The 55,076-nt window shown below is 69.1% G+C and carries 56 protein-coding genes (2 of these 56 running past the window's edge); 37 read left to right on the top strand and 19 right to left on the bottom strand.

From position 1 onward, the window contains the following. The 3 genes in view from EIZ44_RS06335 to EIZ44_RS06325 are tightly spaced (at most 54 nt apart) and all read left to right on the top strand, a layout consistent with a single transcriptional unit that may run on beyond the window. On the top strand, nt 1-821 hold the 3' portion of the coding sequence (locus tag EIZ44_RS06335; protein ID WP_037807043.1) for a glutathionylspermidine synthase family protein. The gene continues 346 nt to the left of window position 1, outside the view; the window shows 821 of its 1,167 coding nt (coding positions 347-1,167); the start codon falls outside the window, past its left edge; its stop codon occupies nt 819-821. 54 nt (nt 822-875) lie between these two features. Beyond that, on the top strand, nt 876-1,328 hold the full coding sequence (locus EIZ44_RS06330; protein WP_134727966.1) for a DUF350 domain-containing protein: 453 nt from the start codon (nt 876-878) through the stop codon (nt 1,326-1,328). A 37-nt stretch (nt 1,329-1,365) separates the two neighbouring features. Further along, complete coding sequence (locus tag EIZ44_RS06325; RefSeq protein ID WP_134727965.1) at nt 1,366-2,280, top strand: haloalkane dehalogenase; 915 nt, start codon at nt 1,366-1,368, stop codon at nt 2,278-2,280. 25 nt (nt 2,281-2,305) lie between these two features. On the opposite strand, the gene EIZ44_RS06320 is transcribed toward EIZ44_RS06325, so the two are convergent. Next, nucleotides 2,306-2,842, bottom strand: a complete 537-nt coding sequence (locus tag EIZ44_RS06320) for a DUF4240 domain-containing protein (RefSeq protein ID WP_134727964.1) — start codon at nt 2,840-2,842, stop codon at nt 2,306-2,308. Nucleotides 2,843-2,892: 50 nt separating this feature from the next. Then, a complete protein-coding gene (locus EIZ44_RS06315; protein WP_037807052.1) occupies nt 2,893-4,173 on the bottom strand; it encodes an aspartate aminotransferase family protein in 1,281 nt (426 codons plus the stop codon). Between the two features lie 152 nt (nt 4,174-4,325). Here EIZ44_RS06315 and serS point away from each other — a divergent pair, with 152 nt between their 5' ends. From serS to EIZ44_RS06300, 3 genes are all read left to right on the top strand, one after another. Continuing rightward, nucleotides 4,326-5,594 (top strand): serine--tRNA ligase, encoded by a 1,269-nt coding sequence (gene serS, locus EIZ44_RS06310; RefSeq protein ID WP_078870231.1) that lies wholly within the window; start codon nt 4,326-4,328, stop codon nt 5,592-5,594. A 26-nt stretch (nt 5,595-5,620) separates the two neighbouring features. Further along, entirely contained in the window at nt 5,621-6,094 is a 474-nt protein-coding gene (locus tag EIZ44_RS06305; RefSeq protein WP_134664472.1) for a hypothetical protein, read from the top strand. A gap of 76 nt (nt 6,095-6,170) precedes the next feature. Next, complete coding sequence (locus tag EIZ44_RS06300) at nt 6,171-7,172, top strand: DUF3558 family protein (protein WP_134664470.1); 1,002 nt, start codon at nt 6,171-6,173, stop codon at nt 7,170-7,172. Between the two features lie 19 nt (nt 7,173-7,191). On the opposite strand, the gene lhgD is transcribed toward EIZ44_RS06300, so the two are convergent. Together lhgD and EIZ44_RS06290 are read right to left on the bottom strand one after the other, a co-directional pair. Continuing rightward, nucleotides 7,192-8,376 (bottom strand): L-2-hydroxyglutarate dehydrogenase, encoded by a 1,185-nt coding sequence (gene lhgD / locus EIZ44_RS06295; protein WP_037807063.1) that lies wholly within the window; start codon nt 8,374-8,376, stop codon nt 7,192-7,194. Nucleotides 8,377-8,437: 61 nt separating this feature from the next. Then, nucleotides 8,438-11,515 carry an AfsR/SARP family transcriptional regulator gene (locus tag EIZ44_RS06290; protein ID WP_134727963.1) on the bottom strand — a complete coding sequence of 1,026 codons (3,078 nt, stop codon included), beginning with the start codon at nt 11,513-11,515 and terminating at the stop codon, nt 8,438-8,440. A 114-nt stretch (nt 11,516-11,629) separates the two neighbouring features. On the opposite strand from EIZ44_RS06290, the gene EIZ44_RS06285 reads away from it, so the two are divergent. The 7 genes from EIZ44_RS06285 (at nt 11,630) to EIZ44_RS06255 (ending at nt 17,606) form a co-directional block, all read left to right on the top strand. Beyond that, nucleotides 11,630-12,778: a DegT/DnrJ/EryC1/StrS family aminotransferase gene (locus EIZ44_RS06285; protein ID WP_134727962.1), complete on the top strand. Its 1,149-nt coding sequence runs from the start codon at nt 11,630-11,632 to the stop codon at nt 12,776-12,778. 26 nt (nt 12,779-12,804) lie between these two features. After that, a complete protein-coding gene (locus tag EIZ44_RS06280) occupies nt 12,805-13,734 on the top strand; it encodes an NAD-dependent epimerase/dehydratase family protein (protein WP_043837832.1) in 930 nt (309 codons plus the stop codon). A 37-nt stretch (nt 13,735-13,771) separates the two neighbouring features. Further along, complete coding sequence (locus EIZ44_RS06275) at nt 13,772-14,989, top strand: glycosyltransferase family 4 protein (RefSeq protein WP_235147060.1); 1,218 nt, start codon at nt 13,772-13,774, stop codon at nt 14,987-14,989. Further along, nucleotides 14,989-15,606 (top strand): acyltransferase, encoded by a 618-nt coding sequence (locus EIZ44_RS06270; protein ID WP_134727961.1) that lies wholly within the window; start codon nt 14,989-14,991, stop codon nt 15,604-15,606. Before EIZ44_RS06275 ends, EIZ44_RS06270 begins: the two co-directional genes overlap by 1 nt. 83 nt (nt 15,607-15,689) lie before the next feature. After that, nucleotides 15,690-16,262, top strand: coding sequence for a Uma2 family endonuclease (locus EIZ44_RS06265; RefSeq protein ID WP_134727960.1), 573 nt, complete (start codon nt 15,690-15,692; stop codon nt 16,260-16,262). Between the two features lie 109 nt (nt 16,263-16,371). After that, complete coding sequence (locus EIZ44_RS06260; RefSeq protein WP_037807080.1) at nt 16,372-16,872, top strand: SigE family RNA polymerase sigma factor; 501 nt, start codon at nt 16,372-16,374, stop codon at nt 16,870-16,872. Continuing rightward, the gene (locus EIZ44_RS06255; protein WP_134727959.1) at nt 16,869-17,606 is read left to right on the top strand and encodes a hypothetical protein; all 738 of its coding nucleotides are present in this window, start codon (nt 16,869-16,871) and stop codon (nt 17,604-17,606) included. Before EIZ44_RS06260 ends, EIZ44_RS06255 begins: the two co-directional genes overlap by 4 nt. Here the strand turns inward: EIZ44_RS06255 and EIZ44_RS06250 are convergent, their stop codons facing one another. After that, complete coding sequence (locus tag EIZ44_RS06250) at nt 17,607-18,560, bottom strand: Gfo/Idh/MocA family protein (RefSeq protein ID WP_043837826.1); 954 nt, start codon at nt 18,558-18,560, stop codon at nt 17,607-17,609. Continuing rightward, on the bottom strand, nt 18,557-19,663 hold the full coding sequence (locus EIZ44_RS06245; protein ID WP_043837824.1) for a DegT/DnrJ/EryC1/StrS family aminotransferase: 1,107 nt from the start codon (nt 19,661-19,663) through the stop codon (nt 18,557-18,559). Before EIZ44_RS06245 ends, EIZ44_RS06250 begins: the two co-directional genes overlap by 4 nt. A gap of 191 nt (nt 19,664-19,854) precedes the next feature. On the opposite strand from EIZ44_RS06245, the gene EIZ44_RS06240 reads away from it, so the two are divergent. Genes EIZ44_RS06240 through EIZ44_RS06210 form a run of 7 tightly spaced genes read left to right on the top strand, consistent with a single transcriptional unit; the run spans nt 19,855 to nt 26,371 of the window. Continuing rightward, complete coding sequence (locus tag EIZ44_RS06240) at nt 19,855-20,586, top strand: acyl-ACP--UDP-N-acetylglucosamine O-acyltransferase family protein (protein WP_037807091.1); 732 nt, start codon at nt 19,855-19,857, stop codon at nt 20,584-20,586. Nucleotides 20,587-20,597: 11 nt separating this feature from the next. Beyond that, a complete protein-coding gene (locus EIZ44_RS06235) occupies nt 20,598-20,843 on the top strand; it encodes an acyl carrier protein (RefSeq protein ID WP_037807632.1) in 246 nt (81 codons plus the stop codon). After that, nucleotides 20,836-21,567, top strand: coding sequence for an SDR family NAD(P)-dependent oxidoreductase (locus EIZ44_RS06230; RefSeq protein WP_037807093.1), 732 nt, complete (start codon nt 20,836-20,838; stop codon nt 21,565-21,567). Before EIZ44_RS06235 ends, EIZ44_RS06230 begins: the two co-directional genes overlap by 8 nt. Nucleotides 21,568-21,625: 58 nt before the next feature. Continuing rightward, nucleotides 21,626-23,035, top strand: coding sequence for an AMP-binding protein (locus tag EIZ44_RS06225; RefSeq protein WP_134664447.1), 1,410 nt, complete (start codon nt 21,626-21,628; stop codon nt 23,033-23,035). Beyond that, complete coding sequence (locus EIZ44_RS06220; RefSeq protein ID WP_037807099.1) at nt 23,032-24,084, top strand: LuxE/PaaK family acyltransferase; 1,053 nt, start codon at nt 23,032-23,034, stop codon at nt 24,082-24,084. The genes EIZ44_RS06225 and EIZ44_RS06220 overlap by 4 nt, the downstream gene beginning before the upstream one ends. Further along, nucleotides 24,081-25,325, top strand: coding sequence for an acyl-CoA reductase (locus EIZ44_RS06215; protein WP_043837817.1), 1,245 nt, complete (start codon nt 24,081-24,083; stop codon nt 25,323-25,325). Before EIZ44_RS06220 ends, EIZ44_RS06215 begins: the two co-directional genes overlap by 4 nt. A gap of 14 nt (nt 25,326-25,339) precedes the next feature. Further along, nucleotides 25,340-26,371, top strand: coding sequence for a lysylphosphatidylglycerol synthase transmembrane domain-containing protein (locus EIZ44_RS06210; protein WP_205673059.1), 1,032 nt, complete (start codon nt 25,340-25,342; stop codon nt 26,369-26,371). Nucleotides 26,372-26,438: 67 nt separating this feature from the next. On the opposite strand, the gene EIZ44_RS06205 is transcribed toward EIZ44_RS06210, so the two are convergent. Beyond that, nucleotides 26,439-27,956, bottom strand: coding sequence for a tachylectin-related carbohydrate-binding protein (locus EIZ44_RS06205; protein WP_134727958.1), 1,518 nt, complete (start codon nt 27,954-27,956; stop codon nt 26,439-26,441). A gap of 307 nt (nt 27,957-28,263) precedes the next feature. Here EIZ44_RS06205 and EIZ44_RS06200 point away from each other — a divergent pair, with 307 nt between their 5' ends. Next, entirely contained in the window at nt 28,264-28,740 is a 477-nt protein-coding gene (locus tag EIZ44_RS06200) for a hypothetical protein (protein ID WP_037807108.1), read from the top strand. Beyond that, a complete protein-coding gene (locus tag EIZ44_RS06195) occupies nt 28,733-29,119 on the top strand; it encodes a hypothetical protein (protein ID WP_134727957.1) in 387 nt (128 codons plus the stop codon). Before EIZ44_RS06200 ends, EIZ44_RS06195 begins: the two co-directional genes overlap by 8 nt. A 7-nt stretch (nt 29,120-29,126) precedes the next feature. Here EIZ44_RS06195 and EIZ44_RS06190 read toward each other — a convergent pair whose 3' ends face one another. Beyond that, nucleotides 29,127-31,022 (bottom strand): DUF6541 family protein, encoded by a 1,896-nt coding sequence (locus EIZ44_RS06190; RefSeq protein ID WP_240691231.1) that lies wholly within the window; start codon nt 31,020-31,022, stop codon nt 29,127-29,129. 221 nt (nt 31,023-31,243) lie between these two features. Here EIZ44_RS06190 and EIZ44_RS06185 point away from each other — a divergent pair, with 221 nt between their 5' ends. After that, nucleotides 31,244-32,761: a hypothetical protein gene (locus EIZ44_RS06185; protein ID WP_134727955.1), complete on the top strand. Its 1,518-nt coding sequence runs from the start codon at nt 31,244-31,246 to the stop codon at nt 32,759-32,761. Between the two features lie 65 nt (nt 32,762-32,826). Then, a complete protein-coding gene (locus EIZ44_RS06180) occupies nt 32,827-33,558 on the top strand; it encodes a lysophospholipid acyltransferase family protein (protein ID WP_037807118.1) in 732 nt (243 codons plus the stop codon). A gap of 262 nt (nt 33,559-33,820) precedes the next feature. Here the strand turns inward: EIZ44_RS06180 and EIZ44_RS06175 are convergent, their stop codons facing one another. Beyond that, nucleotides 33,821-34,645, bottom strand: a complete 825-nt coding sequence (locus EIZ44_RS06175; protein ID WP_106961491.1) for an HAD family hydrolase — start codon at nt 34,643-34,645, stop codon at nt 33,821-33,823. Between the two features lie 57 nt (nt 34,646-34,702). On the opposite strand from EIZ44_RS06175, the gene EIZ44_RS06170 reads away from it, so the two are divergent. Continuing rightward, on the top strand, nt 34,703-35,590 hold the full coding sequence (locus tag EIZ44_RS06170) for an LLM class flavin-dependent oxidoreductase (RefSeq protein ID WP_134727954.1): 888 nt from the start codon (nt 34,703-34,705) through the stop codon (nt 35,588-35,590). A 41-nt stretch (nt 35,591-35,631) separates the two neighbouring features. On the opposite strand, the gene EIZ44_RS06165 is transcribed toward EIZ44_RS06170, so the two are convergent. After that, a complete protein-coding gene (locus EIZ44_RS06165; RefSeq protein WP_134727953.1) occupies nt 35,632-37,644 on the bottom strand; it encodes a DUF6541 family protein in 2,013 nt (670 codons plus the stop codon). Between the two features lie 89 nt (nt 37,645-37,733). Between EIZ44_RS06165 and glf the strand changes: the two genes are divergently transcribed. From glf to EIZ44_RS06145, 4 genes are all read left to right on the top strand, one after another. Further along, nucleotides 37,734-38,957 carry a UDP-galactopyranose mutase gene (glf, locus tag EIZ44_RS06160; protein WP_037807122.1) on the top strand — a complete coding sequence of 408 codons (1,224 nt, stop codon included), beginning with the start codon at nt 37,734-37,736 and terminating at the stop codon, nt 38,955-38,957. Then, the gene (locus EIZ44_RS06155) at nt 38,950-39,468 is read left to right on the top strand and encodes a phosphatase PAP2 family protein (protein WP_134664121.1); all 519 of its coding nucleotides are present in this window, start codon (nt 38,950-38,952) and stop codon (nt 39,466-39,468) included. The genes glf and EIZ44_RS06155 overlap by 8 nt, the downstream gene beginning before the upstream one ends. Further along, nucleotides 39,465-40,523 (top strand): decaprenyl-phosphate phosphoribosyltransferase, encoded by a 1,059-nt coding sequence (locus EIZ44_RS06150; protein ID WP_240690696.1) that lies wholly within the window; start codon nt 39,465-39,467, stop codon nt 40,521-40,523. The genes EIZ44_RS06155 and EIZ44_RS06150 overlap by 4 nt, the downstream gene beginning before the upstream one ends. A gap of 216 nt (nt 40,524-40,739) precedes the next feature. After that, a complete protein-coding gene (locus EIZ44_RS06145; protein ID WP_134727952.1) occupies nt 40,740-41,450 on the top strand; it encodes a hypothetical protein in 711 nt (236 codons plus the stop codon). 40 nt (nt 41,451-41,490) lie between these two features. Here EIZ44_RS06145 and EIZ44_RS06140 read toward each other — a convergent pair whose 3' ends face one another. Beyond that, nucleotides 41,491-42,183, bottom strand: coding sequence for an SDR family oxidoreductase (locus tag EIZ44_RS06140; RefSeq protein WP_134727951.1), 693 nt, complete (start codon nt 42,181-42,183; stop codon nt 41,491-41,493). 103 nt (nt 42,184-42,286) lie between these two features. On the opposite strand from EIZ44_RS06140, the gene EIZ44_RS06135 reads away from it, so the two are divergent. After that, nucleotides 42,287-42,655 carry a MerR family transcriptional regulator gene (locus EIZ44_RS06135; RefSeq protein ID WP_037807132.1) on the top strand — a complete coding sequence of 123 codons (369 nt, stop codon included), beginning with the start codon at nt 42,287-42,289 and terminating at the stop codon, nt 42,653-42,655. Here EIZ44_RS06135 and EIZ44_RS06130 read toward each other — a convergent pair. From EIZ44_RS06130 to EIZ44_RS06115, 4 genes are read right to left on the bottom strand one after another with little or no spacing between them, the layout of a single operon-like run. Further along, nucleotides 42,652-43,362 carry an ESX secretion-associated protein EspG gene (locus EIZ44_RS06130; RefSeq protein WP_134727950.1) on the bottom strand — a complete coding sequence of 237 codons (711 nt, stop codon included), beginning with the start codon at nt 43,360-43,362 and terminating at the stop codon, nt 42,652-42,654. The genes EIZ44_RS06135 and EIZ44_RS06130 overlap by 4 nt on opposite strands. Next, nucleotides 43,359-44,609, bottom strand: a complete 1,251-nt coding sequence (locus EIZ44_RS06125; RefSeq protein WP_134727949.1) for a hypothetical protein — start codon at nt 44,607-44,609, stop codon at nt 43,359-43,361. Before EIZ44_RS06125 ends, EIZ44_RS06130 begins: the two co-directional genes overlap by 4 nt. A 1-nt stretch (nt 44,610) precedes the next feature. After that, entirely contained in the window at nt 44,611-45,189 is a 579-nt protein-coding gene (locus tag EIZ44_RS06120) for a DUF3558 domain-containing protein (protein ID WP_240691230.1), read from the bottom strand. Nucleotides 45,190-45,221: 32 nt separating this feature from the next. Then, nucleotides 45,222-45,620 (bottom strand): hypothetical protein, encoded by a 399-nt coding sequence (locus EIZ44_RS06115; RefSeq protein ID WP_134727948.1) that lies wholly within the window; start codon nt 45,618-45,620, stop codon nt 45,222-45,224. A gap of 182 nt (nt 45,621-45,802) precedes the next feature. Between EIZ44_RS06115 and EIZ44_RS06110 the strand changes: the two genes are divergently transcribed. Then, entirely contained in the window at nt 45,803-46,051 is a 249-nt protein-coding gene (locus EIZ44_RS06110) for a helix-turn-helix domain-containing protein (RefSeq protein ID WP_134727947.1), read from the top strand. Here EIZ44_RS06110 and EIZ44_RS06105 read toward each other — a convergent pair. The 3 genes from EIZ44_RS06105 to dprE1 form a co-directional block, all read right to left on the bottom strand. Further along, on the bottom strand, nt 46,048-46,692 hold the full coding sequence (locus tag EIZ44_RS06105) for a VC0807 family protein (RefSeq protein ID WP_134727946.1): 645 nt from the start codon (nt 46,690-46,692) through the stop codon (nt 46,048-46,050). The genes EIZ44_RS06110 and EIZ44_RS06105 overlap by 4 nt on opposite strands. Nucleotides 46,693-46,784: 92 nt before the next feature. Beyond that, nucleotides 46,785-47,540 (bottom strand): decaprenylphospho-beta-D-erythro-pentofuranosid-2-ulose 2-reductase, encoded by a 756-nt coding sequence (dprE2, locus tag EIZ44_RS06100; protein ID WP_134727945.1) that lies wholly within the window; start codon nt 47,538-47,540, stop codon nt 46,785-46,787. Continuing rightward, nucleotides 47,537-48,910 carry a decaprenylphosphoryl-beta-D-ribose oxidase gene (gene dprE1 / locus EIZ44_RS06095; RefSeq protein ID WP_134727944.1) on the bottom strand — a complete coding sequence of 458 codons (1,374 nt, stop codon included), beginning with the start codon at nt 48,908-48,910 and terminating at the stop codon, nt 47,537-47,539. The genes dprE2 and dprE1 overlap by 4 nt, the downstream gene beginning before the upstream one ends. 145 nt (nt 48,911-49,055) lie before the next feature. On the opposite strand from dprE1, the gene EIZ44_RS06090 reads away from it, so the two are divergent. From EIZ44_RS06090 to EIZ44_RS06080, 3 genes are all read left to right on the top strand, one after another. Further along, nucleotides 49,056-49,523 carry a GtrA family protein gene (locus EIZ44_RS06090; RefSeq protein ID WP_037807142.1) on the top strand — a complete coding sequence of 156 codons (468 nt, stop codon included), beginning with the start codon at nt 49,056-49,058 and terminating at the stop codon, nt 49,521-49,523. A gap of 5 nt (nt 49,524-49,528) precedes the next feature. Further along, nucleotides 49,529-51,439: a glycosyltransferase gene (locus EIZ44_RS06085; protein ID WP_134727943.1), complete on the top strand. Its 1,911-nt coding sequence runs from the start codon at nt 49,529-49,531 to the stop codon at nt 51,437-51,439. A 76-nt stretch (nt 51,440-51,515) separates the two neighbouring features. Next, nucleotides 51,516-52,514, top strand: coding sequence for an acyl-CoA dehydrogenase family protein (locus tag EIZ44_RS06080; protein ID WP_037807147.1), 999 nt, complete (start codon nt 51,516-51,518; stop codon nt 52,512-52,514). Here the strand turns inward: EIZ44_RS06080 and EIZ44_RS06075 are convergent. Beyond that, nucleotides 52,511-52,753, bottom strand: a complete 243-nt coding sequence (locus EIZ44_RS06075; protein WP_134728055.1) for a hypothetical protein — start codon at nt 52,751-52,753, stop codon at nt 52,511-52,513. The two genes, EIZ44_RS06080 and EIZ44_RS06075, sit on opposite strands and share 4 nt — an antisense overlap. Before the next feature lie 165 nt (nt 52,754-52,918). On the opposite strand from EIZ44_RS06075, the gene EIZ44_RS06070 reads away from it, so the two are divergent. The 3 genes in view from EIZ44_RS06070 to EIZ44_RS06060 are tightly spaced (at most 32 nt apart) and all read left to right on the top strand, a layout consistent with a single transcriptional unit that may run on beyond the window. After that, the gene (locus EIZ44_RS06070; protein WP_037807150.1) at nt 52,919-53,686 is read left to right on the top strand and encodes an ESX secretion-associated protein EspG; all 768 of its coding nucleotides are present in this window, start codon (nt 52,919-52,921) and stop codon (nt 53,684-53,686) included. 32 nt (nt 53,687-53,718) lie between these two features. Continuing rightward, entirely contained in the window at nt 53,719-54,138 is a 420-nt protein-coding gene (locus tag EIZ44_RS06065; protein ID WP_043837773.1) for a hypothetical protein, read from the top strand. Next, nucleotides 54,135-55,076, top strand: the 5' portion of a protein-coding gene (locus tag EIZ44_RS06060; RefSeq protein WP_037807155.1) for a hypothetical protein. It continues 243 nt past the right edge of the window; the window shows 942 of its 1,185 coding nt (coding positions 1-942); its start codon is at nt 54,135-54,137; its stop codon lies beyond the right edge, outside the window. Before EIZ44_RS06065 ends, EIZ44_RS06060 begins: the two co-directional genes overlap by 4 nt.

The raw sequence follows: 55,076 nt of genomic DNA, 5'->3' as shown, positions 1-55,076 counted from the left end.
CCAAGCTGCTGGAGTACAACGCGGACACGCCGACCACGCTGCTGGAGGCGTCGCTGCTGCAGTGGCACTGGAAGACCGACGTCTTCCCGGAAGACGACCAGTGGAACTCCATCCACGAGAAGCTGGTCGAGCGCTGGGAGGAGATCGGCGGGAAGCTGCCGTCGAACGAACTGCACTTCACCTGGTCCTCCGCCGACCCGAGCGGCGAGGACCACGTGACCACGGCGTACCTGCAGGAGACCGCGGCCGAGGCCGGGCTCGACACGGTCGGGCTCGCGATCGAGGAGATCGGCTGGGACCCGGTGCTCAAGCGGTTCGTCGACCTCGCCGAGGGACAGATGTCCACGGTGGTGAAGCTGTACCCGTGGGAATGGGTCGTCGACGAGGAGTTCGGCAAGTTCGCGGTGGAGACCATGCCGCGCACGCTGTGGGTCGAACCGCTGTGGAAGATGCTGCTGTCGAACAAGACGCTGCTCGCCGTGCTGTGGGAGAACTATCCCGGGCACCCGAACCTGCTGCCCGCGTTCGCTGACGATCCCGGCCTGCTCACCGAGTACGTGCGCAAGCCGAAGCTCGGCCGCGAGGGCGCGAACGTGCAGATCGTGGCCACCGGGTACGAGACGCAGACCGACGGCGTCTACGGCGCGGAAGGCTACGTCTACCAGGCGTTCGACCCGCTGCCCGAGTTCGACGGGTACCGGCCCGCGCTCGGCGCGTGGATCGTCGGCGACCAGTCGGCAGGCCTCGGCATTCGCGAGACCAGCGGACTCGTCACCGACGACGGCGCGGCGTTTGTGCCGCACCGGATCCCGGAGTCGTGATACAACCCTGGATGTCCGATTCAACTGGCTGAATTGGCCATCCAGGGAGACCCCGTGACCACGACCCTCGCGCTGCCCGCGACCTTCGGTTCCGATCTCGTGCGCGGGATCGGCGCGATCCTGCTGTACGGCATCGTCGGCCTGCTGCTGATGTTCGCCGGCTTCTACGCGATCGACTTCACCACGCCGGGCAAGCTGTCGAAGCTGGTCACCCGCGGGCTGCCGAACGCGGTGATCGTGACCGCGTCCGGGCTGCTGTCGATGGCGTTCATCGTGGTCGTGGCGATCTACAGCTCCGCGAGCGACCTGACCGCCGGGCTGATCACGTCGCTGGTCTACGGCCTGATCGGGGTCATCGTGCAGGTGCTGGCGGTGCGGCTGCTGGAGTGGGCGACCCGGATCGACGTCGGGTCCACCATCCAGAGCGAGAAGTTCGCGCCGGCGAGCATCGTCGTCGCGGCGGCGCACCTCGGGCTCGGGCTGGTCGTCGCGGTAGCGATTTCGTAGCGTTCGCGCACTGCCGCGCGGTCCCGTTCCCACTAACGTGGGAACCGTGCGACTCCTCAGGACGCCGGAAGACCGGTTCGCGGACCTGCCCGATTTCGCCTTCGAACCTCAGTACACCGACCTGTCCGACCCGGACGGCGGGCTGATCAGAGTCGGCTACGTCGAGGCCGGGCCCGCGGACGGGCCGCCCGTTCTGCTGCTCCACGGCGAGCCGAGCTGGTCGTTCCTCTACCGGAAGATGCTTCCGGTGCTGGCCGATGCCGGGCTGCGGGCGATCGCCCCGGACCTGGTCGGGTTCGGCCGGTCGGACAAGCCTGCGGAGATCGTCGACCACACGTACGCGCGGCACGTCGAATGGATGCGGCGGTTCGCGTTCGACGTGCTCGGGCTCGAAGGGGTCACGGTCGTCGGGCAGGACTGGGGCGGGTTGATCGGGCTGCGGCTGGTGGCTGAGCATCCGGGGCGGTTCGCCGGGGTGGTCGCGGCCAACACCGGGCTGCCGACCGGGGACGTGGACATGCCGCCGGTGTGGCACAAGTTCCGGGAAGCCGTGGAGGGCGCGCAGATTCTGGACGTCGGGCGGTGTGTGCAGTCCGGGTGCAAGACGCCGCTGTCGGAGGACATCCGGGCGGCTTACGACGCGCCGTTCCCGAACGAGATGTACAAGGCCGGGCCGCGGGCGATGCCGGGGCTGGTGCCGACGCGACCGGACGATCCGGCGTCGGACGCCAATCGGGCGGCGTGGGCGACGTTGACGGATTTGGACGTGCCGTTCTTGTGCGCGTTCTCGGACGGCGACCCGATCACCGGCGCGATGGGGCCGATTCTGCAGCGTTCGATGCGCGGGGCAGCTGGTCTGGACCACCCGACGGTGGCCGGGGCTGGGCACTTTCTGCAGGAGGACGCGGGGGAGACGCTCGCGGAGCACGTGGCGCGGTTCGTGCGACGCTGACTGGACAGCACCTGCACAGCAGGGATCAGTTCAGGTACGCCGCGGCGAGCCGGGGCAGCCTGCGTCGCATCTCTTCGGCGTCCTCGTAGTCGAACTCCCACTCGGGATCCAGCGGCGGGTACCGGATGGTGAACGAGTCAGCCGGAAGCTCCTCTCCGGTCGCGTCGATGTGCGCGCTCGAGGCGATGCCCAGGGTGGCTTCGCACTCCAGTTCTTCGCCGTCCGCGGCGGCCGCGCGCACCGCGGGCAACTCGGCCAGTTCGTCCGGGGCGGCCACGATCCGCTCGAAGACCTCCCGGCCCTGCAGGACCAGCCAGCCGCGGAAGTACTCGAAGCCGTCGTCGGAGCAGCCGCCGTTGGCGAGGTAGGCGGCTGCCCACAGCGGGCCGCGGTAGGAGTCGGCCAGCAGGTCCCAGACGATCTGCTGGGCGGCCACGATCTCCTCCCGCGGACGCGCGGCGAGCAAGGTACAGGCTTGTTCGGCTACGTCGTAGCTGTCTTCCGGTGCGGAGGCCTGGCCGCGTGCCTCGTCGATCAGGGCCCAGAACTGTTCGGTGTTCACGAGCACGGATCTTCGCACCGGGGTACGACAAAACCGGGCGGAGCGAGCGGTCAGGACAGGGCGGCCAGCGAATCGAGCAGGATCTGCAGTCCTTCGGCCGCCTCGGCTTCGGTCAGCGTCATCGGCGGCCCGATCCGCAGGACGTTTTTGTGCAGCCCGCCCTTTCCGATGAGCAGCCCGCGCTTTTTCGTTTCTTCCAGCATTTGCTTGGCGGCAGCGGTATTCGGCGTCGTGGTGCCCGGTTCGATCAGTTCGACGCCGATCATCAGCCCCTTGCCGCGCACCTCGCCGACGTAGGGGCTGTTCGCCGCGCGCAGGCCGCGCATCAACTGGTCGCCGCGGGCTTTGCAGTTGGCTTGCAGGTCGTGCTCGTCGATGTAGTCGAGGACGGCCAGCGCGCCCTGCATGGACACCGGGTTGCCGCCGAAAGTGGAGAACGACTCTGCCTGGAAGCAGTCCATGACGTCGCCCCGGGCGACCACGCCGCCCACCGCCAGGCCGTTCCCGAGCCCCTTGGCGAAGGTCATCATGTCCGGCACCACGTCGTGGGCCTCGATGCCCCAGTAATGGTCGCCGGTGCGGCCCCAGCCGGTCTGGACCTCGTCGGAAATGAAGAGGATGCCGTGCTCGTCCAGGACTTCCTTCATCGCCTTGAACAGGCCGTCCGGCGGGGAGCTGAAGCCGCCCACGCCCTGGATCGGCTCGGCGATCAGACAGGCCACGTCGCCCGCGGTGGCGGTTTCCAGGAGTTCGACCAGGTCGGCGACGCAGGCGTCGATGTAGGCGGTGTCGGGCAGGTCGCGGAAGGGGCTGCGGTAGCGGTAGCCGCCGTGGACGTAGTTGACCTTGATCGGGCTCAGCGACGACGCCGACCAGCCGCGGTTGCCGGTGATCGCGACCGTGCCGAACGACCGGCCGTGATACGAGTTCCGCATCGCCAGCACCTGGTTGCTGCGGCGGTACTGGGTGGCGAGCATCAGCGCGGTGTCGTTGGCCTCGCTGCCGGAGTTGGTGAAGAACACCTTGGCGTCCGGGATGCCGGAGCGCCGCGCGATCCGTTCGGCGAGTTCGACCTGCGAGCGGATCAGGTACAGCGTCGAGGTGTGCAGGACGCCGGTGTCCAGCTGCTTGCGGACCGCGTCGCTGATCGCGGGGACGTCGTAGCCCATGGCGTTGGTGAGCACGCCGGCGAAGAAGTCGAGGTAGGTGCGGCCGGTGGAATCGGTCAGACGGCGATCCTGCGCGTGCACGATTTCGATCGGCTCGTCGTACAGCAGGGACATCCAGGACGGGAGCACCGCGCGGTGGCGCGCGAGCAGGTCGTCGGTCATGTGAGTTCCCTCCGCTCCGGGTTCTAGCGAGTATGGGGAGCGCGGGAAACGGGCGACAACGATCAGACTGTCGGGTTGTCTTCGGGGCGGCGCACAGTGTGTACGGGAAACCGCGTCGAAGCCACGGCTGGCCTGCGACTACCCTTCTGTCCGTGATTGACCCCAGGACTCTGCGCGAAGACCCGGAAGCCGTGCGCGCGTCGCAGCGTGCCCGTGGCGAGGACGAGGGAGTGGTCGACAAGCTGCTCGACCTCGATCAGCGCCGCCGCTCTGCGATCGCGACCGCCGACAAGCTGCGGGCCGAGCAGAAGTCCGTGTCCAAGCAGGTGCCGAAGGCCTCCGCCGAGGACAAGCCCGCCCTGCTCGCCCGCGCCAAGGACCTGTCGGCGCAGGTCAAGGCCGCCGAGGTCGAGCAGAACGAGGCGTCGGAGGAGTTCGACAAGCTGTTCCGGATCCTGCCGAACCTGGTGCACCCGGACGCGCCGATCGGCGGCGAGGACGACTTCGCGGTGCTGAAGACCGTCGGCGAGGTGCCGTCGTTCGACTTCGCCCCGCGCGACCACCTCGACCTGATGGAAGGCCTCGGCGCGCTCGACATGGAGCGCGGCGCGAAGGTGTCGGGCTCGCGGTTCTACTTCCTGTCCGGCGTCGGCGCTCAGCTGCAGCTCGCGCTGCTGAACATGGCCGTGGCACGCGCGACGGCGAACGGCTTCACGCCGATGATCACGCCGTCGCTGGTCCGCCCGGAAATCATGGCGGGCACCGGCTTCCTCGGCGCGCACTCGTCGGAGGTGTACCGGCTGCGCGACGACGACCTGTACCTCGTGGGCACGTCGGAGGTCCCGCTCGCGGGCTACCACTCGGACGAGATCCTCGACCTCGCCGCCGGTCCGCGCCGCTACGCGGGCTGGTCGTCGTGCTACCGCCGCGAGGCAGGGTCGTACGGCAAGGACACCCGCGGCATCATCCGGGTGCACCAGTTCGACAAGGTCGAGATGTTCGTGTTCGCCAAGCCGGAGGACGCGGAGGCCGAACACGAGCGGCTGCTGGGCTGGGAAGAGGACATGCTCGCCGCGATCGAGGTCCCGTACCGGGTCATCGACACCGCGACCGGCGACCTCGGCACGTCCGCCTACCGCAAGTACGACTGCGAGGCGTGGGTCCCGACGCAGGAGACCTACCGCGAGCTGACCTCGACGTCCAACTGCACCACGTTCCAGGCCCGCCGGCTGTCCGTCCGCTACCGCGACGACAACGGCAAACCGCAGACGGCCGCCACCCTGAACGGCACGCTGGCGACCACGCGCTGGATCGTCGCGATCGTGGAGAACCACCAGCAGCCCGACGGTTCGGTCCGGGTGCCGGTGGCGCTGCGTCCGTTCCTCGGCGGGCTTGAGGTGCTGGAGCCGGTCAAGCGCTGAACTTCGCGAAGGCGAGACAACCTCAGATGGAATCCGACAGAGCCCTGATCCCCGCTCTGCGCAAGGCCGGTGCGCTGGCCACAGTGGACTATGCGCTGGCGTTCGCCGTGCTCGCGGTCGCGGGCTGGCTGCTCTTCGCCGCGGAAAAGGGGACGCACGCGTCGTTCCGGTTCGGGCTGATCGCGATCGGCGGCGCGGCGTTCTGCCTCGTCGTCAACGGGGTCATGCTGGCCCGGGGGCGGGATCGGCGGCCGATGTTCCGGTCCGCGGACGCGCAGTTCCTCGCGACGCTCCGGCAAGGCGCCCTGCGGATCTGGCTGTTCGGTCTGCTGCTCGCGGCGATCGGCTCCGGCGTCATCCTGCTGGTGCCGAACTCGCATCCGTTCCGGCCGCAGGTGAACGGAACCACGATGGCCATCGCGATCGCCGCCGCCGCGGTGGTCGTGGCGGCCGCCGGGGTTTCCGCGCTCGTCCTGCGGCGCGCGGTGCCGAAACCGTGATCTCCGGTCCTTCCTTCGCGTTCCGCAGGTGCGGAACGCCGCTGCTCAGTAGGGTGCGGAGCGGAGGAGGCAGCTGATGAGGTGCAAACAAGCGGCGGTCGCCCTGGCGGCGGTCGCGATGCTGCTCGCCGGGTGCACGCAGCAGGTGAGCGGCGTGGCTTCGCCGGTGCCGGGGCAGGGGCCGGTCACGCCGGTCGTCGAGCCGTGCCAGCTTCTCGACGCGAAGCAGCTCGCCGGGCTCGGCTACAAGCCGCCGGGCCGGTCGGTGAAGGCGCGCAAGGAACAGCGCGCGCCCGCGATGTGCTTGTGGACCGGGACGGACACCGACCACACGGTGGTCATGTCCGTCGGCTGGTCGGTGGACCTGAGCCTCGACGACTACCTCCAGGGTGCCCTCAAAAAGGCCGACCCGGTACAGCTCGGCGGCTTCCCGTGGACGCGCTACGCCGGGTTCATCAACGGCAGCTGCGACCTGTACACGACGCTCGGCCCGAAGTCGTTCGCCTTCGTGAGCGTGTCCTATCCGGACGACGCGCAGGCGTGCGAACGCGCGAAGAAGGTCATCCCGCAGGTCGCCGCGCATCTGCCGGGCGGGCAGCCCGCGCCGTCGATCGCGCCGAGCACGCCGCCGGAGGGCACCGCGCCGACCGGGCCGCTCGCGTCGGTCAACCCGTGCCAGCTGTTGAAGCCCGAGCAGGCGCAGCAGCTGAAAATGGTGCCGAACGGCGAACTCGACAGCTCCAAGGTCATCTCGCCGAACGTGACCTACTGCCTGTGGAAGGACACCGACGGCGACGGCGGGCAGAAGCCGTTCGAGGTCTGGGTCGGGCCGGACGTTCCGCTGAAACGCTGGCCCGGCATGGAGGTCGCGCCGACCGAGCAGATCGACGTGAACGGCCGGAAGTGGTCGCTGTTCCCGAACTTCAACGATTCCGGCGGCGTGATCTGCGCGGCCGGGCTCCCGGTTTCGGACACCGCCTCGATCCAGATCGTCAGCGGGCAGCTGGCCGACAAGACCAAGGCGTGCGACGCGATCAAGGCCGGAATCCCGATGGTGTCGGGAAATCTGCCTTCCTGAACCGTCTACATCGGACGGTTCAGTCGGTCACCCGGTCGGCGATGTACTTGGCGATCTCCAGCGCGCTCGTCGCCGCCGGGCTCGGCGCGTTGAGCACGTGCACCTGGTCCTTTGTGGACTCGATGAGGAAGTCGTCCACCAGCGAACCGTCCGGGCGCAGCGCCTGTGCCCGGACGCCGGAACCGTGGCGGACGATGTCGTCCTCGGTCACCGCGGGCACGAGCTGCGCGAGGCTGGCGGCGAAGCGCTTCTTCGAGAACGACCGCAGCACCTCTTCGAGGCCGGTCGGGTACGCGTACTTGCGGGCGAGCTTCCAGGCGCCGGGGAAGCGGGCGACGTCGGCGAGATCCTTCACCGACACGTCCGCCCAGCGGTAGCCCTCGCGGCGCAGCGCGAGCACGGCGTTCGGGCCCGCGTGGACGCTGCCGTCCAGCATGCGGGTCAGGTGCACGCCGAGGAACGGCAGCGTCGGGTCCGGCACCGGGTAGATCAGGCCGCGCACGAGGTGGCGGCGCTCCGGCTTCAGTTCGTAGTACTCGCCGCGGAACGGCACGATGCGCGCGCTCGGCGTGATGCCGGCCATCTCGGCGACGCGGTCCGCGTGCAGACCGGCGCAGTTGACCAGCGCGTCGGCGTGCAGCACCTCGGAGCCGGTGGCCACCTCGACCCCGCCGCCGCGAGCCGGGCGGATGCCCAGCGCGGGGGTGTTCAGCCGCAGGTCCGCGTCCGCCTCGTCGAGCAGCCGCACGAGCGCCGCGCACACCGCGGGGAAGTCGATGATGCCGGTCGACTCGACGCGCAGCGCGGCGACGCAGGACACCTCCGGCTCGTACTCGCGGGCCTCCGCGGGCGTGATCCGCTTGGCGGGCACGCCGTTGGCCTCGGCCCGTTCGGCGAGCGTGTCCAGCGCGGGGATCTCCTCCTCGCGGGTCGCCACGACGAGCTTGCCGCACACCTGCACCGGCACCCCGTACTGCCTGGCGAAATCCACAATGGACCGGTTGCCGCCGACCGACATCCGCGCCTTGAACGAACCGGGCTTGTAATAGAGCCCGGCGTGCACGACGTTGGAGTTGTGCCCGGTCTGGTGCGCCGCCCAGCGAGCTTCCTTTTCGAGCACCGTCACGTCCTGGCCGCGCTGGGACAGCTCCCACGCGACCGACAGCCCGACGATTCCCCCACCGATCACAACTACGTTCCGCACGGCAGGGAAGGCTACGCGCTCCGGTGCGGCGCTGCGTACCCCCCGACGGCGTGGTACCCGTTCACTGAACCGGGGACAATCCGGCCAACGCGAGGCGTTGATGCGGTTCTAGCTGCTTACCGGCGGTGTACGCGGCGGTGAACCCATCCGGTCCGAGCGCCTTCTCCGCGGCCGCGGTGACCTGCGCGACATCGTGCTGGCCGGGCACGGCGGCCCCGCGCACCGCGGCCGCCGCGCCGAGCAAAGCGGCGGCGTCGGCGAACCGGCCCTCCTCGGCGAAGACCCCGGCGACGCCCTCGAACGCGGTGGCCAATGACCCGTGGTCATGCCAGCGGTGCGCGGTTTCGACGCCGAGCTGCATCCGTCGGCGGGCATCCTCCGGGCGGTGCTCGGCCACGTCGATCCAGCCGAGCGCGATCGACGCGGCCGCCCGCACGATGGCGGCCGAGAACGAGTCCGCCGCGCATTCGGCGAGCGCCTGCTCGGCCAGCGCCCGCGCAGCGGCCAGATCTCCGGAGCGGCGGGCGATGCCGGACAGGCCGACGTGACCGCTGCCTCGCGTCTCGGGCATTCCGGTGCGATGAGCGAGTTCGACGGTTCGCTCGTAGTCGGCCTTCGCGCCGGCGAGGTCGCCGCGCAACGCTCGGCTGTCGCCGCGACGGCACAGCAGGTCCGCGTAGTCGTCGGTCGCGCCGAGCGTCTGCATGAGCGACAGGGACTCGGTCATCGCGGCGAGCGCTTCCTCGTGGCGGCCGCGCAAAACCAGCAGTTGCGACAGGTGGTCGAGCGCCATCGACAGCCCCCAGCGTTCGCCGAGCGCCCGGTAGCACGCTTCGCCTTCTCGCAGACCGCGTTCGGCTTCGTCGAGTTCCCCGGCGAGCATCGCGCGCAGACCGTCGCCCATCGGCACGAGCGCGGTGAGCCACGGGTCGGGATGCTTTTCGAGCCCGGACAGCCGGAGCCGCGCGTCCTCGTCGTCGGGCGGCCCGAGCACGACGCCGGACAGCATGAGCATCATCGGATGCTCCGGGGTCCAGGAGCTTTCTGCTAAGTACCGCTCCACATAGGACCGATAGTTCGCCGTCTCGGCGGCTTCCGGGGCGCCGGCCATCGCGGTCAGCAGGCACATGAGGAATTGCTCGCGGTGTCCTTCCGGCGGCTCCGCTTGGCAGTGGCGCACGATTTCCATCGACAGCGCCGCGCCTTCGTAACGTCGTCCGCGCAGCCACCAATACATCGACAGCGCGGCGGCGATCCGCAACGCGGTCGACGGATCTGCCGCGGCCGACCACCGGAGCGCGGCCACGATGTTGTCGTACTCAGCGTCGATTTTCCGCAGCCGGTCCAGCTGGTCCGCGGTACGCAGCTTCGGGTCGGCTTCCTCGACGAGCCGCAGGAAAACCTGCGCGTGGGCGTGCCGGAAGCGTTCGGTCTCGCCTGCGGCGTCGAGCTTTTCCGCGCAGAAGGCGCGGATCGTCTCCAGCATCCGGTAGCGCCCGCTCGACGGTTCGACGAGCGACTTGTCGGCGAGTTCGGGGAGCAGGTCGACGGGGACGTCGCACACCTGCTCGGTGTACGCGAGCGTCGCGCCGCCGGTGAAAACGGTCAGCCGACGGGCGAGGCGGCGTTCGTCGTCATCGAGGAGATCCCAGCTCCATTCCACGACACCCCGGAGCGACCGGTGCCGTTCGTCGGCGGTGCGGCTGCCGCGGGCCAGCAGCTGGAAGCGGTCGTCGAGCCGGGCGGCGATGTCGGCGACCGGCAGCGTGCGCACGCGGGCGGCGGCCAGTTCCAGCGCGAGCGGGAGGCCGTCGAGCGCGGTGCAGATCCGCACGACGTCGGCCGCGGTTTCGTCGGTCAGCCGGAACGCGGGGTCGCTCGCCCGGGCGCGGTCGAGGAACAGCCGGACCGCGGGATAGGTCTCCACGTGGGGTGCGTCGGGCGGTGGGACGGCGAGGCGGGGGATCGGGGCGAGCTGTTCGCCGGTGATCCCGAGCGGTTCCCGGCTCGTCGCCAGCACCCGCAGCCCGGGGCACGCGGGCAGCAGCTGCGCGACCAACCTCGCGGCCGCGGCGATGACGTGTTCGCAGTTGTCCAGCACCAGCAACGTCGCCTGGTCGCGCAAGGCCGAGACGAGGCGGTCGACCGGGTCCTGGCGACCGCGGGCGCCCTCGCGCAGGCCGAGCGCGGTGAGGACGGCTTGCGGAACGTCGTCGGCGACGTGCGGGGCCAGTTCCACGAAGACGCACGGTCCCGCGTCCGCCGCGGCTTCGACGGCCAGCCGGGTCTTCCCGGTCCCGCCGGGACCGAGCAGCGTGACGAGCCGGGCCTGGCGCAGGAGATCGGCGACCTGCCGCAGTTCGCCGTCCCGGCCGACGAAGCTGGTGAGCTGCGCGGGCAACGGCGTCGCGGCGTTCGCCGACTCGCCGCGCAAGGCCGCCAGGTGCGCCTCGGTGAGGTCTGGACCAGGGTCCGCGCCCAGTTCGTCGGCGAGCGTGCGACGGGCGTCCTCGAACGCAGCCAGTGCTTCGGCGGTCCGTCCGGCGGCGTGCAGTGCCCGCACCAGCTGAGCCCGCGACCGCTCGCGCAGCGGGTTCTCGGCGATGGCGGTGCGCAGTTCGTCGAGGACGTCGGCGGCGCGGCCGAGCGAGATCTCCGCGTCGACCCGGTCGGCAGCCGCCTCGGCGCGCAGTTCAGTTAGCCGGGTGGCCTGGACCTCCGCGGCGGGGACGTCGGCGAACGCCGGTCCGCGCCACAGCGCGAGCGCCTCGCCGAGCAGGTCGCTGGCCCGCGTCGGGTCGCCCTCGGCCAGTTCGCGACGGCCCTCGCCGGCCAGCCGCTCGAACCGGTGCGCGTCCACTTCGTCCGGTTCGATCCGGAGGCAGTACCCCGCCGAGGTGAGTTCGATCGGCAGTTTCAGCGCGCCGCGCAGCCGCGAAACCTGCGATTGGAGCGCGTTGGCCGCGCCGTCCGGCGGTTCCTCGCCGTAGAGCCCGTCGATGAGCCGCTCGGCGGACACGAACCGCCCGGCGTCCGCCGCGAGCAACGCGAGCAGCGCCCGGCCTCGCGGGCCGCCCACGGCGACCGTCCCGCCCGCGCCGTCCCAAGCGACGACGGCCCCCAGCACCCCGATCCGCATCCCGTGAGCCTATGCCCGGAACGGGTGCTTACCCGTGGGTTCTGTCCCCGAAACAGGAGGCAAACGCGACTTCTATACACTTTGGCGCGACCCCGCGCAATGCGGGACACCCCGATGCACAGGAGATCTACAGTGGGCGAACCCGTCCTGCTCGGGAAGCCGACCGTCGGCGACGAAGAGCTCGCAGCCGTCGCCGAAGTGTTCCGTTCCGGCTGGCTGGCCGGCGCGGGCCCGGCGTGCCGTCGCTTCGAGGAGCGGTTCGCGCAGCTGACCGGCACCGCGCACGCTCTGACCACCAGCAACTGCGGCTCCGCCCTGTTCCTGGGCCTGAAGGTGCTCGGCGTCCAGCCCGGCGACGAGGTGATCGTCGGCGACTACACCTTCCCGGCGACCGGCCACGCCGTGCTGCAGGCCGGCGCGAAGCCGGTCTTCGCCGACATCCGCCCGGACATCTTCAGCGCCGACCCGGCCGCGATCGAAGCGCTCATCACGCCGCGCACGGTCGGCATCCTCGCCGTCGACGTCGCGGGCCAGCCCGGCGACTTCGACGAGTACCGCGCCATCGCCGACAAGCACGGCCTGTGGCTGTTCGAGGACGCCGCCTGCTCCGCGGGCGCGACCTACCGCAACCGCCCGGCCGGCAGCCTCGCCGACCTCGCCGCGTTCTCCTTCCACGGCCGCAAGGGCATCACCGCGGGCGAGGGCGGCGCGCTGGTCTCGGACCGCGAGGACCTGATCGCGCACGCGCGCAAGATCCACACCTACGGCATCGAGCCCGCGATCAGCCGCGAAGGCTCGGACACGCTGCCGATCCCGTCCTTCCACGAGCTGGGCTGGAACTTCCGGCTGTCGGACATCCAGGCCGCGATCATGGGCGTCCAGCTCGACCGGCTGCCCGACCTGCTCGCCGCCCGCCGTTCGGTGGCCAAGCGCTACCACGAGGCGTTCGAGGACGTCGACGCGCTGACCGTGCCGGTCGAGGCTCCCGACCGCGAACACCCGTGGCAGGCCTACCTGATGACGGTGGCCCCGGAGATCAGCCGCGACGCGCTGGCCCTGCGGATCCGCGAACAGGGCGTGCAGTGCAACTTCGGCACCTACGCCTCCCACCTGCAGCCGGTGTACGGCGAGCAGCAGCCGCTGCCCGTCTCCGCCGACGCTTTCCGCCGCCAGCTGGCGATCCCGATGCACGCGGAACTCACCGACAGCGAAGTCGAGCGCGTGGTCACCACCGTGCGCGAAGCCGTGTCCGCTCTTTCCTGACCCGCCGACCTCCCTGAGGAGAACCCATGTCCGACAAGAAAGTTTTCTTCACCGGCGCCGGCGGTTTCATCGCCTCGCACGTGATCCCGATCCTGCTGGAGAAGGACTACACGGTCCGGATCTTCGACAACATGACCCGCGGCGACCGCGACCGCGTCAACGAGTTCGTCGCCACCGGCAAGGTCGAACTGGTCGAGAAGGACGTGCGCTACGGCGTCGGCGTCCGCGAGGCCATGCGCGGCTGCACGCACGCGATCCACTTCGCCACCGTGTCGATCAACAAGTCGATCGCGGACCCGGGCGAGTCGATCGACATCAACATGGTCGGCAACAACAACGTCTTCGCGGCCGCGGCCGACGAGGGCGTCGAGCGCCTGGTGTTCGCTTCCAGCGCCTCGGTGTACGGCGAGCCGGAGAAGCTGCCGATGCACGAGGACGACAAGCTGAACCCGCTCACCCCGTACTGCATCTCGAAGCGCGCGGGCGAGGACCTGCTCGGCTTCTACGAGCGCACCAAGGGCCTGTCCTGGAACGCGCTGCGGTTCTTCAACGTGTACGGCCCCGGCCAGAAGATCGAGGCGTACTACACCTCGGTCATCAACCACTTCATCCAGCGCCTGCGCGCCGGCCAGCCGCCGATCATCGACGGCGCGGGCGACCAGTCGATGGACTTCGTGCACGTGACCGACCTCGCCAAGGGCGTCGTCGCCGCGCTGGAGTCGGAGCAGTCGAACCTGCCGATCAACATCGGCACCGGCATCGACACCTCGATCGCCACCCTGGCGAAGATCCTGATCGAGGCGGTCGGCGTCGACGTCGAGCCGGTGTTCAACAAGCGCGACGTCCTCGTGTCCCGCCGCGCCGCGGACATCACCCGGGCCCGCGAGGTGCTCGGCTGGGAGCCGCAGATCACCGTCGAAGAGGGCATGCGCGCGTTGGTGCGGGACTCCGAGTGAGCCTCGCCGTCGGCGCGTCTTCCGAGGGGAATGCGTAATGAGCACTGCGGGCCCGGCCGAGGGAAAGCCCATGCGGATCGTGGTGGTGAACAACTTCTTCCCGCCGCGCGTGGGCGGGAGCGCGCACATGTCGGCCTCCTTGGCCGCCGAGTACGCGGCTGCCGGACACGAAGTGCTGGCGATCACCGCTGCCTACGGTGACGCGCCGGCGGAAGAGGAGCGCGACGGCTACCGCGTCGTGCGCCTCCCCGCGGTGAAAATGCCGCAGCTCGGCCTGTCGATCGACTTCGACATGACGTTCGCGTCGATGCGGCCGGGCAACTGGCGGCGGCTGTGGAAGCTGCTGAACGAGTTCAAGCCGGACGCGGTGCACCTGCACGGACAGTTCTTCGACCTGTCCTGGATGGTCGGCATCTACGCGCGCCGGCACAAGCTGCCCGTTCTCCTGACCATCCACACGCTGCTGATCAGCGAGAACAAGATGTACGGCCGCGTGTTCCGGGCGCTCGACGCGATGCTGGTGAACCCGGTGCTGAAGTACCTGCGCCCGCGCTTCGTCATCCTCGACAAGCTCGGCGTGGACTACTGCGTCGAGCGCTACGGCACGAGCGACGACAACTCCGAGTACTTCCCGATCGCGGTGGACACCGGGCACTTCGCCAAGCCGGTGACCAAGGACGTGCGCGCGGAACTGGAGATCGGGGACGCGCCGCTGATCGTGTCGCTCGGACACGTGATCCCGCTGCGCAACCGCCTGCCGCTGATCGAGGCGCTGCCCGCCATTCTGGAGCGGCACCCCGGCCTGCGCGTGGTGATCGTCGGCCGGGTGTACCACGACGCGTTCCAGCAGCGAGCCAAGGAACTGGGCGTAGCCGACGCACTGATCGTCACCGGCGCGGTGCCGAAGGCGGACGTACCCGCGTACTTCGCGGCGGCGGACATCGTGACGCACGACCTGAACGGCGGCTGCGGCACCGCGTCCCTGGAGGCAATGCTGTCCGGCACGGCGACCATCGCGTCGGTCACCGAGGACAACTACCCGGGCATCGAACTGCACAACGGCGAGAACATCCTGCTGGTGCGGCCGAACGATTCCGAGGCGGTCAAGTCCACCGTGCTGTCCCTTTTGGACGATCCGAAGGAACGCGCGCGGATCGCCGAGCGGGAAGCCTCGATGGTCCGGGACAACTTCGGACTGGACGTAGTGGCCGAGGAACACCTGCGGGTGCTCACGAAACTGGTGGCGGACAACTGATGTTCTTCGACGACGAGCGCAGCAACCGGCTGCGCCCGATGATCCTGAACGACCTCGTCGCGCAGTACATGAACGACGCCGAGCGGGCCGCGTTCTACGGCCTGCCGGAGTCGTGCCGCGTGCGCGAGCGAGTCAAGATCGTCAGCCCGGACAACCTCACGATGGGCGAGCACTGCTGGGTCGGCGAGGGCGCGACCCTCGACGCCAGCGGCGGGCTGGAAATCGGAGAGCACACCAGCATCGGGCTGAACACGCTGGTGTTCACGCATTCGAGCTGGCTCGCGAACATGGCGCTGGAAAACCATTCCGGCAGCGACCTGATCGAACGCAAGCCGGTGAAAATCGGCAAGGGCTGCTTCATCGGCGGCCTCGTGGTGATCATGCCGGGCGTCACGATCGGCGACTTCGCGACGGTGCAGCCGAACTCGGTGGTCGCGAAGGACGTCCCGGCACGCTCCTTGGTGGCGGGCAACCCGGCGCGCGTGTTCCAGCGCTACGACGAGGAGTACATCGAGGCCGAGGTGAAGCGGGTACGCGAGGAAAACGCCCGCCGCCGAGCGCTGTCGGACGACTCGTCCGGGTGGGGCTCTCCGTCAGGCGACTTCACGGGGAAGTGATTCGGACACGGTGCGTCACGCACTGGCGGATGCTCCGGGTAACATGGGACACTGCTCTCAGTCACTGTCGGTGAAGGAGATCCATGAGTGTCCTTGAATGGCCTCACCGGCTCCTGACTCTTGACGACTGGGCGGACCTTCCGGCGCACCCGGAGGTCCGAGTCGAGGTCGTCGAAGGGGTCCTGTCAGCGTCGCCGCGTCCGATGTCGCTCCACCAGCTGATCATCAGCAGATTGCCGTATCTGCTGACGATGCAGCTGCCGCCGGAACTGGTGGCGGTAGGCGAATTCGAGACGGTGCTGGCCGAGCTCCCACCCACCGTGCGGGTGCCGGATGTGCTGGTCGCCCCGTCGGACCTGATCGAAGCCAACGTCCCGCGAGTCGGGGCGAGCGACGTTTCCCTGGTGGTCGAGGTGCTTTCGCCTGCCACCAAGGACGTCGACCTGGGTGCGAAGCTTTTCGAGTACGCCGATGCGGGGATCGAGCACTACTGGATCGTGGATGTGGACGCGCCGGTGAGCATGATTGCTTACCGGCTCATCGACGGCGATTACGAGAATTTCGGCGAGTATTCCGGCACCGTCGAACTCGAGGTCGCGGGCGCGCCGGTGAAGCTCGACCTGAGCGCACTTGTCGACCCTCGCGCGCAGCGCTGACCCGAACACCATGCGTCGCCGTTGAGGCAAGACTGACCAGCCATTACGTCGACGCACGTCCCCCGCCCCCGTAACCTGGACACCAAGGCCACCGGGAAACAGAGGGGGGATCGTGCGCGGGGACGACGAGTTCGCCGACTTCGTGCGGTCCTGTTCTGCCCGCCTCACCCACGCCGCCTACCTGCTCACCGGCGACCGCCACCAGGCTGAGGACGCCGCGCAGACCGCCTTCACCCGTACCTACGCCGCCTGGCCCAAGGTGCGGCGCAAGAACCCCTACGCCTACGCCCGGCGCGTGCTCGCCAATCACGTCATCGACATGTGGCGTCGCCCGATCCGCGAATACGCCACCGAGGAGATGCCGGAACCGTCGAAGGTGCCGGACATTTCGCATGCCGTCACGGATCGGGAATGGCTTTCCGACGCATTGGCCCGGCTCACCGCCCGGGAACGCGCCGTGGTCGTGCTCCGGCATTTCTTCGATTTGCCGGAACACCAAGTCGCCGAGGAATTGGGTGTGTCCGTCGGCACGGTCAAGAGCACCAATTCCCGCGCGCTGGCGAAATTGCGCGTGGACGGTGACGCGCTGGTCGGGGAGGTGAGCGCGTGACGGACGAACTCGACCGGTTGCGCGCCGCGCTTCAGGAAGCGCCCGCGGAACCCTTCGCGGAGCCCGATCTGGAGCGAATCTTCAAAGACGGCGGGCGGATCCGGCGTCGGCGGCGTTTTCTGACGTCCTCGGGAGCGGCAGTGGCCGTGGTCGCCGTCGTGTTCGGTGCGGCTTGGTTGCGCTCGCCGGGCGGTGCGCCGGAGCAGGTGCACGCGGCGGCAGCGCCTCCGCCGTCGGTAATGACAACGAGCACCGCCGCGCCAGCACCGGCTTCGACGTCGGCTGAGCCGCGGCCGCTCGGTGACCTGATCTCCACCGGCACCTACTCCGACGGCGCGGAACTTGTCTTCTACGCAACGGAAATCGACGACCCGGACAACCTGCCGGCTGTCCAATTCGGAGTGATGGCCAGTCTGTCCGAACCGGACGGCAACCTGCGCCCGCTCTACCTCGCCAACGAATCCGAAGGCGCGGACCGCTCTTTCGGCTTCCACGCCACCTCGGGCGGCACCACCGTGTCCGACACCTGGGTGCCGGTATACGGCTACTTCAGCGGACCGGCCGCGCGCATCGAGACCACAGTGGACGGTCGCACGGTCCCGGCGCACACGGCGCGCTGGAGCGAGGATCCGGACGTGGTCGTGTTCTGGTTCGACCAGGACGACGTACCGTCCGCGGAGAGCGCGACCCCGCTGGTCGCCTACTCCGCGGACGGCAAACGCCTCACCAAATAATCAGGCGGCTTCAGTCAGAACCTGCGCCACGACCTCGTGCGACGGCAGGATCAGCGCCCGCTCGACGTCCGCGTCGACCTTGCCCTCCAGCAGGTCGACGAACCGGTCCAGCTGGGTCGCCAGCGGCTCGCGCGCGGTGACCAGCTCCGGGATCTCGATGACGGTCTGCTGCCGATAGCCGAGACCGTCCGGGGTGACCGAATCGTGCGAGACGTGCCGGTAGATCGTCACGTCGCGGCGCAGCAGGTCGATCTCGATCATCCGGTCCAATTCGGACACCGTCAGCGAGCGGACCTTGCGCTGCGCCAGCCGCGAGGCCGACACCGTGGCCAGTCCGGCGGGGAACGACAGCACCGTTTCGATGGTGTCCTCGGCCCCGGTGACCGACTGCGGGTGGAAGTACCCGGCGCTGGAGGTGACCCGGCTCGGGGTCGACCCGCCGAAGAACTGGATCGCCAGGTCGACGTCGTGCACCAGCAGGTCCCACGCGACGCCGGTCTTGATCCGCGGCGCGTACGGGCCGTGCCGGCGCGCCATCAGGTGCACTGGTTCGTTCACCAGCGCCCGCGCGGTCATCACGGCCGGGTTGTAGCGCTCGAGGAGCCCGCACATCAGCGGGACGTCCTTCTTCGCCGACAGGGCAACGATTTCCTGCGAGAACTCGAGGCTGTTGCACACCGGCTTCTCGACCAGCATCGGCTTGCCCTGGCCGAGAATCTCCTGCGCCAGCTCGTAATGCACCTCGGTGGCCGAGGCGAGCACCACCGCGTCCACATCGGACAGCGAGCCGATTTCCGGCGTCCACTGGGTTTCGTAGCGTTCGGCGACCGCGCGGCCCGCTTCCTCGCGCGGGTCGATCACGCGGGCCAGGTCCACCCGGTCGTTCTGCGACAGGACACGCGCGTGCAGCGAGCCCATGTTGCCGGTGCCGACGAGTGCGATGCGGTGTGTCATGCGCCCAGTACCTCGCGAACGGCCTCGATGATCCGGTCCAGCTGGGATTCGGTCAGGTGCGGGTGCACCGGCAGCGAAAGCGCTTGCGCGGCAACGGCGGACGCCACCGGGAAGTCCTCGACGCGCGCGTCCGGGATCAGCGGGTGCCCGCGGTAACAGTCGTAGTCGAAGACGATCTTCGGGTAGTAGATCCCGTTGCCGATGCCCTTTTCGGTCAGCGCGGAAGCGAATTCCTCGCGCGAGAGCATCGCGTGCGGGCCGACCAGCACGGTGTACTGGTGCCACACGTGCTCGCGGCCCGGCAGCACCTGCGGCACCTCGAGGCCCGGCGTGCCGGCGAGGCCCTCGGACAGCCGCTTCGCGTTGGCCTGGCGGGCAGCGGTGAGCTGGTCGAGCTTCTCCAGTTGCGGGATGCCGACCGCGGCGTGCAGGTCGGTCATCCGGTAGTTGTGCCCGGCCATCTCGTACTGGTAGCGGGCCTTCATGCCCTGGTTGCGCATCACGCGCAGCTTGTCGGCCAGCGCGTCGTCGTCCGTGGTGATCACGCCGCCCTCGGCGGTGGTCACGTTCTTCGTCGCGTACAGCGAGAAGCAGCCGATGCCGTACGACCCGGCCTGCTTGCCCTCGAACGACGCGCCGACGGCCTGCGCGGAGTCCTCGATGATCCGCAGCCCGTGCTCGGCGGCGAGCGGCGCGAGCTTGCCCATGTCCGCGGTCTGGCCGTACAGGTGGACCGGCATCAGCACCTTGGTGCGCGGGCCGACCGCGGCGGCGACCGCGTCCGGGTCGATCGCGAAGTCGTCGCGCCGGATGTCGGCGAACCGGACGGTCGCGCCCGCCTCCAGGATCGCGTTCAGCGTCGCGACGAAGGTGAACGGCGAGGTCACCACCTCGTCCCCGGGCTGAAGGTCCAGCGCCTGCAGCGACGCGACGAGCGCGGTCGTCCCGTTGTTCACGGCGATGGCGTGCTTCGTGCCCGCGACTTGCGCGAACGCATCCTCGAAGCGCTTGACCATCGGCCCCTGAGCGATGGCGCCGGATCGCAGCACCTCGACGACCAGGTCCTCCGCGTCTCGGACGTCGACCACGGTAATGGGGATCATCGGCAGTCTCTCTCGGCTGGGGATTTCTGTGCGTCCGGTACAGTGCTAGGCGCTCCGGCCGCGAGGCCGGAAAGCCGCCGGTTCTGCGCCCGGCCACCCTGCATGCACGCGGGCCACACGTTACCGGGCGCCGCAGGCAGCCCTTGACCCCAGGCCGTCCAGGCCGGAAGCGACGAAACGGATCACCGACTGTGTCACCTGCGGCACCCAACCGGATTCACCCCACGGCAGTCGTCGGCGAGGGCGTGGAGCTGGGCGAAGGCAACGTCATCGGCCCGTACGCGGTCATCGTCGGCCCGGCTCGCATCGGCGACGGGAACTGGATCGGACCGCACGTGACCATCGGCACGCCGGGCGAGGACCGGGGCGGTCCGCACCCGGCCGCCTGGGAAGGCGCGCCGACCGGCGACCCGGCTCAGGACGGGCACGGTGTCGTCGTCGGCAGCCGCAACCGGATCCGCGAGTACACCAGCATCCAGCAGGGCACCTGGCGCGCCACGACGCTCGGCGACGACTGCTACGTGCTGCGCGGCAGCCACATCGGGCACGACGTGCTGGTCGACGACCAGGTCACGCTCGCCTGCAACGTCATGCTCGGCGGGCATACCCATGTCTGGCCGTTCGCGAACCTCGGCATGGGCACGGTCGTGCACCAGGGCGGCAGCATCGGCCCGGGCGCGATGGTCGGGATGGGTTCGGCGGTCCGCCGCGAGGTGGGTGCGTTCACCATCACGGTCGGCAACCCGGCCCGGGTCACGGGCGTCAATACAGTGGGCTTGTCGCGTCGTGGCCTCGACGAGGCCGCCGTCGAGGCGCTCGGCCCGTGGGTCAAGGGCAAAGGCGACCTCCCGGACGACGGGCTCCCCGAAGACCTCTCTACCTTGGTGAGGGCGTGGGACGCACGCCCGCGCGAAGAACACTAGGAGCTGTGAAGATGTCGGAAGTCGCCCCCAAGCTGCGCGAGGTCTTCGTCGAGGCGCTGGACCTCGACGGGGACGTGGACGTCGAGAACCTCAAGTACCGCGACATCGAGGCGTGGGACTCGGTCGGGCACATGGCGCTGGTCGCCGCGATCGAGGACGAGTTCGACATCGAGTTCGACACCGACCAGGTGATCGACATGTCGAGCTTCAAGGTCGCGGTCGACATGGTCACCGACCTCGTGTCCAAGAATGACTGATCTGACCGGACGCGTCGCGCTCGTCACGGGCGGGACGCGCGGAATCGGGCTGGCCACCGTGCGCGCGCTCGTCGAAGCGGGCGCCACCGTCGTGCTGACCGGGCGGGACGAAGACCGGGCGAAGGCAGTCGCCGCCGAGGCGGGCGCCACGGCCGGTCTCGCGCTGGACGTCACCGACGCAAAAGCGGTCTCGTCGCTGGTGCGCGGCGTCGCGAAGGAACACGGGGCGCTCGACATCGTCGTCGCCAACGCCGGCGTTCTCGAGGACGCGCTGCTCGGCATGATCAGCGAAGACCTGGTCGACCGCATGTTCAAGACGAACGTCGGCGGCACGATCAACACCGTGCAGGCCGCTTCGCGCGTGATGAGCAGGCGCAAGTCCGGTGCGATCGTCCTGCTGGCCTCGATCGTCGGCGAGAACGGCAGCGCGGGGCAGACCGCGTACGCCGCTTCCAAGGCCGCGGTCGGCAACATCGCCCGGTCCGCGGCGAAGGAGCTGGGCAGGCACAACATCCGGGTCAACGCGGTCGCGCCCGGGGTGATCGAGACCGACATGACGTCCCACCTCGGCGAGAAGGTCATCGCCGAGCGCATCGAGGACACGGCGCTGGGCAGGCTCGGCAAGCCCGAGGAGGTCGCGAAGGCGATCCGCTTCCTGGCGAGCGACGAGGCGGCCTTCGTGACGGGCCAGATCCTGGGCATCGACGGCGGCTTGGTGTTGTGAGTCCGGATATGCCGGTTCTCGCCGGCATGCACGCTCACGGGCACGACGAGGAGGTTCGGTGAATCTGGTTGGCGAAGGGTCCCGGCTGGTCGACGTGGCCGGCGGCCGCACGCTGGCGGGCGACGAGCTGACGGCGGAGGTCGAACGGTCCGCGGCCGCGCTGGCGGAGCTCCCGCCCGGCGTGCTGTTCGCGCGGATGTCGCTGGACCTGGACAGCGTGCTGCGGTACCTCGGCGCGTTCGAGGCGGGACGGGCGATCGCGCTGATCGACCCCGCGCTCGACGCGGAGGTGCTCGAAGGCCTGATCACCCGGTTCCGGCCGGCTGCCGTGCTGGCCGCCCCCGAAGCGGACGCGCCCGACGGTTACCGGGCCGAGAACGGGCACTGGGTGCGCGAGTCGGCCGAGGGCGCGGTCCCGCACCCTGACCTCGCCGTTCTGCTCCCGACCAGCGGTTCCACCGGCAATCCGAAGCTTGTCCGGCTCTCCCGGCAGGGTCTGCTGGCCAACGCCGACGCCATCGCGCAGGTGCTGGCGATCGACGCGGAGGAGGTCGCTCCGACCTGTCTGCCGCTGCACTACAGCTACGGTCTTTCGGTGCTGAATTCGCACCTTTTGCGCGGTGCGACTGTGGTTATCGAATCTTCAGGCGTACTCGGCCGCGGATTCTGGGATTCGGTGAAAGAACACGGCGTGACTTCGCTGTCCGGCGTGCCCTATCACTACGAAATGCTGCGCCGGCTGAAATTCGACCCGGCGAAGTACCCGACCCTGCGGACCCTCACCCAGGCGGGGGGCAAGCTGCGGGACGACCTGGTCGCCGAGTTCAACGACAAGATGCTCGCGGTCGGCGGCCGGATGTACGTCATGTACGGCCAGACCGAGGCGTCCCCGCGGATGACCACGGTGCCCGCCGAGCGGCTCGCGGACAAGATCGGCTCGGCCGGTCCGGCGCTGCCGGGCGGTTCGTTCTCCATCCGCCGCGACGACGGCGAGGAAACCACGCATCCCAAAATTGTCGGTGAGGTCCTTTACCGTGGACCTAACGTGATGATGGGTTACGCGGAGGACGAAGCAGGGCTGAGCGCGGGCGACGAATACGGCGGAATGCTGGCCACCGGGGATCTCGGGTACCTCGACGACGAGGGGTATCTGTACATCACCGGCAGGCTCAAGCGGATCGGCAAGGTGTTCGGCAACCGGGTCAGCCTGGACGACCTGGAGCAGGCCGTGCGCACGGCCGCGGTGGGCATCGACGTCGTGGCCGCGGTGCCCGCGGGCGACAAGGTCGTGCTGTTCGCCGAACTGCCCGAGGGCGACGGCGCGAAGGCGATCTGCAAGGACGCGGCGCGGGCGCTGGCGGAGCGGCTGCACCTGCACGCCAGCGGGTTCGACGTGCGTCCGATCGACACAGTGCCGCTGCTGGCCAGCGGGAAGATCGACTACCGGTCGCTGGAAGGACGGGTATGAGTGTGTTCACGCGCTCGCAGGCGGAGCGAGAGGCGGCGCTGCTCCCTGAGCTCGCGGAGCTGACCGCGCACCACCGGGCGAACTCCGCCGGGTACGAGCGCATCCTCTCCTCGCTCGGTTTCGCGCCGGACGCGTCGTTCGCCACGATCGCGGACCTGCCGTGGCTGCCGGTGCGGATGTTCAAAACGCACGACCTGAAGTCCATTCCGGACTCCGAGGTCTTCAAGACCCTCACGTCCTCGGGCACCACCGGGGCCGGCGCGTCGCGGATCTACCTGGACAAGGAAGCGGCGGGCGCGCAGACGAAGCAGCTCGGCGCCACCTTGCAGGAGGTGCTGGGCGGCGAGCGGCTGCCGATGCTGATGGTCGACACCATCGGCATCATCAAGAACCGCCGTTCGTTCTCCGCGCGCGGCGCGGGCGTGCTCGGCATGGCGAACTTCGGCCGCAAGCACACCTACGTGCTGGACGAGAACGACAAGCCGGACGTCGAGGCCGTGCGGAAGTTCCTCGCCGAGTACGGCGACAAGCCCTTCCTGATCTTCGGCTTCACCTTCATGGTGTGGCAGTACCTCTACGAGGTCGCCCGCGAGCACAAGCTCGACCTGTCGAACGGCATCCTCATCCACTCCGGCGGCTGGAAGAAGCTGATCGACCGCGCGGTCGACAACAGCGAGTTCCGCAGGCGGTTCAAAGAGGACACCGGACTCACCCGGATCCACAACTACTACGGGATGATCGAGCAGATCGGCACCGTGTTCCTCGAGGGTCCGTCCGGGAACTCCTTGTACTGCCCCGATTTCGCCGACGTCGTGATCCGCGACCCGGAGACCTGGGAAGAGCAGCCGGTCGGCAAACCGGGCGTCATCGAGGTGGTGAGCACGCTGCCGCGCTCGTACCCGGGGCACGTGCTGCTCACCGAGGACCTGGGCGTGTACAACGGAATCGACGACGGCGACTGGCCGGGCAAGCACTTCTCCGTGCTGGGCAGGCTGCCGAAGGCCGAGGCCCGCGGGTGCTCGGACACGTTCCAGGGAGCGGCCGCATGAGTGCTTTGGACCAGCGTTTTCCGCTGGGCGACTCGGTTTCGGTCGGCGCCCTGCTGGACGAACTGCGCGAGGAACCGCCCGGCGGCAGGCTGACGGTCGGCGACCCGCGGGTGGTCGAATTCGTCACCAAGTTCGCGCGCAAGCTGCTCGCGCCCGCGCTGGCGCGGCGCTTCCCGGAGCTGGCTTCGCTGGGTTTCTTCCTGCGCAAGGGAGAACTCGCGAAGTCACTGTCCACTTTGGAAACCAACGGCGATTCGCTGCGGTTCCCGCGCGGGCTCGTTTTCCACGTGCCGCCCGCCAACGTGGACACCATTTTCGTGTACTCGTGGGCGTTGTCGGCGCTGGCGGGCAACAGTAACGTCGTGCGCGTGTCCTCGCGTTCGGCCGGTGCGGCGGAAGCCGTGCTGGAAGCGCTGAACGCGGCGATGGAAGACGTCTCGCCGGAAACCGCGGCCACCATCCGCGCCACCCAGCGCATGGTCACCTACGACCGCAGCGACGAGGTCAGCGGCGCGTTGTCGCTGGCCGCGGACCTGCGGGTGATCTGGGGCGGCGACGCTTCCGTGGCCGCGCTGCGGAAATACCCGCTGGCCCCGCACGCGCGGGACCTCACCTTCCCGGACCGCTCGTCGTTCGCGATCGCGTCGGTGCGCGGCTGGCAGGAAGCAGCGCCGGAGCAGCGCAAGGCGGCTGCCGAGGGCTTCTACAACGACTCGTACTGGTTCGACCAGGCCGCCTGCTCGTCGCCGCGCGCGGTGTTCTGGGTCGGCGACGCGTCGGGCGCGCAGGCCGCCGGACAGGAGTTCCGCGGGCTGCTCGCCGAGGTGCTGGCAGCGAAACAGCACGTCACCGAGCCGGCGATGGCCGTGCAGAAGCGAGTGTCGGCGTACGGCGCGGCGGTCGACGGCCTGGTGTCGTCGATCCGCTTCGACGGCAACGCACTGGCGACGCTCGAGCTGGCCGACGCCACGGTGATGCCGCGCGAATGGCTGGGCGCGGGCACGTTCGCGAACGCCTCGGTGGCGTCGCTGGACGAGCTGGTGCCGATCGTGCAGCGCAAGGACCAGACAGTGAGCCAGTTCGGGTTCACCCGCGAGGAACTGACCGGATTCGTGACGGCGCTCGCCGGACGCGGGGTGGACCGGGTCGTGCCCTTCGGCTCGGCCCTCACGTTCGCCGGGGTCTGGGACGGCTACGATCTGCTGTCCGAGTTCAGCCGGCTGGTCACGGTACAGGCCTGAGGAGCTGAGAGGCAGTGACGACCGTTCGTACGCAGAGCCCGGGGGACGACACCCCGTCCACTGAGGACACTCCGTCCACTGAGGACGCCCCGACCACCGGAAAAGCCCGCAAGTCCACCAAGGCGCGGGTGCTCGACGTCGTGCGCTGGGTCGCCATCCTCTTGGTGATCGGCTTCGCGGCGAAGAGCCTGGCGTCCAACTGGGACGAGTTCTGGCACACGCTGTCGGATGTCGCTTGGCAGTCCTCGGCGCTGAGCTTGGTGGCGCTGATCCTGTCGATCATGGTGTCCACCTGGGGCTGGCAGATCCTGGTCGACCACCTCGGCAAGCCGATCGGCTACGCCCGCGGCGCGCAGATCTGCCTGGTCGGCTCGCTCGGCAAGTACGTGCCGGGTTCGGTGTGGGCGTACCTGCTGCAGATGGAGCTCGGCCGCAAGGCGGGGCTGGCGCGGGCCCGGATCTTCACCGGCTCGCTGATCCAGCTCGGTGTCGGCGTCGTTTCCGCGCTGGTCGTGTCGCTGCTGGCCGCGCCCGCGGTCTTCAGCAACAGCCCGCGGGCGATGTGGCTGTTCGTGCTGATCCCGGTCGGTCTCGCGCTGCTGCACCCGCGGATCCTGACCTGGGGCACCTCGCTCGTCCTGAAGATCCTGCGCCGTCCGCCGCTGTCCGAGCCGCTCGGCTGGGGCGTGGTGCTCAAGACCTTCGGCGCGTCGATGGGCGCGTGGGTGCTGCAGGGGGTGCACCTGTGGCTGCTGGCGAACTCCGTCGGCGCTCCTGGTGTCAACGGCCTGGTCTTGTGCGTGGGCGCGATGGCCGTCGCGATGACGGTCGGCACTTTCGCGTTCATCCTGCCCAGCGGCGTAGGCGTCCGCGAGGTCGCCCAGGTCGCGGTCCTCACGGCGAGCGGCCTGACGGTCGGCCAGGCGACGGCGTTCGCGGTCGCCTCGCGGGTGATGTTCACGGTGGCGGACCTGCTCACGGCCGGTTTCGCCGCGCTCGCCGCGAAGATGGCCGCTCGGCGGGCCGTCCCGGTCGACGCTGCCTGAGTTTTTGCGTACGAGAAAGGCCCGCCCGGGTTCGGGCGGGCCTTTCTTGGTCAGCGGAGCAGATTCGCTAGGCGAACCGGCACGAGTCCGGTGCCGCGGTCACGTGGATGTCGGTGTTCCATCCGTATCCGACGGGAGTGCCCGCGCCGTTCGCGGACCAGGTGTCGGTGTTGGGCGAGTAGCGGTACCAGAGCAGCGTCGGGTTGCCCGACAGGCTCGCGCCGCGGCCGTACAGGATGTCGGCTCCGGGCGAGAAGATCTCGGTGAACATGTTCCAGCCCACGCCGGCGGACTTGTCGCGCTGGGTCCACTTTCCGGAGCCGAAGTCGTAGACGAAGCGGTACAGGTTGCCTGCCGGGGTCCGGGCGTAGAGGACTCCGTCGCCCGCCGCGGTGATGGAGTCGAACTTTCCCCAGCCGGTGTCGATCAGCTGGCCGTTTCCGTCGACCCACGTGTTGGTGGCGTCGTTCCAGACGTACGCCTTCAGCTGGCCCAGCTGGTCGACGGCGAGGATGCGGCCGGCCTGGTCGACGGTGACGCGGTTCTGGTACTCCGGGGTGAGGAACTTTTCCCAGCCGCCGCCGACCCCGTTGCCGCCGCCCCAGCCGTTGGCCGCGCTCCACGTCCAGCGCCGGAGCACGCCGCTCGGGACACTGTCGCCCGCGCCGAGGTTGCGGTGGACGTCCCAGAGGACCCCGCCCTTGCCGGCGATCTGCCGTCCGGTCCATCCGGTTCCGATCGCCTTGGTCGGCACGTCCCAGGAAATGGCGCCGTTCGCCGGATCGCGGTGCACGTAGCGCCACATCGAGCCGTCGGAACGGGCGTCCCACACGGTCGCGCCGTTCGGACAGGTCACCGGGGCGGGAACGGTGTTCTGCCGGACCCAGTCGGCGAGGTCGTCGACCCGGGCTTCGGTGCCGCCTTCGCGGGTTTCGGTCACCGCGAGGCAGCCGTGCTGCCAGGAGCGGCTGTTGACGGCCACGACCTCTACCTTGTCGCCCACCGTGCGCAGGGCGGGGCCGCCAGCGTCGCCGAGGCAGGTGTCCGACCCGTTCGCCGAAGTCACTGACGCCTCGGTGGCGTTCACCGACGAGACCGAGAACGTGGCAATGGACGGCCGAGCGGGCACCCATTCGGTCGCGGTACGGCCAAAGCCAGCCAGTTGGAGTGATTCCCCGCTCACCGGGGCAGTCGTGGCCAACGCGACCGGCGCGATCCCGGTAGCGGGCTTGTCGAGCTTCGCCAGCGCGACATCGCGATCGGTCCGGCCGATTACTTTGACGACCTTGGCGTTCGTTCCTGCTCCGGTACTGACGTCGACTGCGCCGACGCTGACCGTTGCGTTTTCAGTAGGCGCACCGGTTGCGCTCGCGGTCAGGCAGGTTGCCGAGGTGATGACCCAGGACGGGTCGATCAGCGCGGCCGAGCATGCCTTCGTCGGGGTCGCGATGCGCGCGAGGTAGCCCGACGTTCCGGAGGGCACGACAGTTCCCCCGGAAATCGCGTGCGCCGGGACGGCGGTCAGTACGCCGCCGGTGACCAGGGTGGCGGAGAGAGCCAGGATGCTGCGGGTTCTTCGAGGCACAGGCGTTCTTCCTTCTCGGTCCGATGGAGTGCTGGCGTAATCGGCGGCTAGGACCGGGCGCGGCAGGCCGAATACCAGTGACGGCTTTCGCGGTCCATAGACCGAATGACGTAATTGCTGCCTATCCCCAGTTCTTTCATATGTATGTCAATCCATTCGATTGATCGCTGCAGATCGTCCGCTTTGCTATCGCCGGTGACGGGTGGGCATTACGTGCTGTGATGAGTGTCACAGCGAGGCCAGTTCCGGTATTTTGTCGAGAATAAGACCCTCCGTCCGGACGGGTTGACAATGCTGAGGAACCGCTGTGACAGACCCGTTCCAATTCTCCAAGAAATCCCTGCTTGACCAGCAGCAGGCGGTCGAGGATCGCGCTCCGGACGAGGCGGTCGCGACCTGGGTCGAATTGGCGAACCTGGCTCGTGCTGAACTGCAACGGCTAGGGCTGCCCGCGTCGATCAGCACTTCCCGCGACCCCGTTTCTCTGGACACTCCTCCTGGGGTGTGCATTCATATTGCCGACCGGTATCCGTACGGAGTGCTGTTCAGCTGGCATGCGCCCATCATCGATACGGAGAGTTTTCGGGAGAAGCTGATCGCGCAGAAAATGGACGACCCGCTGGTGGTCCGGGTGTTCGAAGTGACCGGGATGATAGAGCGCGCGGTGCACCGCTTGCTCGACAAGGCTGGTTTCCGAGTGTTCATCGACAATTCCGCGCACAGGTACTACGAGTTCCGGGTTTTGGCCGCGCCGGCCCGGTTGAGGGGGGCCAAGAGTGTCTGATCCGCTTCGGTTGATGGAAACGTGGTCCACCGAGGGCGGCGAGGCTGTCCAGGCTTCGGCGGACGCGGTCGAGTCGTGGACTGAACTGGCGAATCTCGCCCGCGACGAGCTGGTGCGGATGGGGATCCCGGCTGTCGTGCACGCGTGGACCGAGGCGAGCCCGGGGGCGGTGGTCGAGGTCCACGCGGGCCCGCCGTACGGCGTCACCGTCAAGTGGAAAACTGCGGTCGCCGATTCGGACGATGCCGCGAAGGACATCCTCGAGGAGACGTTGTACTCGGTGCTCAGTGCGGCGAACTTTCGCACTCTGGTCGAGAAAGTCGGGCCCGATCAGTATATTTTCCGGGTGCTGAAGAGGCCGTACTTGATCCTGGAATGACCAGCCCTCAGCGATTCAGCTGGTAAATCACCGCGTCCTCGTTGCGGTACACCTCTTTCAGGAACGGCAGCCCCGCCAACCCGTTCACCCCCGGATCCGCGTACGCGCGCTTCGGCGGAGCCGCCGGGCGGCCCAGGATCACCCAGTGGATGTTCAGGCGCTGTACGGCGGCGCGGACGGCCGGGTCCGTGTCGTAGTCGCGGAATTTCGCGGCCAGCAGCACGGCATCCGACGGCGGGCTCGTGCCGTCGTCGTGGGCGGCGACGGTGCGGACGCCGCTGAGCGCGTAGGTCCACGGCGTGCCGTCCCAGCGGTCGTTCATCGCCCATTGACCCGGCTTCGCGAGCTTGCCCAGTTCCGCCATCGCGCGTTCCTCGCCGGGCGTGATTTCCAGGGTGTGCGGATCTGGGCGGTGATACCCGCGCGCGACCACCTCGCTGTTGGTCTCGGTGTACAGGCCTTTCGAGGCTCCCGCGAAGGCGACCAGGACCACCCCGGCGAGCGCTGCCGGCGGCACCCGCGCGGGCAGCCGTTCCTTCAGCCACTCGTGCAGTCCCGCGATTCCGTGGCCCGCGATGAACGACAGCGGCACGATCGCCATCGTGATGAACCGGTACGGGTCGTCCCACCACGGCCGGGCCAGTGCCATGACCAGCGGTGCGTCCGAGGACGAGACCGCCATGTAGAACAGGCCGGTGACCAGCGCGGTCAAGCCGATCCAGCGCAGCGAGCCAAGCCTGCGGAAGAAAATGAAACCGGCCAGCAGCGCCACCGACAGCACAATCTGCGGCTGTGGTTCGAAATGCTGGAACCCGAGCAACGCGCCGAGTGCGGTCGTCGCGCGCCATTCGCTGGGCCAGCCGAGATATTGCACCGTCGAGCTGTTCGCCAGCCCCAGCGCGCCGAACAGTTGCAGCCACGCCACGAGCATCGCCAGCACCGCGATCGGCAGCAATGCCAGCAGGTCCTTGCCGATCGCGCGCCACCGCTCGATCCAGCGCTGCACCAGCAGCGGACCGGCGAACAGGATCGCGCCGAACAACGTGGACGAGTGGATGCACAGCAGTCCGACCGCAGCGATCATCAGCACGAAACCGGTGTCCGGTGCGACCCGGTCGAGGTACCGGCGCAGCACCACGGCGGCCAACGGGGTGAGCGCCATGCCCAGCAGGAACGGGTACAGCGGCCCGCGGTCCATCGACTCGTACAGGCCCATCACCGGCGCGACCGAGGCGAGCGCGACGGCTCCGGCCAGCACCGCGCGGCCGCGGAACGCCCGCACCAGCACCGCGAGCGAAAGCGCCAGCAAGCCCGGGAGCAAGGCCGTGTTCACGTCCAGGGTGAGCGGGATCGAACCGCCGCTGAGCGTGTACTGCACGGAGGCGAGCAGGTGGTAGGCGTTCGGGTAGAAAGGCGGTTTCCCGTCCCCGTACCAGTTCACCGTGCCCATGCCGAAAAGGCTGCCGTCGCCGGTTTCGGCGATGTAGCGCACGCCGTTGGCCGCGTACGGCGCGTCGCCGCCTTGCGCGATCGCGCCGAGGTGGCCCATGCCGTGCGCGGCCGTGTAGAACCCGATGACGGTGGCGAGGACGACGCAGGCAGCGACCGCCCAGTTCGCCCGCGGTTCCCAAGCCCGCACCTCTCGCTCGGGCCGCCACCGGCGCACCGTGAGCCACCGGAGTCCAAACGCGACAGCCGCGAAGATGACGGTGGCCAGCGCATAGGTCCAGGCGTTGAAGGGCAGCCCCATCGCCGCTGTCCACGGGCCCGCGAGGCCGCCGACGGCGTAGCTCAGCAGCGGGGTCAGGCCGGCCAGCAGCCAGCCGCGCAATCCGGCGGCGGCGCCGGTGATCAGCCCGGGAATCCCGAGCACGAGCAGGCAGCAGGCGATGCTGGCTACCACGGACAACGTTGTGGGGTCGCTCGGCACAGTCTTCCTCGAGTTATCGGCGTCCGCCTGCTCCCCGTGGCGGATGGGAATCGGGCCTTAGGCTAGCCGCACCCCATATACACCCGAACGGCTGATGTCCGGGAAGCGCGGCCGCGCGCTTGACTGGAGCCGGTGAGGAACGGTCCGCCCGGGGGTCGGCTGGACGGGTGAGGGGCGCGGGAGGCTGGGGGCGCGTGGTTTACGCGGTCGTGGGGGGATGGCTGGCGCTGGCCGCGCTGGTCGTCGCCGCCTGGCGGCGGATGGGGCAGGACCGGCGGTGGCGGGTCGGGGTTCTTCTGCTCGTTCTCGGGTTTTCGCTGCTGCATCAGCTGTTGTTCGCCACCGCGACCGAGGACGCGTACGTCAGCTTCCGGTACGCGCAGAACATCGCCGACGGCAACGGCCCGGTCTTCAACCCGGGCGACCGCAGCGAGACGTACTCGAATTTCCTCTGGCTCGTAACGATCGCCTTGCCGCGCGGGGCATTCGGTGCGGAAGTGCCGTCGGCAGCTGTCGTATTGAGTGGCGTCGCTGCGCTGGGATGCGTGTTGGTGGCCTATTTCCTCGCCAACCGCATCGCCGCGCTCGGGTTGCCGGAGGGGGCCGAGCCGCGGCGCGCGATCGGGGTCGCGGCGGCGTTGCTGACCGCGGGGGCGAACGGGCTTGCGGTGTACGGGCTTTCGGGCACTGAGCTGCCGATGTTCGCGTTGCTCATGCTCTGTGTCGCGTACGCGTTGGTGGCGGGCCGGCCGTTGGTCGCCGGCGTGCTCGTCGCCAGCGCGGTGATGACGCGGCCGGAAGGGATTGCGCTCGCCGTTGTCGGCGCGGGGTGGCTCGTTTTCGCTGCCGTGCGCGGGCGGCACACCTGGTGGGCGCCGGTCGGTTTTGTGCTGGGCGCGCTGGTGTTCTTGGCTCCGTGGACGGCTTGGCGCGTTACGTACTACGACCGGTTCGCGTCGGACGTGAGCCTGCCGCCCGCACCGGATTGGCCGTATCTGGGCGGCTTCGCCTTGGCGCACTTGGGTTTTCTCGTCCCGGCCGCGGTGGTGGCGGGGTTGGTGGCATCGCGGGGACGCGCGGTGGAAGCCCGGTCGGCGTTGTGGTTGGTGCTGGCGCTCGCCGTCGGCCACACCGGGATCGTGGTGCTTTTCGAGGATGATCCGGGACTGTCGTGGCGGCTGCTCGTGCCGGTGCCGCCCTTGCTGGCGGTCGCCGCGGTGGCCGGGTGCGGCGTCCTCGCTCCGGTACCGAGGCCGCGGGCGATTTCCCGGGCGGTTCCGGCGGTCACCGCGGCGCTCACCGGGGTCGCGGTGGCGGTCTCCGTGTTCAGTCCGGAAGTGCTGGAGCGCGTGCGGGCCTGGAGCACGCAGGGCGCGCAACTGGCCGAGGTCGGGGACTGGCTCGCCCGCTACCTGCCGCCCGGATCAACTGTGAGCGCCGGGTCGCCGGGGCTGCTCGCGAGCCGCGCCGGTTCGCACGTGCTGGTGGTCGGGATGGACGCGGAACGGTCGACGCTCGCCGTGCCCGGCCGGTCGGGATACGCCGATCGCCAGGATTGTGCCGACGACCTGCCCGCCTGGTACCGCGTCGCGACCTTCCGGCGCACCGGGACGCCGTTCTGGATCGCGGTCTACCCGCGCGCCGACGACGCCAGCCGGCTCGTCGGCGAACTCGACCGAGCGCCGGACTTCCACTACGTGTCCTGCCCCTGAAGTGTGGCGGAGCCGACCCGCGCGACCTACCGGCGGGAAACCTACGGTCCCGTAGCCTTGGGCGCATGGCTGAATTCGTGTACCCGCCCGTCCTGGTCGCCGCGCGGCTGATGTTCCGGCTGCTCGACAACCGCCTCCGGGTGACCGGCGCCGAACACGTGCCCGCCCGCGGCGGCGCGGTGCTCGCCTGCACGCACGTCAGCTACCTGGACTTCATCTACTGCGGCCTCGGCGCCCGCCCGGCGAAGCGGCTCGTGCGGTTCATGGCCAAGCAGGAGATCTTCAGCAACCCGGTCGCCGGCCCGCTGATGCGCGGCATGCACCACATCCCGGTGGACCGCGCCGCCGGGCAGGCGTCCTACGACGAAGCCGTGGCGCGGCTGCGCGCGGGCGAGGTCGTCGGTGTGTTTCCGGAGGCCACGATCAGCCAGTCGTTCACCGTGAAGGACATCAAGACCGGCGCGGTCCGGATGGCCGCCGAGGCGGGCGTCCCGGTGATCCCGATGGCCCTGTGGGGCACGCAGCGGCTGTGGACGAAGGGCCGTCCGCGCGACCTCACCCGCAGGCACGTGCCGATTTCGGTGGTGATCGGCGAGCCGATGCGCCCCGGCCCGGAGGACTCGTGCGAGGCGCTGACGACGGACCTGCGCGCCCGGATGTCGGAGCTGTTGGAGAAGGCACAGGCGGAGTACCCGGAGGCCCCGGAGAGCGACGCCGAGCGCTGGTGGCTGCCCGCCCACCTCGGCGGCAGCGCGCCGACGCCCGAGGAGGCGGCTGCGCTCGACCGCCGCTCTTGAGCGCCCCAATGCCACATTGGGGTTTCTCAGTAGTGCGGCGTGCGGCGTCGTGACGGCGATGCGCGGCGTCGACCGGGCGGCGTTGCTTCTCCGCTCCAGTTGACGTCTGTGAAGGGCTCCTTGAGGGAATCAGATTCCCTGAAGGAGCCCTTCACGGGCCTCGGGGGAGGAGCCGCCGGCGCGCCTAGTCGGCCGGGGCCCGCAGCGTCCTGGCAACCACCGCTGCCGCGAACCGCGCTACTGAAACAACCCCATTGAGCGCCTAGAACCAGCGCTCCAGAACCTCCGCCACCCCGTCCTCCGCGGCCGGTCCGGTTACCTCGTCCGCCACCGCCAGCACGGTCGGGTGGCCGTTGGCCATCGCGACGCCATGGCCCGCCCACTGCAGCATCTCGACGTCGTTGGGCATGTCCCCGAAGGCGATCACCGACGACTGGGGCACGTCGAAGCGCTCGGCGATGTCCGCGAGCCCAGTCGCCTTCGTCACGCCGTGGGCGGACAGTTCGATCAGCCCGCCGGAGGATGAATACGTGACGTCCACCGCCCCGTCGAGCACCGCGCTCGTTGCTTCGGCCATCTCCTCCGACGTCATCCCGCGGCGGCTGACCAGCAGCTTGATCGCCGTTTTCCCCAGCACCTCGGCGCGCGGCGCGATGCGGCTCTCCTCGTCGCCCCACGGGTTGTGGTACTCCGGCTCGATCACGAAATTGCGGAGTTCGTGGTCCACCGATCCGGTGCTGATCCGTTCCGCCGCCAGCCGGCAGCCGGGCAGGGCCTTGTCGAGTGCCGAGGCCAGGTCGTGCAGCAGTTTCGGCTCGAGTTCGCCGTGCACCGCGACCACCGAGTCGGTGCCGATGTCGAGCAGCACGGCTCCGTTGGCGCACACCGCGTAGCCGGTCAGCCCGAGCGGTCCGGCGATCGGCGCGATCCAGCGCGGCGGGCGGCCGGTGCACAGCACGAACGGCACGTCGTCGGCCAGCACCCGCTGCACGACCGACACCGTGCGCGGCGTCACTTGTTCGCTGGGGCCGAGCAGGGTGCCGTCGACGTCGGACGCGATCAACCGGGGTTTCTCCACGTCTCCCATTCTCCCGGTCGCCGCCCGTTCGAGCGAATGTCAGTGCCGGACGTTACGGTCGGCCTCGTGCGAGCAGGCATCGTAATTCTTCCTGAAGACCGCTGGTGGGCGGCCGAGCCGAAGTGGCGGGCGGCCGAGGAGTACGGCTTCGACCACGCGTGGACCTACGACCATCTCGGCTGGCGGTCGCTGGTCGACGGGCCGTGGTTCTCCGCTGTGCCCACCCTCACCGCGGCCGCCATGGTCACCTCCACGATCCGGCTGGGCACCTTCGTCGCCTCTCCGGTCGCGCGGCACCCCGTGCCGTTCGCGCGCGAGCTGATCACCCTCGACGACGTGTCCGACGGCCGGTTCGTGCTGGGCGTCGGAGCGGGCGTGGACAGTTCGCGCTACGACGCGCAGGTGCTGGCCGCTCCGGAGCTGACCGCGCGGCAGCGGGTCGACCGCTTCACCGAGTTCGTCGAGGCGCTCGACGGGCTGCTGATGACCGACAACTTCGACTTCTCCGGCGAGTACTACTCCGCGCGCGGCGCCCGGAACCTGCCGGGCACGGTGCAGCGCCCCCGGCTGCCGTTCCTGGTCGCGGCCAACGGCCCGCGCACCATGACGCTGGCCGCGCGGTTCGGGGCGGGCTGGGTCACCACCGGCCGCGGCGGGGACACCCTCGACGAATGGTGGACCGGCATCGCCGAGCTGGTCGCCACGTTCGAACAGCGGGCCGAAGCGGCCGGCCGGGAACTGGCGGGCATCCAGCGGTACCTGAGCCTCGACGCGGCGCCGGTGTTCTCGCTCAGCAGCGTCGCGGCGTTCCGCGAGGCCACCGAACGGGCCCGTGAGCTGGGCTTCACCGACGTCATCGCGCACTGGCCGCGCTCGAGCGGGCCGTACGAGGGGCACGAATCGGTGCTGGAAAAGGTCGTCGAAGAAGTGCTGCCGGGCCTCAAGGCCGAGTAGCCCCTCGTGACCGCGGCCGGGGGAGGCCGCGGTCACGAGAGTCACCTGATGATCGTGTAGATCTGCGCGCCCGGATTGCGGTAGACGAGCTGCAGGAAATCGCTGCCCATGAGGTCGCGCAGGCCAGGGGAGATCGGCGCGCCCTTGGCGATCGGACCGCTGCCCACCAGCACGTGGCGCACCTTCAGCCGCTGGACCGCCTCGCGCACGCGCACGTCGAGGTCGTAATCGCGGAAGTGCAGCGCCAGGTAGGTCGCGTCCGGCGAGACCGGGCCGCCGCCGTCGTAGTGGCCCGCCACCGGGTGCACGCCGGTCAGCGCGTACATCCACGCGGTGCCGTCGAGCCGGTCGTTCAGCACCTTCTCGTCCGGCGGGATGTGCATCCGGCCGAGGAACTCCATGGCCGCGATCTCGTCCGGGCTGACCGGCGGCGTGACCTCGCCCTCCGGCCCGTTGTAGTACAGGAACGACACCGCGGTGGCGTTCGCGGTGCGGTAGAACCCGCCGGTCAGCACCGCGGTCACGGCCACGACGACCGCCGCCGCCGCGATCCCGAGCCGGGAGACCACCCGCGGCCGCGCCTTCGCCCAGCTGATCGAGCGGATCCGCTGCGCCGTCCAGCGCTGCAGCTCCGCCATGCCGTGCCCGGCGAGCAGGCACAGCGGGATCGCGGCCAGCGCCATCAGCCGGAACCGGTCGTTCCACCACGGCCGCGACAGCGAGATGACCAGCGGCGAGGCGCCGTAGGACGTGACCAGCACGAACAGCCCGGAGAGCCCGATCGCGGACAGGACCAGCCAGCGCATCCGGTCGAGGGTGCGGAAGGCCAGCACGCCGACCACGAGCAGCACGGTGAGCCAGAGCTGCGGCGTGTGCAGCACCTGCTGGAACGTGCCGAGCATGTTCAGCGCCGACAGGACCGGCAGGTCCGAATTCCACGGCTGGTACGGGTACGAGCCGGAGGTGAACTTGATCGCGCCCAGGATCTGCGGCGCGGCGAAGACGACTGCGGCCGCCATGACCGGCACTGTGCGCACGATGTCGCCGCCGATCACGCGCAGCCCGTTGCGCCCTTCAGGCACACCGTCCACCCGAAGCCCGCGAAGCGAGCGGTACCAACGCTGCAGCACCAGCGGCGCCGCGAACAGGACACCGCCGAACAGCGCGCTCGAGTGCGCGGTGAGCAGACCGTCCGCGGACAGCGCGAAGACCAGGCCGGTGTCGACGCCCGGGTGTACGAGGAAGCGTTGCAGCGCGACCACCGTGAGCGGCGTGAGGACTATCCCCAGCGCGTACGGCAGCAGGCCGCTCGACACCGACTCGTACGCGCCCGTCGTCGCGGCAGCGGCGATCAGGGCCGTGCAGCCCGCGAAGACCGCACGGCCGCCCATCTGGCGGACCAGGGCGACCATCGACAGCGCGAAGATGCCCGCGACCGGCATGGTGATGGCGTTCAGCGTGACCGGGATGCTCGTCCCGGAGATCTGGTAAACCAGCGCGCCGACCAGGTGATAGCCGTTCGGATAGAACGATCCGTCCGGGTACCAGTTGATCTTGCCCATGCCGATGAGCGAGCCGTCGCCGGTGTCGGCGATGTAGCGGATGCCGTTCGCGTGGAAGACGGTGTCCCAGCGCTGGAAGACCGCCGTCGTCCCGCCGCGCGCGGACAGCACCACGGCGATCGACAGCGCCGTCGCCACCGCGACGCACGCGGCGACCGACCACTGCGCGCGCGTGCTCCAGACGACCGGAGGCTCCTCCGCGCCCGGGGTGATCCAGCCGCGGACGAGGCAGAGCCGCCGGATTCCCCACGCGACCCCCGCCAGCAGCAGCGTGCAGGCCGCGGCGGTGAAGACGTTGTACGGGAGACCGACAGTCGACAACCAGGGCCCAGCCAGGCCGGTGACGGCATAGCTGAGCAGCGGCGCGAGCCCGGCGAGGGCCCACCCGCGCACTCCCGCGGCCCGGCCGATGAGGCCGCCCGGGACTGCCAGCACGGCCACGTAGCTGGCGACCGCGCCTAGATAGGTCCAGAAGGTGTCTGGTGCAGGCATGCTTCTCACGTGTGTAGTGCCGGTAAAACCTGGCGGGATGCCGAGGTCGGTTCGGGACGCGGTCGCGCGACTGCGTACCCTGAGCGCCCGTGAGCGAGCACACGAACTCCGCCAAGATTACTGAAGACGACTTTCGCGGTTACGACCTCGTCGTCGTCGGGTCCGGTTTCTTCGGCCTGACCATCGCCGAACGGGCCGCGGCCGAGCTGGGCAAGAAGGTCCTGGTCCTCGAGCGCCGCCACCACCTCGGGGGCAACGCCTACTCCGAGGTCGAGCCCGAAACGGGCATCGAGGTGCACCGCTACGGCGCGCACCTCTTCCACACGTCCAACAAGCGGGTGTGGGAGTACGTCAACCGCTTCACCGAGTTCACCGGCTATCAGCACCGGGTCTTCGCGCGGGTGAAGGACCAGGTCTACTCGTTCCCGATGAACCTCGGCCTGATCAACCAGTTCTTCGGCAAGTCGCACACGCCGGACGAGGCGCGCGAGCTCATCGCGAAGCAGGCCGCCGAGTTCCGCACCGAGGACGCGCAGAACCTCGAGGAGAAGGCGATCTCCCTGATCGGCCGTCCCCTCTACGAGGCGTTCATCCGCGGGTACACCGCGAAGCAGTGGGAGAACGACCCGAAGAACCTCGGCACGAACATCATCAACCGGCTGCCGGTCCGCTACACCTTCGACAACCGGTACTTCAACGACACCTACGAGGGTCTGCCGGTCAACGGCTACACCGCGTGGCTCGAGAAGATGGCCGAGCACGAGAACATCGAGATCCGGCTGAACGTCGACTACTTCGACGTCCGCGAGCACATCCCGGCGGGCACCCCGACCGTCTACACCGGGCCGCTGGACCGCTACTTCGACTATTCGGCGGGCCGGTTCACCTGGCGCACCGTCGACTTCGAGTCCGAGGTCGCCCAGACGGGCGACTTCCAGGGCACCTCCGTCGTCAACTACAACGACGAAGAGGTCCCCTACACCCGCATCATCGAGTTCCGCCACTTCCACCCGGAGCGGGACTACCCGAAGGACAAGACGGTCATCTTCCGCGAGTACTCCCGGTTCGCGAAGGAAGACGACGAGCCGTACTACCCGATCAACACCGCCGAGAACCGCGAGAAGCTGGAAAGCTACCGCGAGCTGGCGAAGACCGAGGCGCGCGAGAAGAACGTGCTGTTCGGCGGGCGGCTCGGCACGTACAAGTACCTCGACATGCACATGGCCATCGGGTCGGCGCTGTCGATGTTCGACAACAAGATCGCCCCGCATCTGACCGACGGTGCGCCGTTGGACGGGTCGATCGATGCTTGAGAAGGACACCCCGCGCGGTGAGGTGGCCGTGCTCTCCAGCACCCAGAAGGTGCTGAAGAAGCCGGGCACCGTGCAGGTCGCGCGGGGAATGTCGCTGTTCGGGGAGCACAGCGCGGGATGGTTCGCGCTGGGCTTGCTCGGAGCGGCGGTGGACCGCGACCGGCGCAAAGACTGGCTGGTCGCGTCGGCCGGAGTGGTGGGCGCGCACGCCGCGTCGATCGCCGTGAAACGCGTCGTGCGGCGGCGCCGTCCGGACCATCCCAGCGTGGAGGTTCTGGTCGGCACGCCGAGCAAGCTGAGCTTCCCGTCGTCGCACGCGACGTCGACGACAGCGGCGGCGGTGCTCTACTCCGGATTGACCGGGCGTAACCTGGTCCCCGCCCTGGTACCGCCGATGCTCGCCTCGAGGCTGCTGCTCGGCGTTCACTATCCGACAGACGTTCTGGCCGGAGCCGCCCTGGGAGGCGTCGTCGGCGGTCTGATCCGACGGAAGCTGACCAAGAAGCGATGAGCGAAACGACCGACGAGCGAACCGAAAACGCGTCCGGTACGGCCGAATCCGCGCAAGTGTCGGAGGCGGCCGCCGAGAAGACCGACGCGGCCGAGGCGACCGAGAAGGTCGAGAAGACCGAGAAGGTCGAGAAGCCTGAATCCCCGGCCGCCCCGACCCCGACCTCCGGCACGAGCCCCGTGGGCCTCGTGCTCGGGGTGATCAAGACCGCGCGGCCGAAGCAGTGGGTGAAGAACGTCCTCGTCTTCGCGGCGCCGTTCTTCGCGTTCTCCAAGGCGACGAACCGGACCGAGCTGGTCATCGACGCGCTGATCGCGTTCGTGGCGTTCTCGCTCACCGCCTCGTCGGTCTACCTGATCAACGACGCCGTCGACGTCGAGGCCGACCGGGCCCACCCGACGAAGCGCAACCGCCCGATCGCGGCGGGCATCGTCCCGGTCCCGGTGGCCTACGCGGCGGCCGTGGTGTTCTTCCTCGCCGGCCTCGCCGTGTCGTTCGCGGCGGACTGGCGGCTGGCGATCGTGCTGGCGGTCTACGAAGCCGTGCAGCTCGGCTACTGCTTCGGCCTGAAGCACCAGCCGGTGGTGGACCTGGCGATCGTCGGCTCGGGCTTCCTGATGCGCTCGGTGGCAGGCGGCGTCGCGGGCGGCATCGCGATGTCGCAGTGGTTCCTGCTGGTCACGGCGTTCGGCTCGCTGTTCATGGTGGCCGGCAAGCGGTACGCGGAGATCATGCTGTTCGAGCGCACCGGCGCGAAGATCCGGTCCTCGCTGAAGAAGTACTCGGCGAGCTACCTGCGCTTCGTGTGGGCGACGTCCGCGGCGATCCTGATCATGTCCTACTGCCTGTGGGCGTTCGAGATCCGCCAGGCCGAGCACAACTCGGTGTGGGCGGTCGTGTCCATGGTCCCGTTCGTGATCGCGGTGCTCCGCTACGCGGTCGACGTGGACGGCGGCAACGCCGGCGCGCCGGACGAGATCGCCTTGAAGGACCGCGTGCTGCAGGTGCTCGGCGCGACCTGGGTCGTGACCTTGTTCCTGTCGTTCTACCTGTGAACGGCGCGCGGATTACTGTGCCGATCGGTACTAATCCGACCACAGCCACGGCCTAATGACTTCGTAGCAACGGTTACGTGCCGGGCGGGGGGCGGCCTACTTTTGGCCGGATTAGTACACAGCTGGGATTCAGCTTCTCCACAGCATCGACGGTCACCCTCGGGGGTGGGAGCCGGGACACCCCGCCTCCCGCCCGCGCAGCCCGGAGGACCGACGATGAACGACGAAAAGAACCCCTCGCCTGGCGAGCCTGCCGGGCAGGAACCGACTGAGCAGTTCGGCCGGACCGGGGACCTGGGCGGGCCTTCGGCTGATGCGGGCCCGGCTGCCGCGGGTGGCCAGGCAGGATCGGCCGGGGAAGCCACTCAACCGAGCCAGCCGGTGCCGTCCGCCGAGCAGACCAGCCAGCTGGGCCAGCCGGTGCCGTCTGCCGAGCAGACCAGCCAGCTGGGTCAGCCCGGATCGTCTGCCGAGCAGGCGGGCCAAGGGGGTCAACCCGGGCCGTCTGCTGAGCAGGCGCGCCAAGCCGCGTCTTCCTCGGAAGCGGGCCAGCATGCCGGTCCGGCCGCTCAGCAGCCGAATCAGCCCGGTCAGTTCGCTCAGCCCGGTCCGTGGGGCATGCCCCTGCCGCCGCCGAAGCAGAGCGGTTTCCGCCGGTTCGTCGCCCACCGGGCCACGCAGCTGGTCGCGGTGGGCGTGCTGGGACTGGTGGTCGGCGGCGGGATCGTCGGCGGCGTCATGGCCGCGACACACCATCCCGGCCGACCCGGAATGAGCCAGCACCAGGGCGGCCACCGCTTCAACGACGGCGGTTCCGGCCAGCGCCACCGCGTCCCGGACGGCCAGAACGGCGGCAGCGGCAACAACGGCAACAACGGCCCCGGGTTCGGCAACGGCGGCGGCACCGGCTCCGGAACAGGCAACTGAGCGAACGGCGTATTCGCGCAGAATCCCTGCCCGCTCGACCTCAGTCGCCCAGCAGCGCCGGGTACAGCACCGTCGGATGCGCGGACAGCCCGGCTTTCGCCGTCGCGCTGTCCGCGTCCGCGATGATTTCGATTTCTCCCGCTTCCAGCCCGTCCAACGCGGCGCGGACGACGTCGGCGGGGTCGTTTTTCGGGATGTCGAAGCTCGCCATCATGTCGGTGTCGGTACTGGCCATGACCAGGCCGCTCACCAGCGTGTGCTGCGCCAGCAGTTCCAGCCGCACCGAGTTGGTCATGCTCCACGCCGCCGACTTGGACGCGGCGTATCCCGCGGAGCCTGGATAGGTCGCCCAGGACAGGGCGGACAGGACATTCAAAATCGCGCCATTCTTCAATCCTGGCGCGAATGCTCGGATTACCCGCAGCGGGCCGAAGAAATTGGTCTCCATTTCCCGTCGGATCGAGTCCAGCTCGCCGGTCACCAGGTCGGTGAAGGAGGCGATTCCGGCGTTGTTGATCAGCAAGGTGACGTCCGGGGCGGCGGCAGCGGCGGCCGCGATCGAATCGGGATCGGTGACGTCCAGCGGCAGCGGCACGGCGCCGTCGAGGTCGACGGGACGGCGAGCGGTGGCGTAGACCTTGGCCGCGCCGCGGTCCAGCAGGGCGCGGACGAAGTGGGTGCCGAGTCCGCGTCCGGCACCGGTGACCAGCGCGGTCGAGCCTGCGATCTGCATGAGGTTCTCCTGGGAAAAGCCGTCGGAAGGGGACAACGGCTATCCTGGATCCTGACGTCAATGTCAGGTTCTCGCGTTTGTGGTGCGGATCACGGAGGCTCGGATGCGGATCGGCGAGGTGGCGGAGCGCGCCGGGGTCAGCGTGCGTTCGCTGCGCTACTACGAGCAGCAGGGGCTGATCGAGTCGACGCGCACGTCGGGCGGGCAGCGCCGTTACGGCGAGGACGCGGTGTCGTGGGTCGGGCTGATCCAGCAGCTCTACGCGGCGGGGCTGTCCAGCGCGACTATCCGCGAGCTGATGCCGTGCCTGCACGCGGGCGTCAGCACGCCGGAATCGCGCGTTCGGCTGCGCGAGGAAAAGGCCCGGCTCGACGAGTACATCTCCGGTCTCGAACGCACTCGCGAGCGGCTGGAAAAGATGATCGCGTTGGCGGAGACGCCGAATCCGCATTGCCCGGTCGTGCTGGACTAAAGGGCGGCGGAGGTGTCGTTCAGGATCTTGACGATCGCACGCGGGTCGCCGGGGATCAGCTCGGTCCGGTCGTCGGTGGTCCGGTACGTCAGGACTCGGCCGGCTTCCAGGTCCAGGGCGAAAATCGGACCGCCGGTGAGGTGCCTGCCACCGGCCCGGCGGCCGACGTACAGCTGATGCACCGCTTGGCGGGGCTGGTCCAGGACTGAATTGAGGTACTCGGCGCTGGTGCTTTCGTCGAACGGGTCCGGTGCCTCGTCGGACGCGATCGACACCGAGCGGACCGGCGCGCCGGGGATCTGCGGAAGTGCGTCGAAAAGCGCGGTGGCCAGCCGGTTCGGGGCGATCTGCCGGATCTCGACCACGTCGTCCTGCACGGACACCCGTACCGCGTCCGGCCCGCGCTGGGCGACCAATGCGCTGCGATCGGTCCCGGTGCTGAATTGCGAGTGCGTGAAGTATTCGCTCTCGGCGTAGCCGATCACCTGCAAGGTCGCCCGCAGGTGCGGTGTTGGCGCGTCGTCGCGTGCGAGCCCGAGTTGCGTGAGGTACTCGATGGTCTCGGCGTGCAGCCGACGGTCCGCGCCGTCCTTCACCCAAAGCCGTTTGCCGCTGAGCAGCGGGTGCATTTCGCCGAGGTCGAGCATGTCCCACACCAGGGACAACACCGCGGTCGGCAGCCGCACCGTGGAATCCAGCCCGGTCATGCGCCGAGAGTGGGCGGCGTCGACCGGAGGCCGGTGACGGGATCGATGGTGGCTTCCTCGTCGGAGAAAATGTCGTCGGTGTCGAGGACGTACTTGCGGTTGTGCTCGGCGTCGTCTTCTTTCTTGCCGCCGCGGCCACCGCTCATCCCAGCCCCGGGCATACCGCGCTCGCCGGCCGCACCTCCGCGCAGCGCACCCGTCCCCGCGCCGCCACTGCCTCGCGGGCCGAACTCTCCGGCTCCGACGCGGGAACCGCCGCCCGGACCGCGGGGCGTGGTCGCGGCGCCGCCGCTCTCCCCGCCGGTCGAGCCGAACCCGATGCCCGGGGTGTAGCCGAGACCAGACCCGCCGGAACTCGGGCCGGACCCGCCGGGCTGGTACCCGCCGATCCCCGGAGGGGTGAACCGGGACTGACCGGAACCGGTCGGCTCGACGTAGCCGGAGGTGCTGGTCGCGTCGGCCGGATTCGGCGAATGCGGGTAGCTGCCCGGGCTGCCGCTGTACGGCCCGCTGTCGCGGTTGTGGCCTCCGCTGACACCGGGGCCGACCTGGCTGCCCGCCCCGCTCGCTCCGGGAGGTTGGTCGCCTGGTCCAGTCTCACGTGGGTCGGGACCTCCCGGCCGCCAACCGCCGGGGCCTGGCGGGCCTGCTGGCGGATGACCCGGACCAGGGACGTTCGGCTGCTGGTTGACCGTGACGCCGCCGTCGTACGCGCCGAGCTTGCCGTAGTCGTACTTCAACTGCCCCGAATTGGACTGGGTCTGGTGGGTGAATTCCTGGTAGAGCTGCAGATTCCTGGCCGAAGCCTCGTTGTGGCTGCGCATCTCGGACAGCACGTCGGAGTCGAACAGGTTCTTCCCGCTCTTGAGCGCGTTCGTGAGCGGTTCCGCCGACATGGGAGCCATCTGGTTGCGCAGATTGTCGAGCATCGCCGCCGCGGAAGCGTGCGTGCCGCTGTTGTCGTGGAACGTTTGCTGCGCACCGGTCATCGAGGAACGCACCGTTCGCAGCCGCTGCGAGACCTTGTCCGCCGAAGCGCCGCTCCAGACGGATTCGAGACCGCCGAGAATCTCTGAGACGTCCTGGCTGACCGCTTCCTGATCCCGCGCGAGTCCCTTGGCGATGTCGCTTCCTTCATGCCAAACCCCGGGCTGCGCCGCTTGGATCTGCGGGACGATCTCCTCGATCGGCACCGTCATTTCCTGGTATTTGTCGAGCAGCGCCTTGGTGGACTCCACCCAGCCCATGTCACCGCCCCGCTTTCTTCTTGAGCGTGGTCACCGCGTGGTCCGTGACCTCGACCGCGAGGCGGCAGGCGTCAGCTTTGCCGCTGTTGGAAAGGCCGAGGTCAAGTCCGACCTCGAATTCGAGCGTGTCGGAGAGTCCGACCGCTACATGGCACCCATCTGTTCGCGGGCCTGGTTTCGGGTCGTAGGCGACGGCGGGGAAGCCCTGGATGGGCGGAACCACCTCGAACCGCTTCATCTGCGGCTTCACCTGTTTGTAGATGATGCTCAAGCCTTCTCGTTGCTTGGTCGTGTAGAAGATCGTCAGCATTGAGCCGCCCTGCTGGTCAGACCAGGTGCATTTGGGGCCGAGAGGTCCGTCCTCAGGTTTGCCGGTGACGCCTTCGCCGATGTCCTCACGGATCTGCTGGGGGCTGAGCGCATCGCACGCGCTTCCGGAGAGCACGGAGTCGGGAAGCGGGTTCTCGACCTTGGGGGCACCGCCATAGGGCGGCACCTCGTTGCCCGGCAGCGAACTGCTGCTCGCCACCGGCGTTGGGTGTCCGCCGGTGGTGCCCGAACAAGCGGTGAGCAGGGCCAAGGAGCTGAGCAGGACGATTGGCGTGCGGAGTTTCATTCGGTCGTTTCCTGGTGGTCGACTCGGTTAATGAGGCTCGTCTGCTGGTGATCGCTTGATCTTGTCATGCCGAGCGCCTCCGCGATGCGCTGGATGAATTCATCGACGTAGGCGAGTTGAAGATCGATGTGACCCCCGCCGTATGAGTAGGCTCCCATTTTTGCGGCGCCGTCCCCGACCATTGCCACATGCGCCGCGACCGTCGACGGATCCTGCGCCGGCGGCTTCATTCCGCATAGGTTGATGGCGCTCTCGCGCATCGTCGTCAGCTTCTGTTTGATCCCAGTCAGCTTGCTGAGCAGCTGTTTCGCCTCATCGGGTTCCAGGACGAAGCCGTCCGGCGCGGTCGTCTTGGCCTGCCCGCTCGCGACGATGAACGCCGTGTCCTCCCACACCTGTGCCCCCTCGACGCTGGTGTCGGCAATTGGTTACAGGTAGCACGGTAGCCGATCAATCACCCGCGGTGGACGCGATTCTGAAAGGTGCTCGACTACTAGACATAAACGCTATAGACATAACTGCTCTAGTCATTTGTGCTCTGGTTTTGCTGGCGCTAGACGTGTGTGATTAGTCGACCATGGCCAAGCCTCCGATCTCCGCTGCCGCGCGCATTATCGGCGAGCGCGTGCGCGAGTTCCGGCACAAGGCTGGCCTCAATCAGGAGCAGCTGGCCGAGGCGGCTGGAGTGCACTGGACGTTCGTCAGCCAGGTCGAGCGCGGCCTGCGCAACATCAACCTGCACAACCTGCTCAAGTTCGCCGACGGGCTCGGGGTGAACCCGGCGAAGCTCGTCGACGGGTTGCGTCCGCCGCCAGACCCGGATTAACCCTGGGCAGAGTCCACTGTGGACGGACGCATCACCTGGCGGAACGTGCCTTCCCGGAGCAGCAGAATCTGCGTGATCACCTGCAGTCCAACGAAAAACGCGACCGACAGCCCGGCGTCGAGCGCGGGGACCTCGTCGACCGCCAGGGTGTACGCCATCCCGATGCTCAGTCCACTGTGGACCAAGCTGCCGACGCCCCACACCACGGTCAGCGTCCGCCACATCCGGCGGAACGACGGGCGGGCCTCCCACGCCGCGTCGAGCCGGGAGCCTCGGCCCGGCAGCAGTGCGCGGGCCGCCTGGTAAGTCGTCGGGTACTGGCCGAGGACCAGGCTCGCGAGCAGCCAGACGCCCGCCAGCGTGCTGAACCAGGCTCCGCGCACCAGCATCAGCCGGGCGTCGCCGGTCATCAGGGTGGTGGCCAGGCCGGCGGCCAGGAACGTCAGGACGAGCAGGCCGATCCCGTCCACGCGACGCCGGGTGACCAGCGTGTACAGCACGCGCAGCGCGGGCGGCAGACCGCTCAGCAGCAGCGCCCACACGGGCGGGACGGCGAAGGCCCGGAGCAGGTAATAGCCGCCGACTGGCGCGCCGAGGTCGATCAGCAGCGCGGCCAGCGACGAGCGGAATTCGTTCCCCATGTCCCGAGTTTCGGCGCGGCGGGCGCCTCAGGACATCGTCGAGCCGGTCAGCCCGGCATCCACCGTTCGGTGGAGGCCGGGCCGGGAGAACGTCAGACCGGCAGCTTGCGGAAGATCGGCCGCGGCACGTGCCGCAGGATCGACATCACCAGCCGGAACTCCGACGGCGACCACACGAGGTCCTTGCCCTTGCGCGCGGCCTCGACCGCGACGTCGGCGACCTGCTCGGCGGTCCGGGTCAGCGGAGCGTCCTTCATCCCGGCGGTCATCTTGGTCTTGACCTGGCCCGACCGGACGACGGTCACCTGCACGCCGTGCGGCGCGAGCGCCTCGCCGAGACCGAGGTAGAAGCCGTCGAAACCGGCCTTGCTCGAGCCGTACACGAAGTTCGACCGGCGGACCCGCTCGCCCGCCACCGACGACAGCGCGATGACCTTGCCGTGGCCCTGCGTCTTGAGCTTCTCCGACAGCGCCACGCCGACCGACACCGCGGCGGTGTAGTTGACCGTCGCCAGCTCGACCGCCTTGCCGTGGTCCTGCCACAGCTCCTCGGCCCCGCCGAGCAGGCCGAACGCGACCACCGTGACGTCGATGTCGCCGCCGGCGAACGCCTCGTCCAGCACCTTCGGGTGGGACGCGAGGTCCTTGGCGTCAAAGGCCACAGTGGACACCTCGGCGCCGCGATCCTTCAAGCGCTGCGCGGCTTCCTCCAGCCGCGGCGAAGGACGGCCGGCCAGCACGACCCGCAGCGGCTTCTCCGCGAGGTACTTCTCCGCGATCGCCAGCGCGATGTCGGACGTGCCGCCGAGCAGCAGCAGGGACTGGGGGTTACCGACCGCGTCGATCACAGTGCGAGCCTCCGGCTCATGTCAGAGGCGAAAACGCCTTCGGGGTCAACGGAAGCGCGCACCTTGCGCCACTCCTCCAGCCGCGGGTACATCTTCGCGAACGTCTCAGGCGAGGTGCGCGAGTCCTTCGCGGTGTACAGGCGGCCGTTCGCGTCCAGGACCATCTCGTCCATTTCCTCGCAGAACCGGCTGAGCCCGTTCTTGATCGGGAAGTCGACGCTCAGCATCCAGCCCGGCGCGGGCCAGGACATCGGAGCCGGGTTCGAGTCGCCCATGCGCTTGAACACGTTCAGGAACGAGTAGTGCCCGGACCGCGAGATGGCCCGGCAGATGCCCTTGAGCTGGTCTTCCGCGCCGAACGGCACGGAGAACTGGTACTGCAGGAAACCCTTGCTGCCGTAGCCGCGGTTCCACTCGCTCAGCATGTCGAGGGGGTGATAGAACTGCGTGAGGTTCTGGATCTTGCCGCGCGCGCCCTTCTTGGGCACGGTCTGCTGCCACAGGTTGCCCATCATGGTCGAGGTCAGCTTGTTGACCAGACCGCTGGGGAACACGTCGGGCAGCGTCAGCAGCTGCGGCGCGTCGAAGCGCAGCGGGTCGTTGCGCAGCTTCGGCGGCAGCTGGTCGAGCGTGGCGAGCGAGCCGCGGGAGAAGGTCGCGCGGCCGAGGCGGCTGTCGGACGAGATCAAGTCCGGCACCGACATCGAGTAGTCGTAATTGAGGTCTGAACCATCGGTGAAGAGCCCGAGGGTCTCGTCGAGGTTCGAGGTGCGGTCGGCGTCCACGTAGAAGTACGCCGTTTCCGTCTTCTTCATCCGCACCGTGGCGCGGACGATGATCCCGGTGAGCCCGATTCCCGCCACGGTCGCCCAGAACAGCTCCGAATCCGGGCCTTCCGGGGTGAGCGTGCGCACAGATCCGTCGGCGGTGAGCAGGTCCATCGACACGACGTGGTTGCCGAAGCTGCCCGCCGAGTGGTGGTTCTTGCCGTGGATGTCGTTGGCGATCGCGCCGCCGATGGTCACCTGGCGGGTGCCCGGCAGGACCGGAACCCACAGGCCGTACGGCAGCGCCTCGCGCATCAGCTTGTCGAGGCTGACGCCCGCGTCGAGGTCGACGAGGCCGGAGTCCGGGTCGATCGAGTGGATGCGGTCGAGCACGGTCATGTCGACGACCAGGCCGCCCGCGTTCTGCGCCGGGTCGCCGTAGGAGCGGCCGAGCCCGCGAGCGATGACCCCGCGCGGGCCTGCGGAGGCGACGGCGCGGGCGATCGCGTCGACGTCGCGGGTGCTCAGCACGTCGGCGACGGTGCCAGCGGTGCGGCCCCAGCCGGTGAGCGTGCGGCGCTGTGTCTCGGGTGCTTGGGTCACGCGGACCAGGGTAGCCACGCCGAACACCGCCCGGAACGTGACCCTGAAGTGCTCGCTTCTACACTTTGCGCATCAAGGCACAAGCGTCCGAGCGTCGAAGTGGGTAATACGGACACTGACGCAATAGGCCGAGAAGGTATTCCAAGTGGTGGCTACAGAACCGCAGAGTGACCAAGCGCAGCCGGTGCCCGCGGGCCCCGGTCTGCTGGGCCAGCTGATCCGGTTCGGCGTGATCGGCGGCTTCTGCGCCCTGCTCGACCTGGGCACGTACTCGCTGCTGCGAGCGGTCGGCATGGACGGGGCCCCGTGGGCGGACGTCGCTCGCGCGATCAGCTTCGTCGTGGGCACGACGACCGCGTTCTTCCTGAACCGGCGGTTCACCTTCGCCGAGGGCAAGCGCGACGGGAACGCCCAGATCGGCGGGTTCGTTCTGCTGTACGCGGTGACCTTCTTCGTGACGATCGGCGTGAATCGGCTCATGCTGAACGTCCTGCCGGAGATGGCGTGGAAGGCCACCCTCGCCTGGGTCGTGTCCCAGGGGACGGCCACCGTGATCAATTTCGTGATGCTCAAGTGGGTCGTGTTCCGTGTACGGCCGGTAAAGGAGAACTGAGTTCGATGCCCGGTAAAGCAGCCCCGGTCGCGGAGGCGGCCCCCGCAGGCCAGACGCGGTTCGCCGAACACGCCCCCGAAGGCAGGCTCACGGCCCAGCGCGGGCTGTACGCCGGGCCGGCTCCGATCGTCAGCAAGGACATGTACGCCGAGGTCGTGCAGGGCAACGCCCAGCGCGAGCGCGGCAGCGTCGTGCTCGAGCCGTCCGCGAAGGTCACCGGAAACACCTACTTCGGCCGCTTCCCGGCCAGCTACTGGCAGCGCTGGACCACCGCGACCGAGGTGAAGCTGGAAGCCGTCGTCACCGGCGACGGGCTGCTGTCGCTCGGCGCGTCCGACATGCTCGGCGACCCGCGCGTGGTCGACGCCAAGCAGGTGGCCGGCGTGAAGGGCGCCAAGGTCGAGCTCACCGGCAAGCTGGACAAGTTCTACGACGGCGGCGCGCTGTGGCTCGACCTCGAGACCGAGGGCGGCCAGACACTGCGGGTCGAGCAGGTCCGCTGGACCGTCGACGCGCCGGAGTCGATCCGCCCCACCGCGGTCACCATCTGCACCATGAACCGCGCCGACGACTGCCTGAAGAACCTCCAGGCGCTCGCCGCGGACGTGTCCTCGCTCGACACCCTCGACGCCATCTACGTCGCCGACCAGGGCACCGACCTGGTCGAATCGCGCGAAGGCTTCGAGCAGGTCGCGAAGGACCTCGGCGAGAAGCTGCACTACATCAAGCAGCCGAACCTCGGCGGAGCCGGCGGCTTCACCCGCGGCCTGTACGAGGTGGCCGGGCACACTGCCACCGAGCACGCGAACGTGCTGTTCATGGACGACGACGTGCTGCTCGAGCCGGACCTCGTCGTGCGCGTCACGGCTTTCTCGAACCGCTCGGCCAACCCGATCATCGTCGGCGGCCAGATGCTCAACCTGCTGCACCCGAACCAGCTGCACGTCGGAGCCGAGTACGCCCGGCTGAACACGCTGGAGCCGGGGCAGCCGGTGCAGCACTCGCTGTCCACCGCGGACCTGCTCGGCGTCGACGAGGAGACCGGGGCCCCGAACCGCCAGGAACGCCGCCTCGACGCCGGGTACAACGGCTGGTGGTCGTGCCTGATCCCGTACGAGGTCGTCAAGGCCATCGGCTACCCGCTGCCGTTCTTCTTCCAGTGGGACGACGCGGAGTACTCCTACCGGGCCCGCGAATACGGCTTCCCCACGGTGACCCTGCCGGGCGCCGGCGTGTGGCACGCGGACTTCCACTGGAAGGACTGGGACGAGTGGCACCGGTACTTCAACCTGCGCAACTCGATCATCACCGCCGCGCTGCACTCGCCGTTCAACCTGAACCTGCTCTCCCGCGTGCTGATGGCGCAGCTGGTGCGCTACCTGCTCGGGATGCAGTACGGCCTGTCCGCGACGCTGATCAAGGCGGTCGAGGACTTCCTGGAGGGCCCGGAAATCCTGCGCGACGGCGGCGTCGAGGCGATGAAGGAGATCCGCCGGATCCGCGACGCGTACCCGGAGACCAAGCGGCACAAGGCCACTGACGTGCCGGGCATCGCGTCCAACGACATCGGCATCATCAACAGCGCGCCGCGGCCGAGCATGCAGCGGCTCGTGCTGATCAAGCGCATCCTCGACAAGGTGCTCGGCCGCAGCCGCTTCGGGCTCGGCGCGGTGCCGATCGACGAGGCGCACTGGTGGCACATCGCGCTGTTCGACACCGCCGTGGTCACCGACGCGTCGCAGGAAGGCGTGCGCGTGCGCAGCTACGACAAGGTCAAGATGTTCGACCTCGCGAAGCGCGGCGCGAAGGTGATCAACCGGCTGCGCAAGGAAGGCGCCGGCGTGCAGGAGCAGTACAAGCGCGCGATGCCGGAACTCACCTCGCGGGAGAACTGGAAGCGGCTGTACGAGCTGTGATTGCCTGAGCTGGTCCGAAAAGGGCGTCTCGCGTTCGACGGGACGCCCTTTTTGTCTTTTTGGGTAGCTTGGTTTCATGGCCGACCTGGTTTCCCGCGCGCGGGCTCTTGCCGACGATCTGTTGTTTCCGGCGGCAGCTGAGGTGGACCGGCTAGGCGTGGTGCCGCGGTCGCATTTCGACGCGCTCGCCGAGGAGGGGTTCTACGGTCTCGCCGCGCCGGATTCCGGGGTCGATCTCGAGCAGCTGGTCGGGGTGCTCGAAGCGCTGGCCGGCGGGTGCCTGAGCACCGCGTTCACCTGGCTGCAGCACCACGGGCTCGTCGCCGGGCTGGCCGCGACGGACCGGGCTGACCTGCGCGAACGCTATCTGCCGGACCTGATCAGCGGACGGCTGCGCGCGGGCGTCGCGTACGCGGGCGTGATTCCGACGCCGCCGAAAGTGCGGGTCCAGCGCGTCGACGGCGGCTACCGGTTCGACGGCGAAGCGCCGTTCGTGAGCGGCTGGGACGCGATCGACCTGCTGCAGTTGTCGGGGCGCGACGGCGACACGGTGGTCAACGCGCTGGTGTCGCCGATCGTCGGGCACAGCCTGGTCGCCGAGCCGTTGACGCTCATGGCCGCGCAGGGAACCGCGACCGTGCGGCTGAAACTCGACAACCACTTCATTCCCGACGAATCGGTTTTCGCCCAGGTCAGCTACGACAAATTCGTGGCTGGCAATACGTTTGCCGCGCGGCTCAACGGATGTGCGCCGCTTGGTCTCGCCGAACGCTGCGCCTGCTTGATCGAGGCGGCGGGCGAGGAGGAAACGGCGACGGCGCTGCGGTCCGAACAGGACGAAATCCGGCGTCGGCTCAACGCTGGTCTCGCCGATCCGGCCACGCTCCCGGCGGCCCGCGCGGCCGGTGCCGAACTGGCGTACCGGTCGGCAGGCGCGCTCGCCGCGGCGACGGGCAGCCGCGCGGTGCTGGCCGGAGCGCACGCCGGCCGGTTGGTGCGCGAGGCGACGTTCCTGCTCGTGGCCGCGAGCAGACCGGAGATCCGCGCCGGACTGCTCGCCCTCGCCCGTCGCTAAACGGACAGGCCGAATTTGCCCTTTCGGCTCAGATCGTCGACATAGGCGGCGGCCACGTGGACGAAATTCACCGAAACAGTGTTGCTGTCCCGGGTTTCCCATGAGTGGACGCCGCCGTGTTTCAGGAGGTCCGGGAGCTTTTCCTGAACGGTCGAAGAACTGTCGGCGGTGAGCGGGAAGATCAACGGTTCTCCGCCGGCCGAGAGGTGCAGGACGAGTGCTGGTTTGGGATCTGCCATGAATCCATGGCAGCAGCGGGTGATCATCGGCGGCAAGAGCGGTTCGCGTACAGCGGATCCGCTCACAGCGGAAGCGGATCTCGCTCCGGCTGCGGAGCCGATGGCCGCGACGGTGCGGAGTGGACTACGGTTTCGCCGGGGAGAGACCGGATTTAGGGGTGGGTCGTGCCGTACACGTTGACGCTGTCACCGGCAGCGGTGGATCTCCTGCTGGCCGAACTCGGGCTCGGCCGCGCGCCGCTGCCGTTCGAGGTGCCGCACATCGGCATCACCGGCGAGGAACGCGCCGCGGTGCGCGACGCCGTCTTCCGCGACCTCGACAGCCGCGGCCTGCTGCGGCGCGGGACCGTCGACGACGACGTCCAGATCGCGCTCGCCACGTTCGCCCGGCCCGGCCTCGCGGTGTCCGCGGCGGCCAAGCTCGGCGACGATCAGCTGTTCGCGCGCGTGGCGTCCAACGGCACGTTCGCGGTGCTGGTCTGCCAGCGGGACGGGATGTTCACCTTCGAGGAGGTCCGCCCGACCGGCATCGTCCCGGCGATCGTCGACCTGCTGCCGCTCACGCCCGCCGCGCCGGGGCAGTCGGTGACCGTCGCGCGGCCGGCGAAGCAGCCGGTCCGGGGAGACGCGTACGACCCGTTCGCGGGGGTCAGCGGCCCGCGCACGCACAATCCGCAACTGCGGTCCGTCCAGCGGATCTTCGAGAAGCCGCGGCTGGCGGTCGGCGAGTTCACGCCGTACGTGGGCGACGGCAACGGCCACGAAAAGGCGCTGCCGTCGCTCGTGTGGTTCGACACCGAACTCGGCCGCTACCTGCTCAGCACGCGCGATTCCAGCGACGGCAACCGCTGGCTCACCTACGCGCCCGCCGACAATGCCCGTCTGGCCCAACAACTGTTCACCCAGCTTGAAGGCTATTCGGCAAACGCCTGACCGGAGCGGCTCGCGTCGGTAAACTCCGGCGCATGAGCACTGATCCGCTGGCGGCAGGCGGGCTGAACGCCAAGGGCATCGCCGAAGCCGCGGCCGAAACGCACAAGCTGGCCGGCACCGCGAAAGCCGGCGGGTTCAGCATCGACGGCGACGCACTCGGTGACCTGCGCAAAGCGCTCACCGACATGGTCACGCGCCTGGAACGGCTCAAGCCGCAGACCCAGGCGCTGACGACCGCGCCGAAGCTCGGCAGCCACCCGTACGGGCACACCGTGGCCGAACACGACCGCAAGAGCGGAGCCGACGCGCCCGGGTCGGCGCTGGACGTCCTGGACCAGTTCGGCCGGATCCTGAAGGAAGCCGACGAGGCGCTCGCGCGCGCCGGCGGGGTCTACACCGAGAACGAGAACCAGGCCATCGACTCCCACCGCACCGTGAAGGGCACCGAATGAGCACGCCGCAGCCGGGGCTCGCGCCGTCGGACGCCGACTACCTCGGGCACCCGCACCAGCAGCTGAAGTCGTACGTCGAGTCGAATCTCGACGTGGAGCAGGTTTCCTCGGTGTCGCACGCGTACACCGAGGTGCAGAAGGCGTTCGAGGAGTTCGCGACGCAGCTGGGCGAGGCCGTGAAGAAGGCCGCGCACGCGTGGAGCGGCGAGGCGGCGGCCGGTGCGCAGGCGTATTTCGTGAGCCTTGCGGAATGGGCCGAGGCGAATGGCCAGAACGCGAAGCTGGCCGCGCAGATCGTGGAGGAACAGGCGTCCGCCGCGCAGGCGGCGAAGCACTCGATGCCGGACGCGGTCCCGTTCGACTGGTCCGAGGAATTCGACAAATGGTCGCACGCGAGCCCGCTCGAAATGAGCAATGAGATCGACGCGACGCTGAAGAAGCAGCAGGACAGCCGTTCCGCGCACGAGCAGGCCGCGGAGACGATGTCGAAGTACGACTCGTCGCTGTACTCGTCGGGTTCGAAGCAGCCGACTTTCGCGCATCCGCCGAAGTTCGGGGTCGCCGCTGGCGGCGGTGCCGCGGTGGCGATGCCGACTGGTCCGGAGCACCACGACGCCGCTCCTGCTCCTGCCCCTGCGCCCGCTCCGGCTCCGGCTGTGGCTGACGCTGGCTCGGCCTCCTCGGGTGCCGCTGCCGCTGCCGGCGGCGGTGCCGCAGTGGCTGGGCACACGAGCGCGCCGACCGTGAGCGGCCCGAGCCAGTTCACCGGCGCGGTTCACCAGCCGATGCCGGACAGCGCGACCACCGCGGCCGGTTACGCACCGCCCGCGGCCCAGGCGTCCCCCGGCGGCGGCAATGCCGGAGCGGCCGGAATGGGCATGGGCGCGATGCCGATGGGCGGCATGATGGGCGGTGGCGGCGGAGGTTTCGGCGCCGAC

This window comes from Amycolatopsis nivea, assembly GCF_004522235.1.
GTDB classification, from domain to species: Bacteria; Actinomycetota; Actinomycetes; order Mycobacteriales; family Pseudonocardiaceae; genus Amycolatopsis; species Amycolatopsis nivea.
The sequence above is the reverse complement of the archived record's forward strand: the minus strand, read 5'-3'. Positions and strand labels throughout refer to the sequence as shown.

What these genes read in the sequence shown, in the direction of transcription:
- EIZ44_RS06165 (WP_134727953.1), bottom strand. Translation starts at nt 37,644, where the DNA reads ATGCCTGCACCAGACACCTTCTGGACCTATCTAGGCGCGGTCGCCAGC.
- EIZ44_RS06110 (WP_134727947.1), top strand. Translation starts at nt 45,803, where the DNA reads ATGGCCAAGCCTCCGATCTCCGCTGCCGCGCGCATTATCGGCGAGCGC.
- EIZ44_RS06175 (WP_106961491.1), bottom strand. Translation starts at nt 34,645, where the DNA reads ATGGGAGACGTGGAGAAACCCCGGTTGATCGCGTCCGACGTCGACGGC.
- EIZ44_RS06265 (WP_134727960.1), top strand. Translation starts at nt 15,690, where the DNA reads ATGAGTGTCCTTGAATGGCCTCACCGGCTCCTGACTCTTGACGACTGG.
- EIZ44_RS06245 (WP_043837824.1), bottom strand. Translation starts at nt 19,663, where the DNA reads ATGATCCCCATTACCGTGGTCGACGTCCGAGACGCGGAGGACCTGGTC.
- EIZ44_RS06280 (WP_043837832.1), top strand. Translation starts at nt 12,805, where the DNA reads ATGTCCGACAAGAAAGTTTTCTTCACCGGCGCCGGCGGTTTCATCGCC.
- EIZ44_RS06235 (WP_037807632.1), top strand. Translation starts at nt 20,598, where the DNA reads ATGTCGGAAGTCGCCCCCAAGCTGCGCGAGGTCTTCGTCGAGGCGCTG.
- EIZ44_RS06155 (WP_134664121.1), top strand. Translation starts at nt 38,950, where the DNA reads ATGCTTGAGAAGGACACCCCGCGCGGTGAGGTGGCCGTGCTCTCCAGC.
- EIZ44_RS06250 (WP_043837826.1), bottom strand. Translation starts at nt 18,560, where the DNA reads ATGACACACCGCATCGCACTCGTCGGCACCGGCAACATGGGCTCGCTG.
- EIZ44_RS06135 (WP_037807132.1), top strand. Translation starts at nt 42,287, where the DNA reads ATGCGGATCGGCGAGGTGGCGGAGCGCGCCGGGGTCAGCGTGCGTTCG.
- EIZ44_RS06125 (WP_134727949.1), bottom strand. Translation starts at nt 44,609, where the DNA reads ATGGGCTGGGTGGAGTCCACCAAGGCGCTGCTCGACAAATACCAGGAA.
- EIZ44_RS06140 (WP_134727951.1), bottom strand. Translation starts at nt 42,183, where the DNA reads ATGCAGATCGCAGGCTCGACCGCGCTGGTCACCGGTGCCGGACGCGGA.
- EIZ44_RS06075 (WP_134728055.1), bottom strand. Translation starts at nt 52,753, where the DNA reads ATGGCAGATCCCAAACCAGCACTCGTCCTGCACCTCTCGGCCGGCGGA.
- EIZ44_RS06215 (WP_043837817.1), top strand. Translation starts at nt 24,081, where the DNA reads ATGAGTGCTTTGGACCAGCGTTTTCCGCTGGGCGACTCGGTTTCGGTC.
- EIZ44_RS06275 (WP_235147060.1), top strand. Translation starts at nt 13,772, where the DNA reads ATGAGCACTGCGGGCCCGGCCGAGGGAAAGCCCATGCGGATCGTGGTG.
- EIZ44_RS06305 (WP_134664472.1), top strand. Translation starts at nt 5,621, where the DNA reads ATGGAATCCGACAGAGCCCTGATCCCCGCTCTGCGCAAGGCCGGTGCG.
- EIZ44_RS06180 (WP_037807118.1), top strand. Translation starts at nt 32,827, where the DNA reads ATGGCTGAATTCGTGTACCCGCCCGTCCTGGTCGCCGCGCGGCTGATG.
- EIZ44_RS06220 (WP_037807099.1), top strand. Translation starts at nt 23,032, where the DNA reads ATGAGTGTGTTCACGCGCTCGCAGGCGGAGCGAGAGGCGGCGCTGCTC.
- EIZ44_RS06285 (WP_134727962.1), top strand. Translation starts at nt 11,630, where the DNA reads ATGCACAGGAGATCTACAGTGGGCGAACCCGTCCTGCTCGGGAAGCCG.
- EIZ44_RS06300 (WP_134664470.1), top strand. Translation starts at nt 6,171, where the DNA reads ATGAGGTGCAAACAAGCGGCGGTCGCCCTGGCGGCGGTCGCGATGCTG.
- EIZ44_RS06065 (WP_043837773.1), top strand. Translation starts at nt 53,719, where the DNA reads ATGAGCACTGATCCGCTGGCGGCAGGCGGGCTGAACGCCAAGGGCATC.
- EIZ44_RS06290 (WP_134727963.1), bottom strand. Translation starts at nt 11,515, where the DNA reads ATGCGGATCGGGGTGCTGGGGGCCGTCGTCGCTTGGGACGGCGCGGGC.
- EIZ44_RS06105 (WP_134727946.1), bottom strand. Translation starts at nt 46,692, where the DNA reads ATGGGGAACGAATTCCGCTCGTCGCTGGCCGCGCTGCTGATCGACCTC.
- EIZ44_RS06080 (WP_037807147.1), top strand. Translation starts at nt 51,516, where the DNA reads ATGGCCGACCTGGTTTCCCGCGCGCGGGCTCTTGCCGACGATCTGTTG.
- EIZ44_RS06230 (WP_037807093.1), top strand. Translation starts at nt 20,836, where the DNA reads ATGACTGATCTGACCGGACGCGTCGCGCTCGTCACGGGCGGGACGCGC.
- EIZ44_RS06145 (WP_134727952.1), top strand. Translation starts at nt 40,740, where the DNA reads ATGAACGACGAAAAGAACCCCTCGCCTGGCGAGCCTGCCGGGCAGGAA.
- EIZ44_RS06085 (WP_134727943.1), top strand. Translation starts at nt 49,529, where the DNA reads ATGCCCGGTAAAGCAGCCCCGGTCGCGGAGGCGGCCCCCGCAGGCCAG.
- EIZ44_RS06130 (WP_134727950.1), bottom strand. Translation starts at nt 43,362, where the DNA reads ATGACCGGGCTGGATTCCACGGTGCGGCTGCCGACCGCGGTGTTGTCC.
- EIZ44_RS06270 (WP_134727961.1), top strand. Translation starts at nt 14,989, where the DNA reads ATGTTCTTCGACGACGAGCGCAGCAACCGGCTGCGCCCGATGATCCTG.
- EIZ44_RS06150 (WP_240690696.1), top strand. Translation starts at nt 39,465, where the DNA reads ATGAGCGAAACGACCGACGAGCGAACCGAAAACGCGTCCGGTACGGCC.
- EIZ44_RS06315 (WP_037807052.1), bottom strand. Translation starts at nt 4,173, where the DNA reads ATGACCGACGACCTGCTCGCGCGCCACCGCGCGGTGCTCCCGTCCTGG.